Here is a 57,164-nt window from a genome sequence, read left to right as displayed (position 1 = left end):
GAAGCGCGGCGTCGATCAATCGAGCTGCCGCGCTGGCAACGCCATGCGGCCGTTGCACGGCTGCGTTTGACGAAAATTATCACGAAATTGACCCGTTTCGGACGCGCGGAGCTTGCGCAGACGAACGGGATTCAGGTTGGCTGCCTGGGTGGCTGCCCATACACGGCGAGGCGCGTTGCGCATCATGCAGGCGGCAGCAAACGGCAACTGCATCGCCTTGACAGCGCAGCAAGCGCTGGATGACCGCCAGCGCAGCCCGGCTGACGGCCCGATTTTCGACGACGGCTCGTGTTGGTCACGCGCCGTCAAAAAACATGCGGCCGGCAAAGCCGGCCTGCATATCACCGAGCGACGCCCTCAAGCCACCAGACGCGCCACACGGCCAAACTGCTGTTAGCGCGGACGGAAACCGTACAGGTCGCCGTCATGCGTCTGCACGATCAGCGTATCGCCGGCGAGCACGGGCGCAGCGGTAATCGCGCTGCCGTCTGTCTTCGCGCGGGCGACGAACGTGCCGTCGTCACGCGACAGGAAGTGCACGAAGCCTTTGTAGTCGCCCACCACGGCGGCATGACCTAGCAACAACGGCACGCTCACGTCGCGGCTTTTCAGCTGGTCGTTGCGCCACAGTTGCTGGCCCGACGAAGCGTCGAACGCCGACACGATCGCCCAGTCGTCGCCCGCAACCACGACGCGGTCGTCCTGCGCGAGGCCGCTCGTGCTCGAGAACGCCTTTTCCCACAGAGCGCGGCCCGAGTTCGCATCGAAGCAGCCGAGCTGGCCCTGGAACGTCACCGCGCAGGTTTCGGCGCCGACCAGCGTTGGCGGGCCCGTCACGTCGTTGATGCGCTCGACTTCCGTCACGCCCTTCGGATACGACACAGGCGTCGTCCAGTAGGCGTCGCCCGTCTGCACGTTGATCGCCGCGAACTGGCCGCCCGGGAAGCCGGCCAGCACGGCCTGGTCGCCCGCGAACGTCATGCCCGACGACACGCGCAGATTGAGGGGCACTGCACGGTTGCGGTAGTTCCACTTCTGCTCGCCCGTCCGTGCGTTGAACGCGGTGATCTGGCCATCGACGGTGCGCACGACCACGAGGCCATTACCGACGAGCGGCGGCGACAGGATCTCGCCCGGCGCCGTGCCCTTCCACGACAGCTTGCCGCCTTCGTCGAGCACGTACACTTCGCCTTTCAGGCCGCCGACTGCCGTCAGCGTGCCGTCCGTGCCGACGCCCGCCGACAGGTCGTCGCCGAGCTTCGTGCGCCAGATGTCCTTGCCCGTCTTCGCATCGATCTTCGCGACCGAGCCGTTCGCGCCAGCCGCGTACACGGCGTCGCCGACGGCAACGGGCGAGAACATATAGCGCCCGGCCTTGCCCACGCTGGCCGTCCACGCCTGCTGTACGTCGAGCACGGGTTTGAACTCGGTGAGCGGCGTGGGCACGCGGCGCTCGTCTTTCGACGATGAGCAGGCCGTCAGAGCGAGCACGGTCATCGCACAGGCAACGGGCACAGCGTAACGTTTCAGCAGATTCATCGGTGAACGAAGCATGTATGTTGTATTGATCAAAAGGAAACGGCGGACGTTGCGGCGGCGCGCAACGATCAGCCGCCCAGCGCGTCGAGCTTGAACTGAACCAGCTGACGGGCGGACGCGTCGCTCTTCGGCAGCGAGTCGAGCGCGAGCTTGTAGGCAGCGCGCGCATCGTCGCGCTTGCCTTGAGCGGCGAGCAGATCGCCGCGGCGGTCGGCGACCACGCCCTTGAACGCATCCGAAGGATCGTTGAGCAGCGCGAGACCGGCGTCATAGGCCTTTTCGTCGAGCAGCAGCGAGGCAAGACGCAGCTTCGCGATCTGCTTGAATTCGTCGTCCTTCGCGTGGTCGATGGCCCACTGGAGCTGCGCTTTCGCGCCGGGTTCGTCGCCCGCTGTATAGAGCGCCTTCGCGGCCGCGAGCGCCGTCATTTGCGCATACGCGGTGCCGCCGAACTTGTCTTCCATGTCGGTTGCGACGCGCGTGATGGTCGCCTTGTCGCCGCCCGCCGTGGCCTGCTGAAGCTGGTCGTACAGCACGGCCGCCTCCGCCGCCTGATGACGCTGCCAGTAGTTCCAGCCGTTCCAGCCCGCCGCGGCGACGAGCGCCACCAGCACGATCCAGGTCGTGGCATTTCCCCACTGCGCCCACCATGCCTTCAGGCTTTCAACCGATTCTTGTTCGTCGTGGTAACTCATCGCGACGCGATTTCCTTTTTCCTGGTGCCTTGTCAGATTGGGGCCGCCGCTGTATTGCGGCCCATCGAACAACTGAGCGATCAGTCGTCGCCGTCTTCGGTGGACGCAACCATCGCATTGATTAGATATTCGGTCAAGTCTTCGAGCGGCACCGTCTGTTGCTCGCTCTTTGCGCCGCTTTGCGACATGTCGCGCAGCGCCTTGACACCCGCCGTGCCGTTCGCGACCTCGTCTTCGCCGAGGATCACCGCAAACGCTGCGCCGCTTGCGTCGGCGCGCTTCATCTGCGACTTGAAGCTCGCAGCCTGACCATCAGGACTGCAATGCAGAATCACGTCGAGGCCCGTATCACGCAGACGCTCGGCGATGATGAATGCCTGCTCGCGCGCCGCATCGCCCTGGTGCGCGACATACACATCGCAACCCTCGGCTTCCGGCACGAGCTTCTCTTCCTTCAGCAATTCGAGAATGCGCTCGACGCCCATCGCCCAGCCGCACGCGGCCGTCGGCTTGCCGCCCAGCTGCTCGATGAGCGGATCGTAGCGGCCGCCTGCCGCGACCGTGCCTTGCGCGCCGAGCTTGTCGGTGATCCACTCGAACACGGTGAGGTTGTAGTAGTCGAGACCGCGCACCAGACGCGGATTGATCGTGAACGGAATGTTGTTCGCCTTCAGAATGCGCTGCAGCCCTTCAAAGTGCGCGCGCGATTCCTCGCCGAGAAAGTCGATCAGTTTCGGCGCATTCTGCGCAACTTCCTGCAACGCGGGATTCTTCGTGTCCAGCACGCGCAGCGGGTTCGTGTAAAGACGACGCTTCGCGTCTTCGTCGAGCACGTCGATATGCTTTTCGAGGTACGCAATCAGCTCGACGCGATGTTTCGCGCGCTCTTCGGCAAGACCCAGCGAATTGATTTCGAGCTTGATGCCTGTCAGGCCGAGGTCGTCCCACAGACGCTGGCACATCAGGATGATTTCCGCATCGGCATCCGGGCCGGCGAAACCGAGCGCCTCGACGCCCACCTGATGGAACTGGCGATAACGCCCGCGCTGCGGACGCTCGTGACGGAACATCGGGCCGATGTACCACAGGCGCTTCGGGCCGTCGTACAACAGGTTGTGCTCGATCGACGCGCGCACGACGGCGGCCGTGTTCTCCGGACGCATCGTCAGGTTTTCGCCGTTCAGCGCATCCGTGAAGCTGTACATCTCTTTTTCGACGATGTCAGTCACTTCACCGATGCCGCGCGTGAAAAGTTGCGTGTGCTCGATGATCGGCGTGCGGATATTCTGGTATCCGTACGAACGCAGCATCGACTTGACCGTCGTTTCGAAAAATTCCCACAGGCCGGCGTCCTGCGGAAGGATGTCGTTCATGCCCTTCACGCCGGACAATTTTTCAAGCCGTTTCTTCTGTTCAGTCATCTGTCTTCGATTGACGATTGGATGTGGAGCGAATCAGTTCGCCGCTTCGGCGCGGACGGCATTGGGACCGTAACTGCGCTCGACGTAGTCGCTCACGATCTGCTGGAATTCCTGCGCAATGTTTTCGCCGCGCAGCGTCTTGACCTTCACGCCGTCGATGAACACGGGCGCGGCCGGGTTTTCGCCCGAGCCCGGCAGGCTGATGCCGATGTTCGCGTGCTTCGATTCGCCGGGACCGTTGACGATGCAGCCCATCACGGCAACATGCATCTTCTCGACACCAGGATAGCTGTCACGCCACACGGGCATCTGCGTACGCAGATACGTCTGGATTTGCGACGCGAGTTCCTGAAACAGCGTGCTCGTCGTGCGGCCGCAGCCGGGGCACGCGATAACCATCGGCGTGAACGAGCGCAGACCCATCGTCTGCAGGATTTCCTGGCCAACGATCACTTCGCCCGTGCGCGACGCGCCTGGCTCCGGCGTCAGCGAAATGCGGATCGTGTCGCCGATGCCTTGCTGCAACAGCACGGCGAGCGCCGCCGTCGACGCGACGATACCTTTCGAGCCCATACCCGCTTCCGTCAGGCCCAGGTGCAGCGCAAAGTCGCAGCGGCGCGCGAGTTCCTGATATACGGCGATCAGATCCTGCACGCCGCTCACCTTGCACGACAGGATGATCTTGTCGCGGCCAAGGCCGAGTTCGACGGCGCGTTCCGCCGAGCCGATCGCCGACTGGATCAGCGCCTCGTACATCACGCTTTGCGCTTCCCAAGGTTCGGCGCGCGTGGCGTTTTCGTCCATCATCTTCGCGAGCAGGTCCTGATCGAGGCTGCCCCAGTTCACGCCGATACGCACCGGCTTGTCGTACCTGGCGGCGGCTTCGATCATCTGCGCGAACTGCGTGTCGCGCTTCGCGCCCTGGCCGACGTTGCCCGGATTGATCCGGTACTTCGACAGCGATTCCGCGCAGCCGGGATAGTCACGCAGCAGCAGATGGCCGTTGTAGTGAAAATCGCCGACGAGCGGCACCGTCACGCCCATACGGTCGAGCTGCTCGCGAACGGCGGGCACAGCGGCGGCGGCTTCGGGCGTGTTCACCGTGATGCGCACGAGTTCGGAACCCGCTTGCGCGAGCTCCTTGATCTGGATCGCGGTGCCGATCGCGTCTGCCGTATCCGTGTTCGTCATCGATTGCACGCGCACGGGCGCGTCGCCACCGATCGTCACGAGCTGGCCGCCCCAACGGACATCGACGGCATGCGAGCGGCGACGCGGCGCGTGACCGCCGAACACCGGCACGGTCGAAACAATCTGACTGCTGGATTTCACTTGATCGGAGTGCATCGATAAACCCGCTTACGCCGCCTGCTCGTGGCCGGGAAAGCGTCCCGGCACGTCGCTGAATACGGCGCATGAATTGAAAAAGCGCCGCGGCCCTGAAACCCGCGACGCACACGGTTGAATTGCGTCAGGGCAACGCGAAGCGCGCCACATTACCCTTCGCAGACGCATATTTGGCTGGGTCAACAGGCTGGCCGTCCAGCGTGATCGAATCCAGACCGGCCTTGTTGCCGACCGTCACCTTGAGCGGCGGCAACCCGCTTACCTCTTTCGTCTCGCCTGCATGCACGAGGCCGGAGAATACTTCCTTTCCGTCCTTCTGGCGCACGCTGAACCAGCTGTCCTGCTTGACCGCCAGCGCAACCATCGACGAGCCTTCCGGCGCCGCGGACGGCTCGCTGGCCGACTCGGCCGATGCGGCAGCCACCACCGCCGGCGCGGCACTCGCAACCTTGGGCGCTGCGGCGCCCGGCGCGGATGCGGAAGCGGCCGTCGATGCCGGCGCGACACCCGCCGTCGGCAGCGGCGCGGGCAACGGCGCCGCGGACGCGCCTTCCGCTGCGATGGCTTGTGTGTCGGTCTCGGCGCTTGAAGCTGCCGCCTCGGCCGTCACGGACGCTGCACTGGCCGCATTGGCCGCGACGGCCGACGCATTTTCAGTCGCCGCCGGTGCGCCCACGATGCCTTTCAGACGCGCGAGCCAGGCCGTCGACTCACCATTGTTCGTATGCCACATGGCGAGCGCGATCAGCACGACGACGGCGAGCGCTACACCCCAGATCCATGAGCGGCCGCGCGGCGCGCCGCCGCCCCCCAGAGACAGCGACACTTTCCCGCGCGGCAAATCGGCGCCCGCCGATGCGGGCATCGTCAGCGCGGGCTCCGGGACGCCTTTTTCGCGGCGCAGCGCCTGCGTCATCGGCGCCGGATCGGCCCCTACCATTTTCGCGTAACTGCGCACGACGCCGAGCGCGAACGTCGTGTCCGGCAACTGGCTCAGATCGCCTGCCTCAAGCCCGCGCAACTTGCCCGGCGCGACCTTCAGGCGCGCCGATACATCCTCGACCGACCAGCCCTTCGACTCACGCAACTGCGCGAGCCGCGCCCCGACCGCGGCCAGCGAGTCGAACCCGATCGGCACGGCAGCCGGCGCGGCCGCGGACAGCGTGCGGCCCGTATGCGTATCCATGTCGTGCGGTTGCGGGTGCTGCGGCTCACTCATCCCAAATCCTTTCGCGTCGATTCTTTTTTCACTCATGCGCACCGGCCCGTTGGCATGTCCGGTTTCGCAGACCGTTTATAACAAAATGTGCGGCTGCGCGTGCCGCTTCCGATCGATTCTGCTCACTTTCTTTTCACTTCACGCGACGACGCGTTTCAGCGCTGCCTGATTCCTGACATCGGGCCTCGTTTCGTCTGTCGCAGGCCTTACACCGCGCGGAGTTCGATCACCTTCGCCTTGCCGCTGCGTTCGGCAAGCCGCGTGCGATCCTTGACGGCGCCCGCCAGCTGGCCGCAGGCGGCGTCGATATCGTCGCCGCGCGTCTTGCGCACTGTTGTGACGACCCCTGCGTCGATCAACACTTGCGCGAAACGCTTGATCTGCTCGTTCTTCGAGCGCAACAGGCCCGATTCCGGGAACGGATTGAACGGAATCAGGTTGAATTTGCACGGCACGTCGCGGGTCACAGCCAGCAATTCACGTGCGTGCGCTTCGCTGTCGTTCACGCCGTCGAGCATGCAGTACTCGAATGTAATGAAGTCGCGCGGCGCAACCTTTAGATACCGCTGGCACGCGGCCATCAACTCGCGCAGCGGATATTTCTTGTTGAGCGGCACCAGCACGTCGCGCAGCGCGTCGTTCGACGCGTGCAGCGAGACGGCGAGCGCCACGGGGAGATCGGCGCCGAGCCGGTCCATCATCGGCACGACGCCCGACGTGGACAACGTAACGCGCCGGCGCGACAGGCCATAGGCGTTGTCGTCGAGCATCAGGCGCATCGCGGGCACCACGGCGTCGTAATTGAGCAGCGGCTCGCCCATGCCCATCATCACGACGTTCGTGACAACGCGCTCGCCCTTGCCCTCCCCACCCGTGGCGCGACCGCCGGCCGTGCCGAGCGACGCGCGCAGCGCAAATTCGGCCATGCGCAGCTGGCCGATGATTTCGCCCGTGGTGAGATTGCGTGAGAACCCCTGCTTGCCCGTCGAACAGAAACGGCAGTTGACCGCGCACCCCGCCTGCGACGAGACGCAAAGCGTACCGCGCGTTTCTTCCGGGATGAACACGGTTTCGACCGCGTTGCCGTTGCCGACGTCGACGAGCCACTTACGTGTACCGTCGGAGGAAATATGGTCGCTGACGATGCCGGGCATCGTGATCGATGCACGGCCCTTCAGCTTTTCGCGCAGAGACTTCGCGAGATCAGTCATCCCGTCGAAGTCGGCAGCGTTGTACTGGTGAATCCAGCGCTGCAATTGCTTGGCGCGAAACGGCTTCTCGCCGAGGCTGTCGCAATACGCGACAAGGCCTGCGGCGTCGAGATCGAGAAGGTTGACGGTTGGACTGCTCGTCATATCGAATCCTGCCATTCAGTGCGAGACTGCGTTCATGCAACAAGCTGCATGAACGCGTGTGCCGCCAGCGCCCGCTCCTGCCAGCTGTTACTGCTGAACTACGAAGCGCTTAACGCGAGTAGACGTTGACTTCCGGGAAGAAGAACGCGACTTCGACGGCTGCCGTTTCGGCGGCGTCCGAACCGTGCACTGCGTTCGCGTCGATGCTGTCCGCGAAGTCGGCACGGATCGTACCCTTTTCGGCCTTCTTCGGATCCGTCGCGCCCATCAGGTCGCGGTTTTTCAGGATGGCGCCTTCGCCTTCCAGAACCTGAACCTGCACGGGACCCGAGATCATGAATTCAACGAGATCCTTGAAGAACGGACGTGCTGCGTGCACGGCGTAGAACTTCTCTGCGTCGGCGCGCGACAGGTGAACCATGCGCGATGCCACGATCTTCAGGCCAGCGTTTTCGAAGCGGCTGTAGATCTGGCCGATCACGTTCTTGGCCACTGCGTCCGGCTTGATAATCGACAGGGTGCGTTCGATCGCCATAAAAACTCCAGAAAATTAAGAGGTTACAAATTTAAATGAATCCGCTATTGTAGCATGTTCCCGTGTATCATTGCGATTGAACCCTTACTGCACTGTAAGGTCGAAGTTGAATCGCTAATGACTTGCTAAGAATGGGGTAACACAATGTAATTGCACCGTGTTGTGCGCCGCATTGAAACTCCCCGCCCCGGCGTTAATCTTAGGGTTGTGGGTCCGCGCGACCGGCGGCAACCGCCAGCCGGCGCCGTACGAAAACCGTTGCAAGCCATCTCGCAACATTGCGTCTGACGCAAGGAGAGACCATGAACGAATATCCCTATAACTTCGGTCGGGGCGGCGCCGTCACCACGGCCGAGACCCGCAACCGGGTACTGCGCAACACCTACTGGCTGCTTGCGCTGTCCATGGTGCCGACCGTCATCGGCGCGTGGGTCGGCGTCGCCACCGGCTTCTCGCTATTCGCCGCCACCAGCCCGGCGATGAGCATGCTCGCGTTCTTCGCGATCGCGTTCGGCTTCATGTTCGCGATCCAGAAAACGAAGGACAGTGCTGCCGGCGTGTTCGTGCTGCTCGGCTTCACGTTCTTCATGGGCCTGATGCTGTCGCGGCTGCTCAGCTTCATCCTCGGCTTTTCGAACGGACCGTCGCTGATCATGCTCGCGTTTGGCGGCACCGGCGTGATCTTCGCCGCGATGGCGACGGTCGCGACCGTCAGCAAGCGTGATTTCTCGGGCCTCGGCAAATGGCTGTTCGTCGGCGTGATCGTGCTGCTGCTGGCGATGGTCGCGAATGTGTTTCTGCAGCTGCCCGCTCTGATGCTAACCGTGTCGGTGCTCGCGATCGTGATCTTCTCCGCCTACATGCTGTTCGACGTACAGCGCGTGGTGAACGGCGGCGAGACGAACTACATCACGGCGACACTGGCGATCTACCTCGACCTGTACAACGTGTTCGTGAATCTGCTGGCGCTCCTCGGCATTTTCGGCGGCAACCGTAACTGATTGACGTCAGACGTCAGCTAAAGACCAAAACGCCCGTGACGAGCAATCGTCACGGGCGTTTTCACTTTTTCGGCCGAAAGGCACAAAGCCGCCGCGCGACTCAGAAACTCAACCAGCCAAACCCGTCGCTCTGCGTCGCGACCACCACTTCCGTCGACGCCGCGCCAAGCACTGACGCCATCGCCGCGCGCGCCAGCTCGGGCAGATTGTTCTGCTGGCTCAGGTGCGCCGCGACCAGATGCCGCAATTTCGATCGATCCAGCGAGGCAAGGATTTCCGCCGCCGCGTCGTTGTTCAAATGCCCGTGATTGCCGCCGATTCGCGCCTTCAACGACGGCGGATAGCGTGAGGCAGCCAGCATCTGGACATCATGGTTGCATTCGAGCACGAGCGCATCGCAGCCGCTCAGCACCGCGCTGATATGCGGCGTCGACGTGCCGACGTCAGTCAGCACACCAAGCCGTGACGCGCCATCGAAAAACACGTACTGCAGCGGCTCGCGCGCATCGTGCGGAACCGTGTACGGCAAAACACTCAGATCGCCGATCGCGACCGCCTCGTCGCTCCACAGCACGTGCAGCTCGACGTCGGCCTCGTCGGCGCCGACGGCGCGCGCCGTGCCCCAGCTCATGTACAACGGGATCGACAGCTTGCGCGCAAGCGTCAGCGCGCTACCGATATGGTCGCCATGTTCGTGGGTGATGAGAATGGCGTCGAGTTCATCGACGCCCGCGCCCAGCCGCTCCAGCCGCCGGGCGACTTCTTTCGCCGAGAAGCCGCAGTCCAGCAGGACTCGTGTGGTCGTGAGACCGCTTTCGGCCTCCACCAGCAGTGCATTGCCTTCACTGCCGCTTCCCAGACTGGCGAATCGCACGACCCGCCTTAGTTCAGCTGCGCGTGCAGCAGCGACACGATGCGCTGCGCGTCCGAGGACGTATCCACCTGGCCGTTCGCATCGACGACGGCGACCTGCGTCATCGCGTCGCCCTTCGAGCGCACGTTCACGAGAAATTCGTGGCCGTCCTTCTTTGCGCTCTTGTCGCTGTAAAACAGCTTGCCGAACAGACCGTCACGCTTGAGCTCCTGCATCGAGTCCGCGTACCGCACGTAATAGATGCCCTTCTCGCGATCGCGATTGTCGACGGTGAAGTTCGTGCGATCGAGCGCAAGGCCGACGCGCAGCCACGCGCGATCGAACGACTCGGGCAGGTCGAGGGTCGCACCGCCCGCACTCTTGTCCAGCTGCGCCTGCGCCGTCGCCGGATGGGCGTTGGTCAGCAGCTGCTTCGATTGCGCGTCAGTAAGACCGAATTTCTGCATGAGCTTGGCGAGAAACTCAGCTTCCAGCGCCGGATCGCGCGGACGCTCGACCCAGCGCGACGACGTCTTGTCCTGCCCGGTCATCACTTCTTCCATCGACGCATGGGTGATCGAAATGTCAGTGCCACCGCTCGGGTCGCGCGAAACCAGCGTGCGGAAGCTATCGCGCGTACCCGACGAGTACGCGAAATCGATCACCTTGCCAACCGTGCGGCGGAACCAGTCGTCCGGAATGTTCGCGCGATTTTCGGCCCAATCGGTGGCCATGATGCCCGTGGTCGGCGCGTCCGTCTTCAGCGAGAAGCCGTTCTCCGTCCAGAATTCCTGCAACTGCGGCCACAGTTGCTCCGGCGTCCGGCCATTCACGACGAGCCAGCGACGGTCGCCGTCGCGTTCGACGTGCATGCCGAACGGATCCTGCGCCGACGGCACGCCTTCCGTCAGATTGCCTGCCGACGTCTGCGCGCGCTGCGGCGCGCCGCCGAGCGCGGTGCCCGCAGGGGGCGCCACATAGCGCTGGTCGATCTGCGCAGGCGTCAGATCGCTCGGCACGGCGAGCGGCGGCGCGCTCGACGTCGCCTTGTAGTTCACCTTGTCCGACGCGAGCATGTCGTTCAGCGACTCGCAGCCAGAAAGCGACACAACCGTGCCAGCCGCAAGCGTCAGCGCCGCCAGGCGCGTTGCGTGGAGGGAAAGTGCGGAACGTTTCATGGGGTCCTTCGTGAAGCTAAAACGCGCTGCCTGGGATCGGTGTGAACCGTGGGCGATATCGACGTCGGTTGAAAAAATGCCGGAGGTGCCTGCTGCCAGGCGCTCAGCCGAGCAGCCCTGCCTCGCGCAACGCGGCGCGGACCACGTCGTGGTAGCGCGCGTCGAGCGGCGTGAGAGGCAGACGGATGCCGCCCTTCACGCGGCCCAGTTGCTGCAGAGCCCACTTCGCGGGAATCGGGTTCGATTCGATGAAGAGGTTCTTATGCAGCGACAGAAGTTTCAGGTGGATCTCGCGCGCCGTCTTCGCGTCGGCCGCGAGCGCCGCCTTGCACAGTTCGCTCATCAGGCGCGGCGCGACATTGGCCGTCACTGAGATATTGCCGTGACCGCCCAGCAGCATCAACGCGATCGCCGTCGGATCGTCGCCGCTATAGATGCCGAAATGCGCCGGCGCCGACTTGATCAGATGCGCGGCACGGTCGATGTTGCCCGTCGCTTCCTTCACGCCGATGATGCCCGGCACGTTCGCCAGACGCAGGATCGTTTCGTTCGACATGTCCGCGACCGTGCGGCCCGGCACGTTGTAGAGAATCACGGGCAGATCCACGCTTTCGGCGATTTTCGCGAAATGGCGGTAAATGCCTTCCTGGGTCGGCTTGTTGTAGTACGGCACGACCTGCAGCGTCGCATCGGCACCCACTTTCTTCGCGTGCTCGGTCAGCTCGATGGCTTCCGTCGTCGAATTGGCGCCCGCTCCCGCGATCACGGGGATGCGGCCCGCGGCATGCTCGACGGCCGTTTTCACCATTAGCACGTGCTCTTCGACCGACAGCGTCGCCGATTCGCCACTCGTGCCGACCACGACGAGCGCGCTCGTGCCCTCTTCGAAATGCCAGTCGATCAGCTTGCGGAAGGCCGGCAGATCGAGACTGCCGTCTTCGAGCATCGGGGTGATGATGGCGGGAATGCTGCCGCGAATCGCGACGCCGTCTTGCTGGGTGCCGTTAGCCATGAAACGCCATTGAATTTAATCGGTAAATCGCGATTGTAGCGGATTAACCGGCCAAATCGTAACGCCGGGGAAGCCCCATATCTTTCGTTCTGACGGACGGATCCGCCTCGTAGACGGCGCAAATCCGCTGAACGTAGGCGGGACGGGGTTCCGCGAGGAAACCGTCCTGAAATGCAACGACACGTAACAGCCCACGGACCGCGTCAAGCAGTTCGCCCGGCGCGAGCAGAAAAGCAGGGTTCGATGGCTTGCCGACCGTTTCGTTGCCTTGAGCGAAGGTTTCGTAGATCAGCACGCCGCCGGGCGCCAGTGTCGCCAGCAATTGGGGAACGAGCGGCCGGTGCAGGTAATTCGTAACGACGATGGCCGCGAACCGTTGTTCCGTCGACAGCGGCCAAGGTGAGTTTTCGATGTCGGCGGCGAGTGTCGCGATGCCCGCTATGCCGTCCATCGACGCCAAAGCGGCTGCATCGCGGTCGATGGCCATGACGGGATGCCCGCGCGACGCGAAAAACCGCGCGTGCCGCCCGGCTCCCGACGCCACGTCGAGCACGGCGCCGCCGGGCGCGACCAGATGCGCCCAGTGCTTCACCCAGCGCGACGGCTCGCCGATCGGCGCGTGCGAGGCGCAGTGCGCGCCGGAAACGGAATCGCTCATCGTGCGCGCGCGCCGCGCATCACGTGTACGACAGGCCCATCGCCTCGCGCACGTCGCGCATCGTCTCCGATGCGAAACGGCGCGCCTTGTCGCAGCCGTCGGCGACGATCGCGCGCAGCAGCGACGGATCGTCCATGTACTTCTGCGCGCGCTCGAGCATCGGCTGCTGCTCGCGCAAAATGCCTTCGATCACCGGCTGCTTGCATTCGAGGCAGCCGATGCCCGCCGAGCGGCAACCCTTCTGCACCCACTCGTGCGTGTCCTTGTCGGTGTAGACCTGATGCAACTGCCACACCGGGCACTTGTCGGGATCGCCCGGATCGGTGCGGCGCACGCGCGCAGGGTCGGTCGGCATCGTGCGCACCTTCTTCGTGATCGTCTCGGCGTCCTCGCGCAGGCCGATCGTGTTGCCGTACGACTTCGACATCTTCTGGCCGTCGAGTCCTGGCATCCGCGACGCTTCCGTCAGAAGAACCTGCGGCTCGACCAGGATGATCTTGCGCGAGCCTTCGAGGTAGCCGAACAGGCGTTCCCGGTCGCTCATCGACAGGCTCTGCGACTCCTGCAACATCGCGCGCGCCTGCTCGAGCGCTTCGTCGTCGCCTTCCTGCTGATACGCGTTGCGCAGCTCGTGATACAGCTTCGAGCGCTTGCCGCCGAGCTTCTTCGCGGCTTCCATCGCCTTTTCTTCGAAGCCCGGCTCGCGGCCGTACAGATGGTTGAAACGGCGCGCGAGTTCGCGCGTCATCTCGACGTGCGGGACCTGATCTTCACCGACGGGCACGAGCGACGCGCGGTACAGCAGGATGTCGGCCGCCATCAGCACGGGATAGCCGAGGAAGCCGTACGTCGACAGATCCTTGTCCTTCAGCTTCTCCATCTGCTCCTTGTACGTCGGCACGCGCTCGAGCCAGCCGAGCGGCGCGCTCATGCCGAGCAGCAGCGACAGTTCGGCATGCTCGGGCACGCGGCTCTGGATGAACAGCGTCGCCTGCGCCGGATCGATGCCCGACGCGAGCCAGTCGATCAGCACTTCCCAGACGTTCTGCTCGATCACTTCGGGCGTTTCGTAGTGCGTCGTCAGCGCATGCCAGTCGACCACGCAAAAGAAGCACGGGTATTCGGACTGCAGACGCACCCAGTTTTTCAGCACGCCATGGTAGTGGCCGAGGTGCAGCGAGCCGGTAGGCCGCATACCGGAGAAGATACGGTCGGGGTACATGGTTTTGGTTTAGAGAAGCGAAACGAGGGGAGTCAGGATAGCCGTCACGGCCTCATAGCCGAAATTCACGAGCGGACGCAGCCAGAAACGCGTCAGCGTGCCCGTCATCACGAGCGCCATCACAATGAAAAAGCCGTAAGGTTCGATGCGCGCGAGCGCCATTGCCGGGCGCACGGGCAACAGCGCCGTCAGCACGCGGCCGCCGTCGAGCGGCGGCAGCGGAAAAAGGTTCAGCACGCCGAGCACGAGGTTCACGCCAACGCCCGCTCCCGCCATCCGCGTGAAAAACGGCTCGTGGACATTCATCGCGGCGAGCGCCACGCCGAACACGCCCCACACGAGCGCCTGTACGAAATTGCAGAGGGGACCCGCCAGCGCGACCCACAGCGAACCCCAGCGCGGATTGCGCAGATTGCCGAACGCAACGGGCACGGGCTTCGCGTAGCCGAACATGAACGCGCCGCTGGTGGCGAAATAAAGCAGCAGCGGAATGGCGATCGTGCCGAGCGGGTCGATGTGCCGCATCGGATTGAACGACACGCGGCCTAGCACGTAGGCGGTATTGTCGCCGAGCATGCGCGCGACATAGCCGTGGGCCGCCTCGTGCAGCGTGATCGCGAAGATCACGGGCAATGCGTAGACGACGATGGTTTGTATCAGGGAGGAATCCATATCGCTCTATTGTAACAACGGCGCCTTGCGGCTCTGTCGGCTTTCGTTCATGCCGTCTCCTCGAGGCCGAACGGCGCGAGCGAGCCGCGTCCCGGCCGCACCAGCACGGGTTCTTCGCCTGTCAGGTCGATCACCGTCGACGGCTCGCATGGACACGGGCCGCCGTCGATCACGAGATCGAGCTGCTTTTCCAGTTTTTCGCGGATGTCCTCCGGGTCGTTCAGCGGCTGCGTTTCGCCTGGCAGGATCAGTGTCGAGCCGAGCAGCGGCTCGCCGAGTTCTTCGAGGATCGCGAGCGTGATCGCATGATCCGGCACGCGCAGACCGATCGTCTTGCGCGACGGATGCGACAGGCGGCGTGGCACTTCCTTGGTCGCCTGCAGCACGAACACGTATGGGCCGGGTGTCACGGATTTGATCAGACGGTATTGACGGTTGTCGACGATCGCGAAGTTCGCCAGCTCGGACAGATCGCGCACGAGCAGCGATAACAGTTGCCGCTCGTCGATGCCACGGATGCGCCGCACGCGGTCGACGGCATTCTTGTTGTCGAGCTGACAGGCGAGCGCGTAGCTCGAATCCGTCGGCAGCGCGGCCACGCCGCCGCCTTCGATGATCTGCACGGCCTGCTTGATCAGGCGCGGCTGCGGATTGTCCGGATGAAGCCGAAAGTATTGGGACATGATGTCGGTCAGGAGGTCGGGAAGTCGACGAACAGCTAGCGACGGCTCACGCAGCGCGCGTGCCCATGCACGACGCACATCCAGAGCTTACAGCCAACGCTCCCAGACTGGCTTCAGATCGGACGGCAGCGGCGGCAGACTGCCCAGCTCGACGCGGCCCTCGCCCGCGGCATGAAAGTCGGACCCGCGCGAAGCCTCGAAGCCGAAACGCCGCGCGACGTCCGCATATTCGCGATACTGGTCGGGCGTGTGGCTACCCGTGACGACCTCGATGGCCTTGCCGCCGAGATCGATGAACTCGCCGAACAGCGCGTCGAACTCGGTCGGCGTGTACGCGTAGCGGCCCGGATGCGCGATCACCGCTTCGCCGCCGGCAACCTGAATCCACTTGACGGCATCGGCGAGCTTCGCCCAACGATGCGGCACGTAGCCCGGCTTGCCATCGCCGAGAAAGCGGCTGAACACATCCTGCGTGTTCTCGGCGTACCCTTGCTCGACCATGTAGCGCGCGAAGTGCGTGCGCGAAATCATGTCGGGATTCGACACATATTTCAGTGCGCCTTCGTACGCGTTGGGAATGCCGAGCGTCGCGAGCTGCTCGCCCATCGCCTCGGCGCGTGCCGCGCGGCCGCTGCGCGTGCGCTCGAGCCCGACGACGAGATCGTTGCAGGCAGGATCGACGTGCAGCCCGACGATGTGAATCGTGCGCGACGCCCACGTCACCGAAATTTCGACTCCGCCCAGATACTGCATGCCGAGCGCTTGCGCCGCTTCGCGCGCCTCGACCTGACCGCCGATTTCGTCGTGGTCGGTCAGCGCCCACAGCGTCACGCCGCCCGCATGCGCGCGGCGCGCAACCTCGGCGGGCGCAAAGGCGCCGTCGGACACGGTGGAATGGCAATGCAGGTCGGCGTTCATCGTTATCTTGTTTGGGTGGTCAGCCCATTTTACTGCAACGCAGTAAGCACACGCAGAGGATTCATCGCGGCCGGTTTAACACACGCACTACGCGCAAAACGCTTCGATCAGTGCAGCGACGTGCTCTGGCTGATCGTGGTGAACCATATGGCCCGCATCGTCGATGATCTTTTCGCGCCAGTCGGCAAAGGCCTTGAAGCGCGCCTTGAACTCATCGAGGGGAATGCTGCCCGCTAGCGTGGCGAGCGTCGGCGACGCGGCCGCCTCCACGTGCAGCACCTTGGCGCGCACATTCGCCCAGACGGCCATCACTTCGTCGAGACGATACAGCAGCGGTCCGCGAATCTTGTGCGCGGGATCGGCGAGCAGCATGTAGCCGCCCTCGCCGTCCGGCTTCGACCAGTGCTGCGCGAGAAAGCGCGCGCGCCGCGGGTCGAGCCGCGCGTTGGTCCGGATGAGGCGCGCCGCGACATCATCGAGCGTCGCGTAATGGCGCAAGGTCGGCGGCTCGCGCAACTCGTCGAGCCAGGATGCGAGCCGGCGGGGCAACTGCGTGGGCTTCGACGGCGGCAGTCCGAAGCCTTCCAGATCGACCACGCGCCGCACACGCTCTGGCCGCACGCCCGCATACAGGCATACGACGTTCGCGCCCATGCTGTGACCGACGAGATTCACCTCGCCCGTGGGCGCGTAGTGCTCGAGCAGCGCTTCGAGGTCGGCCAGATACTCCTGGAACCAGTAGTGGCCGCCGCCCTTTTCGGCGACGGGCCACTCGGACAGTCCGAAGCCGCGCGCATCGGGGGCGATCACCTGCCAGTCGCCCGCCAGCGCATCGACGACGAACTGAAACGACGCGGCCACATCCATCCAGCCGTGCAGCATGAAAAGCGTTGGCGCGTCGGGGTTGCCCCAACGCCGTACGTGCAGCCGCACGCCGCGCACGGTGACGAATTCGGAAACGGAACGATTCAGAGGATGGTCCATGGGATGCCCGATGCCGCGGAAAACGAATGGTCGTTCGATTATATCGGGATAGCTGCGCTACTGCTCACGGCAAGGGGAAGTTAGCGTCAGTCGTCAGGCTGTTGTTGCGCTTCCAGACCCGCGAGCGCCGTCAGTTCCTCCTCCTCGAAACCCGCGTCGCGGCGCGCCTCGAAATTGAACGGGCCACGCAACTTCGGCGCACGATATTCGTCGGACAGGCGCAGATAAGTCTGATGCGCATCAGCGCCGGCCTGATCGCACAGATACCGGAACCAACGATTGCCGATCAGCACATGCCCGATTTCGTCGCGCAGGATCACGTCCAGAATCGCCGCCGACGCATGATCGCCCGCCTGCTGCAAGCGCGCTCGGATCGGCGGCGACGCGTCGAGGCCGCGCGCTTCCAGCGTGCGCGGCACGAGCGCCATGCGTGCGAGCACGTCGCCGCGGGTGCGTTCGCACATGTCCCACAGGCCATCGTGCGCGGGAAAGTCGCCGTATGCGTGGCCGAACTCCGCCAGCCGCGCGGACAGCAACAAAAAATGATGCGCCTCCTCCGACGCCACCTTCAGCCAGTCGATATAGAACGCCTCCGGCATGCCGCCAAAGCGCCACACGGCATCGAGTGCGAGATTGATCGCATTGAATTCGATGTGCGCAAGCGCGTGCAGCAGCACCGCGCGCCCTTGCGGCGACTGCATGCTGCGCCGGCCAAGCTTGCGCGGCTCGACGAGCTCGGGGCGCGCCGGGCGGCCCGGCAGCCCGGGCGGCTCGGCGAGCGCGCGCTGCGGCGACACCGCCGCTGAGCGCTCGAGCACGCGCGCATACAGCGCCTGCGCCGCCGCGGCTTTCGCGGCGGGCGCGCGCTCGCTCAGCACTGCAAGCGCTTCGGTGCGCGCGCAATGCGTGGCATCGGAAGTGAGGTGTTGGGGGACTTGCATCGGGAGTGAAGGAAACAGCGGAAACGGTCGTAAAACAGCCATTCTGGCACGTTGCAACGTCCACGCGGGCCTGCGGCACAACCGTTTACAATACCGCGATCCGACCATGCCGCGCGCAATGTCGCCATTTCGCGCAACGCGCCTCGCCGCTGGCTCATGGCCGCGGCAGGCGCCCGACGACCGAGGAGACACTGTGGCAATCTACAAGCTTGGCGATGCAGCGCCGACCATCCACGAAAGCGTGTTCATTGCGGACACTGCGACCATCATCGGCAAGGTGACGGTCGACGAAAATGCGAGCGTCTGGTTCGGCGCGTCGCTTCGCGGCGACAATGAGCCGATCACCGTCGGCCCGGGTACGAACATTCAGGAAAATGCAGTCCTGCACACCGACCCCGGCTTTCCGCTGACGCTCGAAGCGAACGTGACAATCGGCCATCAGGCGATGCTTCACGGCTGCACCGTCAAGGAAGGCGCGCTGATTGGCATTCAGGCTGTGGTCTTGAATGGAGCGGTAATCGGCCGCAATTGTCTGGTTGGCGCGGGAGCCATCATCACCGAGGGCAAGGTTTTTCCTGACAATTCTCTGATTCTTGGGTCACCCGCAAAGGTCGTCCGAGAATTGACTGAAGCAGATATCAAAGGCCTGCGTCGCGCTGCAGAAATCTACGTGGAGCGCAGGGATTATTTCAAGGCGCAACTCGTGCGCATCGGCTAAGCCGACAGCACGACGCGCCACGCGCGGCGTTTGCGCCGCGCGGTTCGACCGAGGAAAAGTTGTGAGCGACCAGTTGCAAAAATTCATGTTCAGCGCGGCGCCCGTGCGTGGCGAGATCGTTTCGCTGCGCAATACGTGGCAGGAAGTTCTGACGCGCCGAAGCTATCCCGAACCCGTGCGGAACGTGCTTGGCGAAATGATGGCGGCATGCGCGCTGCTGTCGGCGAACCTGAAATTCGACGGCACGCTGATCATGCAGATCTTCGGCGACGGCCCGGTGAAGATGCTCGTCGTGCAATGCAATTCGGACCTGTCGATGCGCGCCACGGCCAAGTTTTCCGGCGACACCGCGCACGCCATCACCGACGACCTCACGCTCGTCGACCTGCTCAATGCGGGCGGCCACGGCCGCTGCGTGATCACGCTCGATCCGAAAACCAAGCTGCCCGGCCAGCAGCCTTATCAGGGCATCGTGCCGCTGTCGGGCGTAGACGGTCCGCTCAAGTCGATGGCGGAGGTGCTCGAGCACTATATGCACAACTCGGAGCAGCTCGACACGCGTCTGTGGCTTGCGGCGAACGGCGAGCGTGCCGTCGGCATGCTGCTGCAGAAGCTGCCCGGCGACGGCGGCATCGTCCCGCATCCGGGCGAGATCGACGCCGATACATGGGATCGCCTGTGCACACTCGGCGGCACGCTGTCGCACGACGAGATGCTGGCGGAAGAGCCCAACACGCTGTTCAGGCGCCTCTTCTGGCAGGAGAACGTCCAGCATTTCGAGCCGGCCAGAACGCGCTTCGAATGCACGTGCTCGCGCGCGCGCGTCGGCAACATGCTGAAAATGCTGGGTCGCGAGGAAGTCGACAGCGTGATCGAAGAACGGAACCACGTCGAGATTCACTGCGAATTCTGCAACCAGCGCTATGAGTTCGACCCCGTCGATGTGGCGCAACTTTTCGTCGCGAGCGGGCTCTCAGAAGGAGTGGCGCCCGCTGCCGAGCAGCGGCACTGAGCAGAACAAACTGCGCCGCACGCCGCAAGGCTGAACGGCGCAGTATCATCGCAAACTGGCGGCTGCCTGATGCGGTGACATCGAATTGCTTAGGTATCCGACGGATGGAGATCGACATGAACACCCTTGCCCTGATGCTCGTGGCCCGACGCAGCGCCGTCCTGGCTCTCGTTACGGGTGCTGCCGCGCTGTCCGGCTGCATGATGGACCCGCCGGGTCCGTCGCCGATCTATAGCCGTCTGCCCGCCGACCAGTCGGGCATCGCCGCGACGGCACAGCCGCTCACTCCCGAAGAGCGCGCGCGCTACGACGCAATCGACAGGCAGGTCATGGCCGAGCAGGACCAGGCAATGGCCAACGAAGCCGCCGCGCAAGCCTGGTCTCGGTACTACGCACCGCCCGTCTCGGTCTACGGCAGCTACTACAGCGGCGGATGGGGGCACGGCTGGGGCACGGGCATCGGCTACGGCTATGCGCCCGGCTGGGGATGGGGCTGGTGATCCCCGGCGCGGCAGCGTGCTTCGGGCAGCGCGCCGCGTCAGAAACACAAAAGGCGCGGTTCGTGATGAACCGCGCCTTTTTCATTGAAGCTGCTCCCGCTTCGCTGCGCGCGAAGCGTCAACCCGGCTTTTTCTCCTTCGCATCCTTTTTCGCGTGCTTGCGATCCGGCTTCGCACGCGACTCCGGATTCGGCACCACGCGCAGCGGCGCGCCCGTGATCTGCCCTCGCGTCGACGTATTCGACTGTGGCACGCTCGACGCAGACAGCGGTGCGTTAGGCGAAACGAACTGCACGAATACCTCGCTGTCCTTGACCATGCCCATTTCGTAGCGGGCACGCTCTTCCACGGCGGCCGTGCCGTTTTGCAGATCCTGCACCTCGCCCTGGATGCGCTCGTTGCGCTCCTTCTCGTCCGCGTTCTTTTTCAGCTGCTGCGCGAGCTCCTGCTGTAACTCATGGACGCGCAACCAGCCGCCATGGCCCCACCACAGCGGATATTGGATCAGCACCAGCAGGACGAGCAGAACGACGGTGACGAGCCGCATGTAGTGAATTGCAGGGTTGAATACGCGCCGCCCTGCGCTTTACGCAGGGCGGCAAGGGTGAATCAGTAGCGAAGCATAACCGGTTTAACGGTTATTGAGACGGAAATGTTGACAGGAAGCGTCACGCTTGCCCGTCAAACGGCCTCAAGGTGCATCGCTCAGGCGAGATTCAGCGCAGGTTATAGAACGCCGACTTGCCCGGGTAGCTGGCGATATCGCCCAGATCTTCCTCGATGCGCAGCAACTGGTTGTACTTCGAGATACGGTCGCTGCGCGACAGCGAACCCGTCTTGATCTGACCCGCGTTCAGACCGACGGCGATATCCGCGATCGTCGAATCTTCGGTTTCACCGGAGCGGTGCGAGATCACAGCCGTGTAGCCGGCGCGCTTGGCCATTTCGATCGCAGCGAAGGTCTCCGTCAGCGTGCCGATCTGGTTGATCTTGATCAGGATCGAATTCGCGATGCCCTTCTCGATGCCTTCCTTCAGGATGCGCGTGTTCGTGACGAACAGGTCGTCGCCGACCAGCTGGATCTTCTTGCCGAGCTTGTCGGTGAGGAGCTTCCAGCCTTCCCAGTCGCTTTCGTGCATGCCGTCTTCGATCGACACGATCGGGAACTTGTCGGCCAACGTTGCCAGGTAGTCCGTGAATTCCGCCGACGACAGCTGCAGGCCCTCGCCCGCCAGCTGGTACTTGCCGTCGTGGTAGAACTCGCTCGCGGCGCAGTCGAGCGCGAGCAGCACGTCTTCACCGGCGCGGTAGCCGGCCTTTTCGATTGCTTGCAGGATGGTCGACAGGCACTCGTCGTTGCTGCCGAAGTTCGGTGCGAAGCCGCCTTCGTCGCCCACCGCCGTGCTCATGCCGCGGTCCGACAGGATCTTCTTCAGCGCGTGGAACACTTCGGCGCCACAGCGCAGCGCTTCGCGGAACGTCGGCTGGCTGACGGGGACAATCATGAATTCCTGGATGTCCAGGCTGTTGTTCGCGTGCGCGCCGCCATTGACGATGTTCATCATCGGCACGGGCAACTGCATCGCGCCCGAGCCGCCGAAGTAGCGGTAAAGCGGCAGGCCGGCTTCTTCTGCGGCGGCCTTCGCGACGGCCATCGACACGGCCAGCATCGCGTTCGCGCCGAGGCGCGACTTGTTGTCGGTGCCGTCGAGTTCCAGCAGCGTCTTGTCGAGGAAAGCCTGCTCGGAAGCATCGAGACCCATGATCGCTTCGGAGATTTCGGTGTTGATGTGCTCGACGGCCTTCAGCACGCCCTTGCCGCTATAGCGGCCGGCTTCGCCGTCGCGCAGTTCGATCGCTTCGCGCGAGCCCGTCGATGCGCCCGACGGCACAGCCGCGCGGCCCATCGTGCCCGATTCGAGCAGCACGTCGCATTCGACAGTGGGATTGCCTCGCGAATCGAGAATCTCGCGACCGATGATATCTACGATAGCACTCATGGTTTCCTCTGAAATGACGATGAATTCTTAAGGTGAGACGTCCAGTTCGCTAAGACTGCTTGCGGCCGGACGCGTTCGACGACCATCGGGTTAGTGCGCGTGAGCCACGCCAGACGACGGCGTGACTCGCGCGCGTGCATCAATTGAAGTCGTTCTCGAGGAACGGCGTGCGCTTCACGGCCTGATCGAGCGTCATCAGCGTTTCGAGCAGAGCGGCCATGCGATGCAGCGGCACGGCATTGGGACCGTCCGACTTGGCTTCAGCCGGATTCGGATGGGTTTCCATGAAGAGGCCTGCGATGCCCGTTGCAACAGCGGCGCGCGCGAGCACAGGAACGAACTCGCGCTGGCCGCCCGAGCTCGTGCCCTGTCCGCCCGGCAGCTGCACCGAATGCGTCGCGTCGAACACGACGGGCGCGCCCGTTTCACGCATGATCGCGAGCGAGCGCATGTCAGACACGAGGTTGTTATAACCGAACGACACGCCGCGTTCACACGCCATGAAGCGGTCTTCCGACAGGCCCGCTTCACGCGCCGCATCGCGCGCCTTGTCGATCACGTTCTTCATGTCGTGCGGCGCAAGAAACTGGCCCTTCTTGATGTTGACGGGCTTGCCCGAACGCGCGCACGCGTGGATGAAGTCCGTCTGACGGCACAGGAACGCAGGGGTTTGCAGCACATCGACCACGGCCGCAACCGGCTCGATCTCATGCTCGCTGTGGACGTCGGTCAGGACGGGCACGCCAAGCTGACGCTTCACTTCGGACAGGATGCGCAAGCCCTCATCCATTCCCAAGCCACGGAACGACTTGCCGCTGCTGCGATTGGCCTTGTCGTAGGAAGACTTGTAGATGAACGGAATATTCAGCTTCGCGCAGATTTCCTTCAGCTTGCCGGCCGTGTCGATCGACATCTGTTCGGATTCGACGACACAGGTGCCCGCGATCAGGAAAAACGGCTCGTCGAGGCCGATTTCGAAATCGCCCAGTTTCATACCTTCTCCTCGAGGCTCGCTTCGCGATGGGCGCGCGCCGCTTCGACGAATGACTTGAACAGCGGATGGCCGTCGCGCGGCGTCGACGTGAACTCGGGGTGGAACTGAACGCCGACGAACCACGGGTGCATCGAACGCGGCAGCTCCATCATTTCCGGCAGATCTTCGCTCGGAGTACGGGCGCTGATGATAAGGCCGCCCGTTTCGAGCTGGGGCACGAAGCGGTTATTGACTTCATAACGGTGGCGGTGACGCTCGTTCACATCCTTACCGTAGATCTCTTCGGCCATCGTACCCGGCTTGATCGGGCAACGTTGCGAGCCGAGGCGCATCGTGCCGCCCAGATCGGATTCTTCCGTGCGCTTCTCAACCTTGCCTTCGCGGTCGTACCACTCGGTAATCAGTGCTACCACGCGATTCGGCGTATTCGTGTCGAATTCCGTGCTGTTCGCATCCTTGAGGCCCACGACATCGCGTGCGAATTCGATGACAGCCAGCTGCATGCCGAGACAGATGCCGAGATACGGCACCTTCGCTTCTCGTGCGTAGCGGATCGCCTTGATCTTGCCTTCGGTGCCGCGACGGCCGAAGCCGCCCGGCACGAGCACGGCATCCAGATGACTGAGGCTGTCGACGCCGTTCTCTTCGAGTTCTTCGGAGTCGATGTATTCGATGTTGACCTTGGTCGACGTATGGATCGACGCATGGCGCAGCGCTTCGATCAGCGACTTGTACGATTCCGTCAGTTCGACGTACTTGCCGACCATGCCGATCGTCACTTCGCTCTTCGGGTTTTCGAGCTTCTCGACCATCTCCGACCAGATCGACAGATCGGCCGGCTTCGCGCTCAGTTTCAGCTCTTCGCAGATCAGCTCGTCGAGGCCCTGGTCGTGCAGCATCTGCGGAATCTTGTAGATGCTGTCGACGTCCCAGACGGAGATCACGGCATCTTCCGGCACGTTCGAGAACATCGAGATCTTCGCGCGCTCGTCGTCGGGAATGCGACGGTCCGCACGGCACAGCAGTACGTTCGGATAGATACCGATTTCGCGCAGCTTCTGCACGCTGTGCTGCGTCGGCTTGGTCTTCAGTTCGCCCGCGGTGGCGATGAACGGAACCAGCGTAAGGTGCACGAAGCATGCGCTGTTGCGGCCGAGGCGCAGGCTCATCTGACGCGCGGCTTCGAGGAACGGCAGCGATTCGATGTCACCCACCGTGCCGCCCACTTCGACGATCGCGACATCCGGCTCGCCGCACGTCGCGGATGCCGCGCCGCGCTCGACGAAAGCCTGGATTTCGTTCGTGATGTGGGGGATGACCTGCACCGTCTTGCCAAGATAATCGCCGCGGCGTTCTTTGCGGATCACCGACTCGTAGATCTGGCCCGTGGTGAAATTATTGGCCTTGCGCATCTTCGTGCTGATGAAGCGCTCATAGTGGCCGAGGTCGAGGTCCGTCTCAGCGCCGTCTTCCGTCACGAACACTTCGCCGTGTTGAAACGGGCTCATCGTGCCGGGGTCGACGTTGATGTAGGGATCTAGCTTGAGGAGGGTGACTTTCAGACCGCGCGATTCGAGGATCGCGGCGAGGGAAGCGGCGGCAATACCCTTGCCGAGGGAAGAAACTACGCCGCCGGTGACGAAAACATATTTGGTCATCGCTGGATGCTCGCGGGAAAAACGGATTATACCCGAACGTGTGCTTCCAGCCCATACCTGGGGCGGCGACTTCACGCCGACCGAACGTGCTTTTTGACGCAGGAAAGCGGCGTCATTCCAGCGTGCGCAACACTCGCTGCAGGGCGCGCGCCGTCTCGATCGGCCGCTCCATCGGAAACAGATGGCTGCCCTCGATCCACTCGAAATGCTCGCCCGCCAGCCGCCGGGTGGCATCGAGTCCGGCCTGCTGCACTTCCCGTGAGCGCGTCCCCGCGAGGAAGCCGACGGGAACGGGCGCACCGCGTGCAAGACGGCTTCCGAACGTATGCGGCAAAGTCTTGTAGATTCGATATTCCGTCTGCCGGTCGAAGGCCAGCTCGCGTGAACCATCCGCGCCCGTCTGTGGAATTCCGAACTCGATGTAGTCAGACAGCATCCGCTCATCCCAGCGCGCGAAAGCGGGCTTCGCGTGAAAATGCCGCCACGCTTCGTCGCGGCTCGCCCAGCGCGTGCGGCGCGTGCGCGTCGCCGCCGCGGGCGAGAGCCGCTCGTCGAGCCCCGTCCATTGCGACATCAGCAGCATGTTGCTGCGCCAGCCGGCGATTACGGGCGAATCCAGCATCACCACGCCCCGCACCCACTGCGGCTTCCTGAGCGCGGCCATCAGCGACAGATAGCCGCCGAGAGAATGACCCACCAGCCACACGGGATTGTCATATGCGCGCCCGATGTCATCCAGTAACTCTTCGACCAGATGCGGCCAGTCGCGCGTGACGGGATAGCGGACGTTATGTCCGATCCGCTCGATATAGCGCAACTCGTAATCGTCCGCGAGTTCCGCGAAGATCGTCCGATACGTCGACGCAGGAAATCCGTTTGCATGAGAGAAATGGATGATGTTCTTCAAGCGCTCCTGCCTCCGTTTTAGATTATTCTCGATCGCGCCGACGAGCGTCCGTCACCGATCCATCCAGTACCGGCGATGTGTCTGCCGATAGCGTTCGAGCGTGAGCGTCGCGCCGTTCGCGTCGATACGCGCGGCGCCGTCGTCGTCGCTGCGCGCAAGCTCGATGCCGCGCGCCCGATACCGCTCGTAGACGCCCGGATACGGGTGACGAAACCGGTTGCGATAGCCTACCTGAAATACCGCGATGGACGGCTCGACAGAGTCGAGGAACGGTTCAGTCGACGAGGTCTTGCTGCCGTGATGCGGCACGAGCAGTACCTGCGCGCGCAATGCATCGCGCTCGCGCGCAAGCAGCGTGCGCTCGACGCCCGCCTCGATGTCGGCGGCAAGCAAGGCTGCGAGCGGCTTTGCTTCGCCGTCGCGCGCCGGCACGCTCGCAGCGCCGACCCGCAGCACACAGCAATGCGCATTCGGCTTGCCCTCCAGCGGCTGGGCGTCGGGCCAGAGGATCGCGAAGTCGACACCGTCCCATTGCCAGCGCTGCCCCGCCGCGCAGCGCACGGTTTGCGCGCCCTTCGCGCTCGCCTCCCGCCACAAAGGATGCGTCGGCGCGAGGCCCGCCAGCAGTTGGCGCACTTCGACGCCTTCGAGCACGGCGGGCGCGCCACCCGAATGATCGGAGTCAGCGTGGCTGACGATCAGCGCATCGAGCGCCGCAATACCCGCCGCCTGCAGATAAGGCACGACGATGCGCTCGCCCGCATGCGTCGATTCGGGACCTGGACCGGCATCGAACAGCAGCGTGTGGTGTGCCGTCTCGACGACGATCGACGAGCCTTGCCCGACATCGAGCGCCGTCAGCCGGAACGCGCCTTGCGCGGGGGCGGCCGATGCGGGCGCAAGCAGCGGCAGCCACGTGAGCGGCGCGGCCCAGCGCAATGGCCAGCCGGAAGGCGCGAGACACCAGACGACACCGACGGCCGCTGCCGCCATCGACCAGGCGCCCGGCTGCGGCAGTTGCCACACGGTCCACGCCGGCCCCGACAGCAACTGCAATCCGCTCGCGAGCAGTTCCAGCAATTGATGCGCGACACGAAACGCGAGCGCATCGAGCGGCGCGGGCAACGCAATGCCGGCGATCACGGCCGGCGTCACGAGCACACTGACCCACGGAATCGCGAACGCATTCGCGAGCGGGCCGATCAGCGGTACCTGCGAGAAGAAGTAGATCGTCAGCGGCGCGAGCGCAACCGTCACCGCGAACTGCACGCGGGCGCCGCCGCGCACGCGCCCGGCCAGTTTCGCCGTCCACGAGCGCAAAGCGATCAGAAAGCGACGAACAAATTGAGCCCCGCTCGCTTCGTCGGACTGGGACTCGTTTCCAGCAGTTCGTGCCGAGCCCGACATCGCGAACAGAATCGCCGCAACCGCGCAGAACGACAGCCAGAAGCCCGCCGACGTCACCGCCCACGGGTCCACCAGCAGCACGAGCCCAAGCGCCCACGCGAGCACGACGGAAGGCGCGACACGCCGTCCGCCGAGATACGCCAGCGCGACCGTGCCCGCCATCCACAACGCACGCTGCGCCGGCACGTTGAAGCCGGCCAGCGCCGCGTGAAACGCGGCGAACAGCGCGCCACTGCCGATGGCCACTTTCTGCGCGGGCAAGCGCAGCGGCCAGCCACGCCCGACAAAGAACGAACGCCGCCACAACATGCCCATCAACCAGCCCGCAAGGCCGGCGACAAAGCCGATATGCAAGCCGGATATCGCAACGAGATGACTCGTGCCCGTGCGCCGCATCAAGAGCCAGTCGGCGGCGCTGACGGCGTCCTGCGCGCCGATTGCGAGCGCGACCACGATCCCCGCATGCGGCGCATCGGCGAGCACGGCGGCAATGCGTTCGCGGATCGCCCAGCGCCAGCGGTCGACCGTTACGCCGACGCCGTTCGCCGCCCCCGCGAGACGCACCGCCTGCGACGGCGCGCTCACATAGCCCGTCGCCCGAACGTCGCGCGCGAGCAAGGTTGCCTCCGCGTCGCGCACACCCCAGTTCGCGTTGCCGTGCGCACGCTTGAGCCGCACATCCAGGCGCCAGCGCGAGCCCGGTTCGAGCATCGGAGGAGGCGCTCCATCGGCGACCCACGACAGTTGCAGCGTGCAGGGAAAGCGCTCGACGGCCGCATCGGCCGATTCGACGGCAAAGAGAAAACGCGCGCCGTCCGCGCTGCGCGTGGGCAAACCCTTGACCCAGCCGCGCACGGCCACGTCGCGCCCTTCCCATGCATGCGGCAACTCGAACGCGAGCCGTGTCTGCGCGCGCCACGCCGCATAGCCAAATCCGGCGCACGCCGCGGCAAGCAGCACCGCGCCCCAGCCGATGCGAGCGCGCCACGCGCCGCCGCGGCGAAAGCACAGCGCGGCGACCGCCATCGCCGCGCCGAAGCCCGCGCAAAGACCGAGCCATCCCAGCCAGCCGGGCAACTCAGCCTGTTGCTGCAGCCACACGACACCCAACGCAAACCCGCACCACACTGCCCGCATGCCACCTCCGCGTCCGTCGCCCGCGCCGCACGCCGTTCGTCAGGAACCCGAAGCATCGATGGCGACAGAAACCGTCAAAAGCCAGACGAGGATTATGCCGGGGAAAGCGCGAGCCGCGGCAACGCAGCGTGCGCATTGGCCGTTGTGCCTATCGCCAGCTCGTTTTTGTCGATGCCGCGCTGCCCGGCGAGGATCGCGCCGATGGCGGGAATCTGGTCAGGTGTGTTGCGCTGCCTGTACAGCCACGCGGGCGCGATATCGGGCGCATCCGTTTCGACGACGAGCGCGTCGAGCGGCAACTGCGCCGCGAGCCGCCGGATCTGCAGTGCGCGCTCGAACGTCACGTTGCCGCCGAAGCCGAGATGCATCCCGTGGTCGATGAACGCCTGCGCCTGCTGAAAGCTGCCGTTGAACGCATGCGCGATGCCGCGATGCACCTGGTTGCGCCGCAAGCCCTTCAACACCTGATCCTGCGACTTGCGCACGTGGCAGATCACGGGCAGATCGAACTCGCGCGCGAGCTTCAGCTGCTCGTTGTAGTAGAACTGCTGGGTTTCGTCGTCGAGCCCCGCCACGAAGTAGTCGAGCCCGATTTCACCGAGTCCGACGAACAGCGGATCGTCGAGGCTCGCCTCGATCTCCATGCGCAGCACGTCGAGATCGGAAGGCTGCGCCTGCGGCGTGAAAAGCGGATGAATACCAAGCGCGTATGCGCCGCCCTGCACGCGATGCGCCAGTTCGCGCACCGTCGAAAAGTTGCCTCGCGCAATGCCCGGAATCACGATCCGGCTCACGCCCGCTTCGCGCGCCGCGTCCGCGACGGCGTCGCGGTCCGCGTCGAACTCGGAAGCGTCGAGATGACAGTGTGTGTCGATCCACATGCGCGCGGCCTCGTGGCGATGAGTGTCGATGGAATGCGTCTGCGCGTCAGACGGGGACGGTCGGCTCCTCGTGCAGCACGCCGTCGCGCAGACGCATCGTCCGGTCGCAGCGCGCGGCCAGATCTGGATCGTGCGTGACGATCACGAAGCTGGTCGACAGCGTGCCCGACAATTCGAGCATCAGGTTGAAGACCGTGTCGGCCGTGCCGCCGTCCAGGTTGCCCGTCGGCTCGTCGGCGAGCACGCAGGCGGGCTTGGTGACCAGCGCGCGCGCAATCGCGACACGCTGGCGCTCGCCGCCCGACAGCTCGCCCGGACGATGCTTCGCGCGATGCGCGAGCCCTACCCGCTCCAGCATGTCGAATGCCTGCTTGCGCGCGTCTTCCGTCGTCAGACGCCGGATGCGCAGCGGCATCGCGACGTTGTCGAGCGCGCTGAACTCCGGCAGCAAATGGTGGAACTGGTACACGAAGCCGAGCGCGCGATTGCGCAGGTCGTTGCGCTCGCGCTCGGAAAGCTTCGTGAATGGCTTGCCCATCACTTCGACATGCCCGGTGCTCGGATCGTCGAGTCCGCCCAGCACGTGCAGCAGCGTGCTCTTGCCGGAGCCGGACGCGCCGACGATCGCGAGCTTCTCGCCGCGCCGCACGGACAGTTGCGTGTTGTTCAAGACCTGCACGTTCAGGCCGCCCTGGACGAACGCTTTCGAAATGCCCGTTGCTTCGAGCACGTACGGATGCAGACCCATCTCGCCGGATGCCATCAGGTTGTTGTTCGGACGATCATTCATAGCGCAACGCCTCCGCAGGACGCACCTTGGCGCCGCGCCAGCTCGGATAGAGCGTCGCGAGACACGACAGCAGGAACGCGATCACGCCGATCTTGACCACGTCGCCGGGCACGAGCTCCGACGGCAGCTCGCTGATGAAATACACCGACGGCGGCAGGAACTGCACGTGCAACAGGTGCTCGATCATCGGCACGAGCCACGGAATGCTCCACGCGATCAGACAGCCGAGCGCGACGCCGATCGCCGTGCCGACGAAGCCGATCGTCATGCCCTGCACGACGAAGATCTTCATGATCGAGCCGGGCTGCGCGCCGAGCGTGCGCAGGATCGCGATATCGGCCTGCTTGTTGGTCACCGTCATCACCAGCGACGACACCAGGTTGAACGCCGCCACCGCGATGATCAGCGTGAGGATGATGAACATCATGCGCTTTTCGATCTGCACCGCCGAGAACCAGGTCTTGTTCTGCTGCGTCCAGTCGCGGATATACAGGTCGCCGGACAGCGTGCGCGCGAGCTGATGCGCGACTTGCGGCGCGCGCTGCATGTCCTTCAGGCGCAGACGCACGCCCGTCGGCGCGGGCAGCCGGAACAGCGCCTGCGCGTCCTTGATATTGATGAGCGCAAGCGTGCTGTCGTACTCGTAGTGGCCCGATTCGAACACGCCGACCACCGTGAACTGCTTCAGGCGCGGCAGCAGGCCGGCGGGTGTCATCGTGCCTTCGGGCGCGACGAGCGTGATCCGGTCGCCCGTCATCACGCCGAGGTTCCCCGCCAGATCCGCGCCGAGCACGATGCCGAACTCGCCTGGCTTCAGGTCGTTGAGGCTGCCCGCCTTCATCTCCTTGCCGATGTCCGACACTTCCGGCTCCAGCGACGGCTCTACGCCGCGCAGCGCGACGCCGCTCACGGCGTCCTGGCGCGTGAGCAGCGCCTGTGCCTCGACGTACGGCGCCGCGCCAATCACTTCGTTGTTCTGCTTCGCTTCCTTGGCCGTCAACTGCCAGTTCGGCATCGAGCCCGTCGGCGAAAAGATTTCGACGTGCGCGAGCACCGACAGCATGCGGTCGCGCACCTCCTTCTGGAAGCCGTTCATCACCGACAGCACGACGATCAGCGCGGCGACGCCGAGCGCGATGCCCGACATCGACACGAGCGCGATGAACGAAATGAAGCCGTTACCCGTGGTGCGTTTGCCGGCACGCGTGTAGCGCCAGCCAATCTGCCATTCGTATGGAAGTTTCAAGCGAGTCCTTTCTCAGCGTGATAGCGCTGTTCTGCATTGGCACGGCCGCCACGCGCGCCGCAAAAATGACAGGCGCGCGAAAGCCGTGTCGATTGGGCGCGAATTGCGGCCGATGGTTCCGAAGCGGTGTCCCGGGCGCGCGTTGCGTCAGCTTTCCCGAGGCGGCGCGGGCGCCGCCGCCGGATCGCTGCGCCGTCGTTGCGCGAATTGTACGCGCCGGCGCAACCCCGCCGCCCAGGCCGCCAACACCGGCGAGACGCACGAGACGCACGCGAGAGCCATCGTCGCAGCCGCACGTCGCATCGCCCGCCGACGCGGATCAACGGGGCGAAGTTTGCCATACAATGCGCAGCATCATGAATGCCAACCGACTGCACCTTCTTCTGCCCTTCGTGCTGCCCGCCGCAGCCGACGCCTCCACCGCGCTGCACTCGCTCGACATTCCCGCCTTCGACAAACTGATCGCCCGCGCCACGCTCGTCGAGCGCGTGATCGGCGAAGACTTCCAGCGCACGCTGCCGCACGAGCGCTGGGTCGCGCGCAGCTTCGGCGCGGTGCCGGCGGGCACGGCCGCCGCCGATGAGGCGCCGCTCGCGCCGTATATGCTGCTCGCCGACGGCGGCAACCCGGGCGACGCGACGTGGGCTTGCGTGCAGCCCGTGCACGTGCGGATCGCGCACGACCATCTGGTGTTGATCGATCCCGCGTCGCTCGACCTGTCGGATGACGACGCGCACACGCTGTTCGACGTCGCGCGTCCGCTGATCGAGGAACTGGGCGTGCGCATCGAGGCGCCGCGGCCGGCGCGCTGGTATCTGTCGAGCGACGCGTTCGGCACGCTGGCGGGCGCGTCGCCGCTGCGCGCGAGCGGCCGCAACATCGAAATCTGGCTGCCGCACGAAGCGCACACGGGCGAGCGTTCGCGAGCGTGGATGAAGCTGCAGAACGAGGTGCAGATGGCCTGGTTCGAGCATCCCGTGAACGAGGCGCGCGAGGCGCGCGGCCTGCCTGCCGTCAATTCGATCTGGTTCCATGCGCAAGGCGCGGCTCAGCCGGTCACGAGCGGCTTCACGCGGGTGCTGTCCGATGCGGCGGCCACGCGCGGCCTCGCACTCGCTGCAAAGGCCGCGATCGGCGCGCCGCCCGCTTCCTGCCACGCCTGGCGAGCGGACAGCGCGAACCGCAGCGCCGCCGCGACGCTGGTCGAGCTCGATCCGTTTTCCGCGCCGTTCATCGAGCAGGACTGGGGCCGCTGGAACGCCGCGTTCGCGTCCCTCGAGCGCGATTGGTTCGCGCCCGCGCTGGCCGCGCTGCAGGCGGGCGAGCTCGGCGAGCTCGGCCTGACGCTGTGCGGCGACACCGGCTCGGTGACACTGAACATCACGCGCGGCGATCTGCGCAAATTCTGGCGGCGCCGTCTGTTCGCGTCGCTCTTCATCGAATGAACTGTTTTCCCGCATCTTTTTCGGATTTGGCCGCATGACTCGAATCGTTACGCGCACCTGCTCCCCCGCCGACGCCGAAGCGCTGATCCGCCACGGCTTGCATCCCGTGCTCGCACGCCTTTATGCGTCGCGCGGCGTGTGTCTGCCCGAAGACATCGAAACCGGGCTCGCGCGCCTCACGCCGCCCACGTCCCTCAAAGGCTGTGAGGCGGCCGCGACGCTGCTTGCCGATGCGCTCGAAGGCCAGCGCCGCATGCTGGTCGTCGCGGACTACGACTGCGACGGCGCGACTGCCTGCGCAGTCGCCGTGCGCGGCCTGCGAATGTTCGGCGCGCAGATCGACTACCTCGTGCCGAACCGCTTCGAATACGGCTACGGCCTCACGCCGGAAATCGTCGCGCTCGCGGCGAAGCGGCCGGGCGGCAAACCCGATCTGCTGATCACCGTCGATAACGGGATCGCGAGCGTCGACGGCGTCGCGGCGGCGAATGCGCTCGGCATCGACGTGCTCGTCACCGATCACCACCTGCCCGGCGACGAGTTGCCCGCTGCACGCGCGATCGTCAATCCGAATCAGCCCGGCTGCACGTTTCCGAGCAAATGCATCGCGGGCGTCGGTGTGATGTTTTACGTGCTGCTCGCGCTGCGCGCCGAGTTGCGCAAGCGCGGCGCGTTCGGCGACGCGCGCCCGGAGCCGCGTCTGGATGGCCTGCTCGATCTCGTCGCGCTCGGCACGGTCGCCGACGTCGTGAAGCTCGACGGCAACAATCGCGTGCTGGTCGCGCAAGGCCTGCAGCGCGTGCGCAATGGACGCATGCAGCCCGGCATCGCCGCCCTCTTTCGCGCCGCTGGCCGCGACGCGCGCAACGCGTCGGGCTTCGATCTCGGCTTCGCGCTCGGGCCGCGCCTGAACGCGGCGGGAAGGCTTTCGGATATGTCGCTCGGCATCGAATGCCTGACGACGGACGACATCGGACGCGCATGGGAACTCGCGCAGCAACTCGACACGATGAACCGCGAGCGGCGCGAAATCGAGGCGGGCATGCAGCAACAGGCGCTCGACGATCTGGCGTCCGTCGATCCCGACGGCTCGACGACGATCACGCTGTTCAATCCGGGCTGGCATCAGGGCGTGATCGGGATCGTCGCCGGGCGGCTGAAGGAGAAGTTCCACCGGCCGTCGTTCACGTTCGCGCTTGCCGACGAGCACGGCGAAACCATCAAGGGCTCGGGACGCTCGATTCCGGGCTTCCATCTGCGCGATGCGCTGGATCTCATCTCGAAGCGCGAGCCGGGACTGATCGCGAAGTTCGGCGGCCACGCGATGGCGGCGGGCCTGACGATCGCCGCGGCGGAGCTGCCGCGCTTTACGGCGGCGTTCGAGCAGATCGGACGCGAGTGGCTGACCCAGGACGTGCTCGCGCGCACGGTGGAGACGGACGGTGATCTGGAGGATGCATATTTCACGCCGCAGTTCGTCGAGATGCTCGACGCGGCGGTGTGGGGACAGGGATTCCCGGCGCCTGTTTTTTCGGGCGAATTCGATGTGATGTCGCAGGCGCTGGTGAAGGACAAGCATCTCAAGCTGCAGTTGATGCGCGGCCGCCAGCGGTTCAATGCGATCTGGTTCAATCATACGCAGCCGCTGCCGGCGCGGACCACCGTCGCCTATCGGCTTTCGGCGGATTCGTGGAATGGGGTGTCGCGGGTGCAGCTTATTGTCGAACACGCAATCTAGAGGCGACTTGCGTCGCGGCGTTTGTTGTGTGTTGATCCGTTATAATTTTGGTTTGTGTTGTGTTGTTGCGGCACGTGTGTTGCCGTTTGGTTTTTTGCTTTGGATTGGGCATCCGCGATGTAGTTCGGTTTTGCCCTTCGCGGGCATCCGCGAATGCGGTTTACTTTGCCTTTGCGCTGGCATCTGCGATAGCGGTTTGCTTTGCCGCTATCGCGGGCATCCGCGATGCGCCTACCGGCGCGGGCGTTGCCCCTGTGCGGGGCGGCACTTACTTTCTTTGCCGCCGCAAAGAAAGTAAGCAAAGAAAGCGGCTCACACCGCCAGTACTTGTTTTTACCCACGGGCCCTCAACGTTCCGAGCCCGGCACTTGCCCCGCGGTCTTATGCGCCCCGACGCCAACGACGGCGGTGAAATGTCTGGTGTCGTGGGCCGGTGCCGCGGGCGCCGGACAAGGTCGGACGCAAGTTGGTGCCGATGGCAACGGACGCGAACCAGTGCCTCGACAGGAGTAGTACGGGGACGCTGGGAGCCCGTGGGTAAAGGTCAAGGGTTGGCGGTGTGAGCGGCTTTCTTTGCTTACTTTCTTTGCCGCGGCAAAGAAAGCAAGTGCCGCCCCGCACAGGGGCAACGCTTGCGCCGCGAGGCGCATCGCGGATGCCCGCGCAAAGGCAAAACGAACCGCATCGCGGATGCCAGCGATAGTGGCAACGCAAATCGCATTCGCGGATGCCCAACCAAAGCAAAAAACCAAACAGCAACACCCGCGCCGCGAACGCACAACGGCCAATGCCCGCACAAGGGCAAAAAACCCCAAGACCCTACGAAACACCATATGGAAGCGGAACGCCTCAACTCAATCGAAGCCTCTCTGGCCGACCTACGCACGCGCGCGGGCGAGCTACGGGGGTATCTTTGACTACGATGCCAAGTCTGTACGACTGATCGAAGTCAACAAGGAACTCGAAGACCCGAACGTCTGGAACGACTCGCAACACGCGCAGGCGCTCGGTAAGGAAAAGAAGCTGCTCGAAGGCGTCGTCGAGGTGCTCGGCTCGCTCGAAAACGACCTGCGCGACACGAAGGAACTCTTCGACATGGCGCGCGAGGAAAACGACGAGGACACGCTCGTCGCGTGCGAGGAAGACGTCGCGAAACTGACGGCGCGCGTCGAAGACATGGAATTCCGCCGGATGTTTTCGAACCCGGCCGACCCGAACAACGCGTTCATCGACATTCAGGCGGGCGCCGGCGGCACGGAAGCGTGCGACTGGGCATCGATGCTGCTGCGCCAGTACCTGCGCTACTGCGAACGCAAAGGCTTCAAGACGGAAGTGCTCGAAGAATCGGAAGGCGACGTCGCGGGCATCAAGAGCGCGACCGTCAAGGTCGAAGGCGAATACGCGTACGGCTTCCTGCGCACCGAAACGGGCGTGCACCGCCTCGTGCGCAAGTCGCCGTTCGACTCGTCGGGCGGCCGTCATACGTCGTTCTCGTCGGTGTTCGTGTACCCGGAAATCGACGACTCGATCGAGGTCGACATCAATCCGGCCGATCTGCGCATCGATACTTACCGCGCTTCGGGCGCGGGCGGTCAGCACATCAACAAGACCGACTCCGCCGTGCGTATCACGCACTTGCCGTCGGGCATCGTCGTGCAGTGCCAGAACGACCGCTCGCAGCACCGCAACCGCGCCGAAGCGATGGCAATGCTGAAATCGCGCCTGTACGAAGCGGAAATGCGCAAGCGTCAGGCCGAGCAGGACAAGCTGGAATCGAGCAAGACCGACGTGGGCTGGGGCCACCAGATCCGCTCGTATGTGCTCGACAACAGCCGCATCAAGGATCTGCGGACCAACGTCGAAATCAGTAACACGAAGAGCGTGCTCGACGGCGATCTCGACGCGTTCATCAGCGCGAGCCTGAAACAGGGCATCTAAGCGCACCCGGCGCGGCACGTTCTGCCGCGCCGCATTTTTTCAACGCCTGTGCGCCCGCGCCGTCAAGCGCACGCGAGGCACCGGACACCGACAATCACCATGACCGAACCGACCCAGCCCAACGCTGCCCAGCAGAACGCAGTCGCCGAGTTGGACGACAACCAGATCATCGCCGAGCGCCGCGAAAAGCTGCGCGCGCTGCGTGAGCAAGGCGTCGCCTTTCCGAACGACTTCCGCCCGACCCACCACGCCGCCGACCTTCAAACCGACTACGCGGACGCCGACAAGGACGCGCTCGAAGCGAAAGCGCTGCAAGTCGCGTTGGCCGGCCGGATGATGCTCAAGCGCGTAATGGGCAAGGCGAGCTTTGCAACGGTGCGCGACGGCTCGGGCCAGATCCAGTTCTTCGTCACGCCCGCCGACGTCGGCGAAGCGACGTACGAAGCCTTCAAGAAGTGGGACCTCGGCGACATCGTCGCGGCCAAGGGCTTGCTGTTCCGCACCAACAAGGGCGAGCTGTCGGTGCGCTGCACGGAACTGCGTCTGCTGTCGAAGGCGCTGCGCCCGCTGCCCGACAAATTCCACGGCCTCGCCGACCAGGAGATGCGCTATCGCCAGCGCTACGTCGATCTGATCGTCACGGACGAAGCGCGCAAGACGTTCGTGGCGCGCACCAAGGCCGTGTCGTCGATCCGCAAGTTCATGGCCGATGCGGACTTCATGGAAGTCGAAACGCCGATGCTGCATCCGATTCCAGGCGGCGCGGCGGCCAAGCCGTTCGTCACGCACCACAACGCGCTCGACATGCAGATGTTCCTGCGGATCGCGCCGGAGCTGTATCTGAAGCGGCTGGTGGTCGGCGGCTTCGAGCGCGTATTCGAGATCAACCGGAATTTCCGTAACGAGGGCGTGTCGCCGCGTCACAATCCGGAATTCACGATGATGGAGTTCTACGCCGCGTACACCGACTACAAGTGGCTGATGGACTTCACCGAGCAGCTGATCCGCCAGGCTGCCGTCGATGCGCTCGGCAACGCGACCATCACGTATCAGGGCCGCGAACTGGATCTGTCGAAACCGTTCCATCGTCTGAGCATCACGCAGGCGATCCAGAAGTACGCGCCGCAATACACCGACGCGCAGCTTTCGGACGGCGCGTTCCTGCGCACGGAACTGAAGAAGTTCGGCGTCGACACGACGCAGCCGCAGTTCCTCAATGCCGGCATCGGCGCGCTGCAACTGGCGCTCTTCGAAGAGACGGCCGAGTCGCAGTTGTGGGAGCCGACGTTCATCATCGACTACCCCGTCGAAGTCTCGCCGCTTGCGCGCGCATCGGATACCGTCGAAGGCATCACCGAGCGCTTCGAGCTGTTCATCACGGGCCGCGAAATCGCGAACGGCTTCTCGGAACTGAATGATCCGGAAGACCAGGCGGCGCGCTTCAAGAAGCAGGTCGATCAGAAGGACGCCGGTGACGAGGAAGCGATGTACTACGACGCCGACTATATCCGCGCTCTCGAATACGGCATGCCGCCCGCAGGCGGCTGCGGGATCGGGATCGACCGTCTGGTGATGCTGCTCACCGATAGCCCGAGCATCCGTGACGTCATTCTGTTCCCGCATCTGCGGCGCGAAGACTGATCCGCGCCAGGTCTTGACTGCCTTATCCGCGCACGTCGGCGTTCGCGTCGTGCGCGGCTTCCCTCCGCCTTCTTTCCCTTCTTGCCGACGCAGATCGACCCTTTGTAACCATCGGTAAAAGCTCCGCAATTCCGGCGTCCGGTGTCCCGTCGATGAGTCCATGGAACGCAATGTCGGCGCGGACTTCCCGTGCCGGTGCAATTCTTGCGTGCGATATGCACATACGTCGCTGAGCGCCAGTGGTTACAAATTGAAACCCTGCCCCGGGTCGCATGTCCGACACTTATACGGGCGGTCCCTCGTGGAGCGGGCCGCTCGATGGCTCAAAAAGTACGGTCAACGGAAAGGTCAACTCCTGTTCAGTCGGAGGCCTACAACCATGGATAATCCGAACAATTCGCAACGCCGCCTTCATCCCCTCATCGCCGTGGCGGCAAGCGCTGTCATCATCGCCAGTCTCGCTGCAACGGCGGCCGTGACGGGCCTGTTCCCGAGGGCGTCGAGCAACGGCGCGCAAAACGATCAGACGCAAGCGGCTGCCGTCACGCAACAGCAGCCGATCGTCGATACCGCGCAGCCTGCCAATCCGACCCCGCAGCAGCAGGCGACGGCTCAACAGCAAGCTGAGCAGCAAGCCGCGCAGCAGGCTCAGGCTCAGCAGGCTCAGGCTCTGCAGACTCAAGCCCAGCAGCCGCAGCAGGCCCCGCGCGCACCGGCGCCGGGCCAGCAGTACGCGCAACAGCCGCAATACGCTCAACAACCGCAGCAGGAATACGCACCGGAGCAGCCCGCGAAACCCGCCTATTGTTCGACGTGCGGCACCGTCGAGGCGATCTCGGCAGTCCGTCAGGAGGGCCATGGCACGGGCCTCGGCGCCGTCGGCGGCGCGGTTGCGGGCGGTGTTGTCGGCAATCAGTTCGGCAGCGGCAACGGCCGGACCGCGATGACGCTGCTCGGCGCGCTCGGCGGCGGCTTCGCCGGCAATTCGGTTGAAAAGCATCTGCGCAGCACCACCAGCTATTCGGTGCGCGTGCGCATGGAAAACGGCAAGACGCGCTACTTCACGTACCACGAGCCGCCGCCGTTCCAGCAAGGCCAACGTGTGCGGGTCCAGAATGGCGCGCTGGTCGCGGGCTAGGCAAGCCGGCAAGCACGACAACCCGTGAGACGATCAGGCGCGTAGGCAACTCGCGCCACAAATGAAAAAGGCGACTCCCGCACGGGAGTCGCCTTTTCTGTGCCGTAATGCCATTACGGCGAGCGATGCAATCGCGACGCGCTCAATAGTCCGCGTCTTCGATCCACGCCGCCTGGATCGCTTCGAGGATCTTTTCGTTCGAGCGGTTCGGATCGTCGTCGAAACCATCCAGTTCCATCACCCAGCGGTGAAGATCCGTGAACCGCACCTGTTGCGGATCGATATCCGGGTGCTTGTCGGTCAAGGCCATCGCGATGTCTTGCGTGTCGGTCCACTTCATGGCTGCATGCTCCTTATTAGTGATTTTCCTTCGCGTGGTTGATCGAATAACGCGGAATCTCGACGACGAGATCGTCGCCCTCGGGCACGAGGGCCTGGCATGACAGCCGCGACTCCCGCTCGAGACCCCATGCCTTGTCGAGCAGATCGTCCTCGTCCTCTTCCGACGGTTCCAGTGCGTTGAAGCCCTCGCGCACGATTACATGACACGTCGTACACGCGCAGGACTTCTCGCACGCATGCTCGATTTCGATGCCGTTATCGAGCAGGTTGTCGCAGATGCTCTTGCCCGGCACGGCGTCGATGACCGCGCCGTCCGGACACAGTTCGACATGAGGCAGCACAACGATTTGAGGCATACAAATTCCGTTCTGGTCTGTGGGGCACGGACGCCGCCCTTCAGGCACCGTACCATTTTACTGTTGGCGCGGCCGATTTTGGCAGCGCTTCGTGCTTCAGCGGCGCGGCGCGCATTGCGATTTCGTTTCAGCGCCCCGCGCGTCTTGCGTCAGATCTCGTCGAGCTTGCGGCCCGCGAGCGCACGGCGGATGCTCTTGTTCATCCGGCGCGCGGCGAATTCGTCTGTGCCTTCAGCAAGCGCTTTGGTCGCCGTTTCGATCGCGTCGACGTCGTCGCCTGACGCGATGGCGCGCAACGCCGCCACGAGGCCGTCGAGCGTCGCGTGCTCGCCGGCGTCGAGCAATTCGCCGTCGGCGGCGAGCGCCGCTTCCGTCGCCTCGATCATCCGCTGCGCCTCGACTTGCGCCTCGCGCAACGCGCGCGCGCGCATATCGACTTCGGCCGTCTTGAAGCTGTCTTCGAGCATGCGGGCAACGTCGTCATCGGCGAGACCGTACGACGGCTTCACGACCACGGACGCCTCCACGCCCGAATGCTGCTCGCGCGCGAACACGGACAACAGCCCATCGGCATCGACCTGGTAGGTGACGCGGATGCGCGCCGCGCCCGCCGCCATCGGTGGAATGCCGCGCAACTCGAAGCGCGCGAGCGAACGGCAATCGGACACGAGTTCGCGCTCGCCCTGGACGACGTGGATCGCCATCGCCGTCTGGCCGTCCTTGAAGGTCGTGAATTCCTGCGCGCGCGCAATCGGAATCGTCGAATTGCGCGGAATGATCTTTTCGGCGAGACCGCCCATCGTTTCGACGCCCAGCGACAGCGGAATCACGTCGAGCAGCAGCCAGTCGTCGCCGTCGGCGCCGCGGTTGCCCGCGAGCAGATCGGCCTGAATCGCCGCGCCGAGCGCGACGACCTGATCGGGATCGAGATTGGTCAGGGGCGGCTGGCCGAAGTAGTTTTCAACGGCACGGCGAATGACGGGCATGCGCGTCGCGCCGCCCACCAGCACGACGCCCTTGATGTCGGCGGGCGTTACTTTCGCATCGCGCAGCGCCTTCTTCGTCGGCCCGAGCGTGCGCTGCACGAGCGCCTGCGTGATCGTTTCGAAGGTTGTTTCGTCGACGGTGACATCGATCTTCGCGCCATTCGCGAGCGTGACCTGAATGGACGCGGCCGGCGCGGACGACAGCGTTTCCTTCGCGACGCGCACCGTGTCGAGCAGATGGCGCACGTCTTCAGGTGTCAGCGACCGAGCCGGTACGTTCGCCCTTTCCAGCACGAAGCGGTACAGCGCATGATCGAAGTCGTCGCCGCCCAGCGCCGAATCGCCGCCCGCCGCGAGCACTTCGAAGACGCCCTTCGTGAGCTTCAGGATCGACAGATCGAAGGTGCCGCCGCCGAGGTCGTACACCGCGTAAAGACCTTCGGCGCCGTTGTCCAGCCCGTACGCGATCGCGGCCGCCGTCGGCTCGTTCAACAGACGCAGCACATTGAGGCCCGCGAGACGCGCGGCATCCTTGGTCGCCTGGCGCTGCGCTTCATCGAAATAGGCAGGGACCGTGATGACGGCGCCGACGAGATCGTCGCCGAGCGTGTCTTCAGCGCGCTGACGCAGCGTCGCGAGAATTTCGGCCGATACTTCGACCGGGCTCTTCACGCCGTCGATCGTGCGGATCTGCACCATGCCCGGCGCGTCGACGAAATCGTACGGCGCGTTCTCCGCATGCTCGACTTCGCTCTTGCCGCGGCCCATGAAGCGCTTGACCGAGACGATCGTGTTGCGCGGATCGGTCGCGGCTTCCGCTTTCGCGACGCGCCCGATGCGCCGGCCGCCCTTCTCCAGGTAGCGCACGACGGACGGCAGCAGATAGTGGCCTTCGTCGTCGGGCAACACGTCGGGCACGCCGCTGCGCACGGCCGCGACGAGAGAGTTGGTGGTGCCGAGGTCGATGCCGACCGCGAGACGCCGCTGGTGCGGCGCGGGCGCCATGCCGGGTTCAGAGATTTGCAGTAAAGCCATCTGGAATCTTCTTCGGGGCAGGTTTCGCCCCGGTCCTGATCAAATGTGTTCGCGTGGCGATGGTGGTGCGTTCGAACGGCAACGCAACGCGCGCATCGACACGCTAGTTGTCGAGCCGTTCGATCTGCGTGCCGATTTCCGCCGCCACGCGTTCGATGAACATCAGTTGCCGCACCGCTTCGCCTGCCGCCTGATTCGAGCCGCTGTCGAGCAACGCAGCCAGCTTCCTGAAACGCACCTTCTCTTCGTCGCGCAGTTGCGCGAGCAGCGCATCGAGTGCATCGACGTTCTTCGCGGCCGACGCGTCCTCGATCGCCTCGCGCCATTCCATCTGCTGCATCAGGAACGCGGGCTCCATCGCCGTGTTGTTCTCCGCGCCGACGTCCACGCCGCGCAGCGACAACAGGTAACGCGCGCGCCTGAGGGGATCGCGCAGCGTCTGATACGCCTCGTTCGTGCGCGTCGCCCATTGCATCGCGATGCGCTTCTGCGCGTCGCCTGCCGCGGCGAAGCGGTCCGGGTGCACCTGCGCCTGCACCGTGCGATACGCGTGGTCGAGCGTCGGCGTATCGAGCGCGAATTGCTCCGGCAGGTCGAAAAGAGCGAAGTGACTGTCGTTCAGCGAGGCCATCAGGTTACTTGCGTCCGTCTAAAGCGCGCAGCGAGGTTGAACATCGCGGCAACATGCGAATGCGCAATGCGCGCGTCGAAATTGAAAAAAGGCGGCACAGGCCGCCTTTTCAGCATGGCTCGCGCGCTTACACGCGGAACGATTCGCCGCAGCCGCACTCGTCCTTCACGTTCGGGTTGTTGAACTTGAAGCCCTCGTTCAACCCCTCGCGCGCGAAGTCGAGCTCCGTGCCGTCGATGTAAGCGAGGCTCTTCGGGTCCACCACGATCTTCACGCCGTTGCACTCGAACACCTGGTCTTCGGGCGCGAGCTCATCGACATACTCGAGCTTGTACGCGAGGCCCGAGCAACCCGTCGTGCGCACACCGAGCCGCAGTCCGACGCCCTTGCCGCGCCGGGCCAGATATTTCTGGACGTGTTGTGCTGCCTTTTCGGTCAACGTAATTGCCATAGCGTTTCTCAATGTGCGGCACGCCGCCGCTGCTCACGACCCGTGTCGCGACCCTGCCTGCTTTTCAAATCGTTCCGGCGGGCGTCGGATTCACGTTCCGATGCCGCGCCGTGCCACTGCGGCCGCGCTCAAACGCGCGCCTGCGCCCGCTTATGCGCCGATGCTTATGCCGACTGCTCCGTGCTCGCCGCGCCAGCCGTTTCGCCATGACGCTGCTTGTAGTCAGCGACGGCCGCCTTGATCGCGTCTTCCGCGAGAATCGAGCAGTGAATTTTCACGGGCGGCAGCGCCAGTTCTTCAGCGATCTGCGTGTTCTTGATGGTGAGCGCCTGGTCGAGCGTCTTGCCCTTCACCCATTCCGTGACGAGCGAGCTCGACGCAATCGCCGAACCGCAGCCATACGTCTTGAACTTCGCGTCTTCGATCACGCCGTCCGCGCCGACGCGGATCTGCAGCTTCATCACGTCGCCACAAGCCGGCGCGCCGACCATGCCGGTACCGACGGTGTCGTCGTCCTTCGCAAACGAGCCGACGTTGCGCGGGTTTTCGTAGTGGTCCAGAACCTTGTCGCTATATGCCATGTTGTCACTCCTTGATTCGATTCAACCTGCGTGCGTTTATCGACCAATCCGGCGTGCGCTCAGTGCGCGGCCCACTGGATGGTGGACAGATCGATGCCGTCCTTGTGCATTTCCCACAGCGGCGACAGGTCGCGCAGCTTCGCGATCTTGCCCTTCAGCAGGTTAATGACGTAATCGACGTCCTGTTCCGTCGTGAAGCGGCCGACCGTGAAGCGGATCGAGCTGTGCGCGAGTTCGTCGTTACGGCCGAGCGCGCGCAACACATACGACGGTTCCAGCGAAGCGGACGTGCACGCCGAACCCGACGACACGGCGACGTCCTTCACGGCCATGATCAGCGATTCGCCTTCGACGAAATTGAAGCTGATGTTCAGGTTGTGCGGGACGCGCTGCTCCATGTCGCCGTTCACATACGTTTCTTCGATTTCTTGCAGACCGCGCAGCAGCTTGTCGCGCAGCATGCGGATGCGTTCGTTTTCCGTCGCCATTTCTTCGCGCGCGATACGGAACGCTTCACCCATGCCGACGATCTGGTGCGTCGCCAGCGTGCCCGAGCGCATGCCGCGCTCGTGGCCGCCGCCGTGCATCTGCGCTTCGATGCGCACACGCGGCTTGCGGCGCACGTACAGCGCGCCGATACCCTTCGGGCCGTACGTCTTGTGCGCCGAGAACGACATCAGGTCGACCTTGAGCTTCTGCAGGTCGATTTCGACCTTGCCCGTCGCCTGTGCGGCGTCGACGTGGAAAATGATGCCCTTCTCGCGGCAGATCTCGCCGATCGTCTCGATGTCCTGGATGACGCCGATCTCGTTGTTCACGTGCATCACCGACACCAGGATCGTGTCCGCGCGCAGCGCTGCCTTGAACACGTCCAGATCGATCAGGCCGTCGTCCTTCACGTCGAGATACGTGACTTCGTAACCTTCGCGCTCCAGCTCGCGCGTGGTGTCGAGCACAGCCTTGTGCTCCGTCTTCACCGTGACGATATGCTTGCCCTTGCTCTTGTAGAAGTGCGCGGCGCCCTTGATCGCGAGGTTGTCCGATTCCGTCGCGCCCGACGTCCAGATGATTTCGCGCGGATCGGCGTTGACGAGCGCGGCGACGTTTTCGCGCGCTTCCTCGACGGCCCGCTCCGCATTCCAGCCATACGCGTGGCTGCGCGACGCCGGATTGCCGAACTGCTCGCGCAGGTACGGAATCATCTTGTCCACCACGCGCGGGTCGACAGGCGTCGTCGCGCTGTAGTCCATGTAAATGGGCAGGTGGGGAATGTCGTTATTCATCAATCGCTCCGGGGAACATCAGTGCTGTATGGCTTCGCGGGTCAGGCTGTGCACGTCTGGATGCGCGCTATCAGCCGGCCATGTTGAAAACGGAATTCGGTCCTTTGGGCACCACGCGCGGCTCGACGGCGGGCGCTTCGGTGCGCCGGTCGCGCAACACAGCCGTCGCGCCTTCGCGCGTTCGTTGCTGGTCGACCAGGTCTTTCAGGGAAACAGAGTCGAGGTACTCGACCATCTTCTGGTTCAGCGTCGACCACAGCTCATGCGTCATACAATGGCCGTCGTGATGCTTCGTGCCCTCGCACGAGCCCTTGCCGCCGCATTGCGTGGCATCGAGCGGTTCGTCGACGGCGATGATGATGTCCGCCACCGTCACGTCCTCCGCGCGGCGCGCGAGGTTGTAGCCCCCGCCCGGGCCACGCACGGACTCGACGATCTCGTGCCGGCGCAGTTTGCCGAACAGCTGCTCGAGGTAGGACAAGGAGATGTGTTGGCGCTGGCTGATACCCGCAAGCGTCACCGGGCCCTGCTCCTGGCGCAGCGCCAGGTCAATCATCGCCGTGACGGCGAAACGGCCTTTCGTGGTGAGTCTCATATGTGGTGGGAACCGCTATTCTCGACAAGTTTGGTCAAGTATAAATACATGACAAATTTAGTCAAGTATCCCTATCCCCATTTGGGTCATTTACTTAACGAAAACTCGTGCTAGAGAGTGAGTTGGGGCCGCAATACCGCAATCAGGCCGCGGCAGGCAGCTTCGCATTGGTCCAGCACGGTTTCGAAGCCGTCGCCGCCGCCGAAATACGGATCGACGACCTCGCGCGTATCGAAACCCGGCGCGCCTTTTTCCACGTCGATCGCGCCCGACGCAACCGCGCCCGTCGCGAAATCCATCAACAACCGGATCTTGTCCCGTTGAGCCGGAGGACAAACTTGCCGCAGCGCCGCGACGTTCTTGTCGTCCATGGCGATGATCAAATCGAAGCGCTCGAAATCGATGGCTCTAATCTGACGCCCACGAAATGTCGACAAATCGTAACCGCGGCTCCGGGCTGCGCGCTGCGCGCGTTCGTCGGGCGCCTCGCCGATGTGCCAGTCGCCCGTGCCCGCCGAATCGACGATCACGAGATCAGCGAGCTTCGCCTCAGCCAGCATATGCCGCATGACGCCTTCCGCAGTCGGGGAACGGCAGATGTTCCCGAGGCACACGAAGCAGATGGCGACAGTTTTCATCAATGGCTGAGCGGCGCAGCCGCAAGTGTCATAAAGGGTCAAACAGTGACGCGATTATACAAAGTCGTGCAAAATCCCGCCGGCGCCACGCCAGGCTTGCCGGCCAACCGTTCACAATACCTGCGCGGGCATCCGCGCGGTGGCGGACAGTGGCTGGGTCGGCATCGCAGCGTCGGCGCCCACAAATCCGTACGATACGGTCCGCGCGAGCTCAGCCGATACGCGATCGGCGGCCAGCGGCGACTGCGAAGATTGCGCGGCCGTCCCGTTGTACAGATGCAGGTAAGCGATTGCCACGAGCGGCAACACAATAGCCAATGGCCAATACACCGATATTTTCTTTTTCATGATTTCGTTCTCTCACATTGGGACGTCGTGCAGGGACGCACTCCGCCCAGTCGAAATGGTAGATGAGGACGCAATCCGGATAAACCCGCCCGGGCACAACACAGCGTTGTCCCCAGATGAACAGTCCGATGAGTCGATGCGCGTGCGCGGCGGGCATGGGCTAACTTTCGGTTGCCGAAAGAAATCCTTACAAAAGCACACAACGGTAATGCGCGATCGGCGCTACAAATAACGTATGGGCAATGCGCCTCTCGCTTGTCTTAACACTCAAATGAAACGTCTTATTCCTTCTCTCACGCCCACTATCGCCGCCGTGTGCGCCGCTGCGGCGCTCAGCGGTTGTGTCGCGTATCCATACGGCGGCGCACCCGCTTACGGCTATAGCGACGGCTATTACGGCGACGGCTATTACGATGGCTATGGCGTGCCCGCATACGGGTACGCGGAGCCGCCCGTGCAGTCGAGCCTGTTTCTGGGCTTCGGCGGCTATTCGGGCCGCGACTATGACCGCCACTACTGGGGGCATGGTTACGACCATGGCAACCACGATCACGGCAACTGGAACGGCGGGAACGGCGGCGGGCCGCGCGGACATCCTCCGCCGCCGGCGAATCCGCCCATGAACGCGGGTGGCAATTCCGCTGGCTGGCATGGCAACCGTCCGCCCGTGCAGGCCGGCGCGGGACAGCAACAGGGCGGCGGAAATTACGGTGGAGGCCGCAGCGTCGGTCGAGGCGATGCCTGGAACAACGACGGCGGCAGACCACACTAGTCGACGGGCGTGATCGGAAAGCGCCAGTTGGACCAGCAACGAACGAAAAGAGGCTGCATCGCTCGCGCGATGCAGCCTCTTTTTGCGGTGAGCCTTCGCGCACGCAGCTAGCCGATGTGTGTCTTGCTCGCGGCGTACAGTTCGCGGAACGTGCGGCCGACGGGCGCAGGCATCTCGCGGGTGCTCGTCCAGCCGGCGCCGAGCGGCAGCCGCGCGATCGATTTTTTCGTGCCGCCCATGCGCTCGAGAATCCGCACGGCGAGCTTCGTGAAGAGGCCATAGGCCGCCGGACGCATCGCAAGATAACCCCACAGCGCAAGTCCGGCGCGCTCCTGCCACGGCCGCAGGTGCCGCTCCATCTGACGCTCGCGCAGCTTGCGCAACAGGTCCGACAGCGGAATGCCGACGGGGCACACGCTGTTGCACTCGCCGCACAACGTCGCGGCCTGCGGCAGATCGAGCGCCTTCTCGATGCCGACGTAGCTCGGCGTCAGCACCGAGCCCATCGGCCCGGGATAGACCCAGCCGTACGTATGACCGCCGACCTTCTGATACACGGGGCAATGGTTCATGCACGCGCCGCAGCGGATGCAGCGCAGCATCTCCTGAAAGTCGCCGCCAATGAGCCCGGTCCGTCCGCCATCGACGAGCACGACGTACATATGCTCCGGCCCGTCCTGGTCGTCCGCGCGGCGCGGCCCCGTCAGGACCGAAAAATAGTTCGAGATGTCCTGCCCCGTCGCCGAGCGCGGCAAGAGACGCATCGCCGTCGCGAGATCCTCGAGCGTCGGCAGCACCTTCTCGATGCCCGTCACCGCGACATGCACGCGCGGCATCACCGTGCACATGCCTTCGTTGCCCTCATTGGTGACGAGCGCGACGGAGCCCGTCTCCGCGATCACGAAGTTGCCGCCCGTGACGCCCATGTCGGCCGTCATGAAATGCGGGCGCAGCATCTCGCGCGCTTCGCGCGTCATCTCGGGAATCTCCGTCAGGCGCGGGCGCTGGTGCGTCTTCGCGAACAGATCGGCGATCTCTTCCTTGTCCTTGTGAACGACGGGCGCGATGATGTGGCTCGGCGGCTCGTTGTCGTTGATCTGCAGGATGTACTCGCCGAGATCGGTTTCGATCGACTGCACGCCCATCTGCCCGAGCACCTCGTTCAGGCGCATCTCCTCGGACACCATCGACTTCGTCTTGATCACCTTCTTCACGTCATGCTTGCGCGCGATGTCGGCGACGAGCTTCGCGGCGTCCTGCGTCGTCTCGGCGAATAGCACGGTGACGCCGCGCCGCGTCGCCTCGCGCTCGAAGGTTTCGAGCCACACGTCGAGGTCCTGCAACGCGCGGTTGCGGCGCTCCTTGAGCGCGGCGCGCGTGGCGGGAAAATCGATCGCGGTCATCGCCGACGCCCGCGCCGACACGAATTTCGTCGACAGCTTCGTCAGGTTCTGCTGAAGGCGCTGGTCGGCGAGTTTCTGGCCCGCGCGGGCCTTGAACTGCATCGTTTGGACTTGCATGACGGCCTTGGGGATCGGGATTGTGGGTGATGACCGGCTTGCCGACCGATTGCGATCGGGCCAGCCGCACTTCAGCCGCGCACTTCAGGCGTCGCCCGCCAGCACCTGCGCGATGTGCAGCACGCGCGTGTTGGTGTCGCCCGTGCGCCGCAGACGCCCTTCAATATTCAGCATGCAGCCGAGATCGCCGAGCACCACGGCACTCGCACCGCTTGCCTGGATATTCGCGCACTTCTCGTCGACGATCGCCGTCGAGATATCGCCGAACTTCAGCGCAAAGGTGCCGCCGAAGCCGCAGCAGTGTTCGCAACCCTTCATTTCAGTGACGGCGACGCCCGCCTGCGCGAGCAATGCGCGCGGCTGCTGCTTGACGCCCAGCTCGCGCAAGCCCGAACACGAATCGTGATACGTGACGGGCCCCTGAAACTCGCCCGGCGTCAGCTCGATCTTCGCGACGGTGGCGAGAAAGTCGGTCAGCTCGTAGACCTTGGGGCGCAGCCGCGCGAAGCGGCCCATCAGTTCGGGATCGTCGGCGAAGAGATCGCCGTAGTGCGTGCGAATCATCCCGCCGCACGAGCCGGACGGCACGACGACATAGTCGAACTGCTCGAATTCGCGCAGTGTCTTTTCCGCGAGGTCGCGCGCGATGCGTCTGTCACCGGAGTTGTAGGCCGGCTGTCCGCAGCACGTCTGCGCGGGCGGGACGAAGACCTCGAAGCCCGCGCGCTCGATCAGCTTGATCGCGGAAAAGCCGATTTCGGGGCGCATCAGATCGATCAGGCAGGTGACGAAAAAACCGACTCGCATGAGTGTTCCTCCGGGGAAACGTCCCTGATTATCCGCTGTTTGAGGCGTAATACCAACGCGCAACCATCCTTACGCGCAATGAACCCCGCAATATCCGGATCCGATGACCATTTCGAACGGCGTTCGCTTTTTTCACAATACGAGATACAATCAATCTTCCGCTGTTTGACGCGTCAACCGTTTAGTCTTATGAGCGACACGAACCCGGACCCAAAAACCTCGATCCAAGTGATCGAGCGAATGATGCGCCTGCTGGATGCGCTTGCCGCGCACAGCGACCCCGTCAGCCTGAAGGAACTAGCGCAGCGCACTGACCTCCATCCATCCACCGCCCACCGCATTCTGAACGACATGGTGACGTGCCGTCTCGTCGATCGCTCGGACCCCGGCACGTACCGGCTCGGCATGCGGCTGCTGGAACTCGGCAATCTGGTCAAGGCGCGGCTGTCGGTGCGCGACGCGGCGCTGATGCCGATGCGCGAACTGCATCGGCTGACGGGCCAGACCGTGAACCTGTCGGTGCGGCAAGGCGATGAGATTGTCTATATCGAGCGTGCCTACTCCGAACGCTCCGGCATGCAGGTCGTGCGTGCGATCGGCGGCCGGGCGCCGCTGCATCTGACATCGGTGGGCAAACTCTTCCTCGCCGCCGACGAATCGACCCGCGTGCGCGCCTACGCGACCCGCACAGGCCTCTCGGGCCATACGCAGAACAGCATCACCGATCTCGCGAAGCTCGAACGCGAACTGTCCCACGTGCGCCAGCAGTCGTGCGCGCGCGACAACGAAGAGCTCGAGCTGGGTGTGCGCTGCATCGCTGCGGGCATCTACGACGATACGGGCAGGCTGGTGGCTGGCCTGTCGCTGTCGGCGCCCGCCGACCGCCTGCAGGATTCGTGGCTCGGTCAGTTGAGCAAGACGGCGCTGGTGATTTCCGAATCGCTCGGCTATCACCCGCAAGCGCAACAGGCGGCTTCGTCGTCCGCGCAGACGGCATAGCGCGCAACGCCGCGCGCTATAAAAAAGCCCCGCGACGCGGGGCTTTTCTTTGTTGCCGGGAGATTGCCGGCTCAGGTGCCCGCGCCGTTGGCGTCCGCGCTCGTGATGCGCTGCTCGCCACCGTTGTCGATCCACGTACGCAGACGTTGCGCGTCGGCGAAGCGGGAATACTTGCCCGCCGAATCGAGCAGCACCATGATCATCGGACGATCGTGGATCGTCGCCTGCATCACGAGGCACTCGCCGGCTTCGTTGATGAAGCCCGTCTTCTGCAGACCGATGTCCCAGCTCGAATTGCGCACCAGCGCATTCGTGCTGTTGTACGCGATCGTGCGCTTGCCCGTATAGACCTCGTAGCTACGATCGGTCGAGAACTTGCGGATCAGCGGGTACTGATACGCTGCGTTGACCATCTTCACCAGATCGCGCGCGCTCGAGACGTTCTGGCTCGTGAGGCCCGTCGGGTTCTCGAAGTGCGTGTCGCTCATGCCGAGCGCCTTCGCCTTTGCGTTCATCGCGGCCATGAATGCGGGACGGCCGCCCGGGAAGTAGCGCGACAGCGCTGCCGCCGCGCGGTTTTCCGACGCCATCAGCGCGATGTGCAGCATGTCTTCACGTGAAAGCACCGAACCGACCGACAGACGCGAGCCGGTGTTCTTCTCGTAATCGCGGTCTTCGTCCGTGACTTCGATCTGCTCCGTCATCGCCGCCTTCGAGTCCAGCACGACCATCGCCGTCATCAGCTTGGTGATCGAAGCGATGGGGACGACCGCGCGCGAGTTCTTGTCGAACAGCGACTCGGACGTGTTCTGGTCGACGACGTACGCGACGCTCGAACGCAGCGCCAGCACATCGGGGCTTTCATGCAGGCCAAACGCCGTGCCGACGGACGGCTGACGCGGCTCGAACGCGACGCGGCGCACCGCCGTGTGATGGCGCCCGCTCGCGGTGTACGAGACGCGGCGTTTCTTCGAGACGGCGCGCGGTTCGTCGTCGTCCTTGGCGGTGGCCTTCGCCGACGACTTGCTGGACACTTTCTCGGTGTCAGCAGCCTTCTTCGACGATTTCTTGCCGGCTTTCGCCGACTTGGCGGGAGCCGTCGCCGATGCGGCGAACGCGTCGGCCGGTGCGGCAAAAGCCGCTGCGATGACCACCGAGGCAGCCACCGACAGAGCGGTGCTAAGCGCCGCGCCCTGCATCACTTTCAGTGACGAAAACATGTCGGTTTTCATTAGTGTTCTGGTTGGAGCGGCGAGAGAGTTGTCCGCAAGTGTAGTAAAACCGTTAAAAATTAGCAATATTAAGCACTTATCACCCTTACTTAAACCGAGTTGTCACGCCCGATTGAGAAAAGGCAATAGCTTGCACATACATCATCGAAAATCCCAATGATGCGCCGGCAGGTTGCCATCGCCGTATCACTGAATGGCTTTCACTCGTTCAGCATATCGGCATGTTCAGCACAAACTTGATGAGGGGAAGTACGGTCGCGCACAGTGGTAAGACGATTGGCCCGCGCGCGTTCCGGAACGTGAGTCCGGCCGCACGAAGTACGTTTCACGCACATCGGGTCGGTCGGCTTTTAAGCAACGACTGCGAAGCAGCACGTCGCGCGTTGGACCGGGATGGAGTTTTAACGTTCCGCTACGGTTTTCGGTTTACCTAAGAATTTTACCTTTTTGACCAGAAACGCGCCGTTGGCACGCCAGCGCCTTGCCCCGCCTCGGAGAGCGAGGTTTATGCCGCACTACATCCGTGCAAACCCCTATGTGCACTCGCTTCATGGCAATGTCATAAATACTACATAACCTATTGTTTTCTCGGAGATTTCCATCTGTTGTGCGTTGCACCAAATAGTTCTTGACTTCCATCAGAGCCGTCCTAAAATGGGAACCGTTGCTGCGACGCACAATGCACTGCGTACCAGCGAATCCGATGTTGTCCAAACCCAACTCGGTCCGCGTTAGACGGGCCGGAAATCCAGGAGCGTAAACATGACTCTGCTGACCCCTGAGCAATTCGCCGCAGCGCAGAAGGCCAACCTCGAAACGCTGTTCGGCCTGACCTCGAAGGCATTCGAAGGCGTCGAGAAGCTGGTCGAACTGAATCTGCAAGTCGTCAAGTCGACGATTGCGGAAAGCCAGGAAAACGCACAACGCGCGCTGTCGGTGAAGGACGCGCAAGAACTGCTCGCGCTGCAAGCCAGCCTGACGCAGCCGGTGGCAGAAAAGGTTCTGTCGTATGGCCGTCACCTGTACGAAATCGCATCGGCTACGCAAGCTGAATTCGCACGCGTTGCTGAAGCTCAATACGAAGAGCAGAACAAGAAGGTGCAGGCGCTCGTCGAGAACGTCGCGAAGAACGCACCGGCTGGTTCGGAAACGGCTGTCGCCGTGATCAAGTCGGCTATCACGGCTGCGAACACGACGTACGAAACGGTTCACAAGGCAACGAAGCAGGCTGTCGAAATCGCTGAAAGCAACTTCAACGCGGCTGCAACGGCTGCATCGAAGGCCGCTTCGCAAGCTGCAGCACAAGCTTCGCGCACGGCAGCTTCGGCCAAGAAGGCAACTGTCTAAGAATAACGCAACGGTTTCAACGGATCGGGCTTCACCTGCGCCGACGGATGCCCCATCATCCGCCAGCGCAGCCGCGAGATGCACTGTCGAAGTGACTGGCGGAACTGAACAGAGCCGCGTGGTCAACGCTTCGGCGACCAGGCGGCCAGACGCTCCGATACGTTAAACAGCGTATCGTTTGCCCGGCTCCGGCCGGGATTTTTTTTGGCCGTTCGTTTCCCGTCCATGCATGTCTGCGACGTGCGCAGCGGCAGCAGAGACAGTCGCGGCATCCACGAAAAACGGCGCGCCCTTCTTCCGAGGGGCGCGCCGTCGTCATATGCCTGGCTTGCAAAGCGGCGTGAGCCCGCGCCGCCCGCGTCTTACTTCTTCTTTTGAGGCGGCAGGTCGGTACAGACGCCTTCGTACAGTTCAGCGGCCATGCCGATCGATTCGCCGAGCGTCGGATGCGGATGAATGGTCTTGCCGATATCCGTTGCGTCCGCGCCCATTTCGATTGCGAGACACACTTCGCTGATCAGGTCGCCCGCGTTCAGACCGACGATGCCGCCGCCGATCACGCGATGCGTCTCTTCGTCGAAGATCAGCTTCGTAAAGCCCTCATCGCGGCCGTTGGCGATCGCGCGGCCCGAAGCGGCCCACGGGAAGACGGCCTTGCCGTACTTGATGCCTTCGGCCTTGCACTGGTCTTCCGTCTTGCCCGCCCACGCAACTTCCGGATCGGTGTAGGCCACCGACGGAATCTGCATCGCATCGAAGTACGCCTTCTCGCCGTGCGCCGCTTCCGCCGCGACATGGCCTTCGTGGACGGCCTTGTGCGCGAGCATCGGCTGACCGATCACATCGCCGATCGCGAAGATGTGCGGCACGTTGGTGCGCTGCTGCTTGTCGACTTCGATGAAACCGCGATCCGTCACGGCCACGCCCGCCTTGTCCGCGCCGATCTTGTTGCCGTTCGGGCTGCGGCCCACGGCGACCAGCACGAGGTCGTAGCGCTGCGGCCCGTCGGGCGCCTTCTCGCCTTCGAACGACACGTAGATGCCGTCCGGCTTCGCTTCGGCGCCCGTGGTCTTCGTCTTCAGCATGACGTTGGCGAAACGCTCGCTGTTGAACTTCTCCCAGACCTTCACGAGATCGCGGTCAGCGCCGAGCATCAGGCCGTCGAGCATTTCGACGACGTCGATCTGCGCGCCGAGCGTCGCGTAGACGGTCGCCATTTCCAACCCGATGATGCCGCCGCCGATCACGAGCATGCGCTTCGGAATCTGGGGCAGTTCCAGCGCACCCGTCGAATCGACGACGCGCGGATCTTCAGGAATGAACGGCAGCTTCACGGCCTGCGAACCGGCCGCGATAATCGCCTGCTTGAAGCGGACGACCTTCTTGCCGCTTTCGCCCTGCACTTCCATATGATTCGGATCGACGAACGTGCCGACGCCCGTCACGACTTCGACCTTGCGCGCCTTCGCCATGCCGGCGAGTCCGCCCGTCAGCTTCTTGACGACGCCCGACTTGAAGTCGCGCAGCTTGTCGAGATCGACCTGCGGCTTGCCGAACGTAATACCGTGCGCGCCGAGCGCTTCCGCTTCGTCGATGACGAGCGCCGTATGCAGCAGCGCCTTCGACGGAATGCAGCCGACGTTCAGACACACGCCGCCGAGCGTCGAATAGCGCTCGACGAGCACGGTCTTCATGCCGAGGTCGGCGGAACGGAACGCGGCCGAGTAGCCTCCGGGGCCCGCGCCGAGCACGAGCATGTCGCATTCGATGTCGGCGGAGCCGGCGTAGCTGCCCGCTTGCGGCGCGGGCGTCGCAGCAGGCGCGGGAGCCGGCGCGGCTGCCTTCGGCGCGGGAGCGGGCGCGGCGCCGCCTGCGCCTTCGAGCAGCACGATCACGCTGCCTTCCGACACCGTATCGCCGACCTTGACCTTCAGTTCCTTGACGACGCCGGCGGCCGGGCTCGGCACGTCCATCGTCGCCTTGTCCGATTCGAGCGTGACGAGCGACTGCTCCTTCTCGACGCGGTCGCCGACCTTCACGGCGATTTCGATGACGGGCACATCCTTATAGTCGCCGATATCGGGGACCTTGATTTCCTGAACGCCGCCGCCGCCCGCTGCGGGAGCCGGCGCGGCTTTCTCGGGTTCCTGGCTGGCTTTGGCTTCGCCCGCCGTTTCGACGACGGCGATGACGGTGCCCTGTGAGACCTTGTCGCCGGCTTTGACGCGGACTTCCTTGACCGTGCCAGCCGTATCGCTGGGCACTTCCATGGACGCCTTATCCGATTCGAGCGTCATCAGCGACTGCTCTTTTTCGATCGTATCGCCCGGCTTGATATTGACTTCGATGACATCGACGTCCTTGAAATCGCCGATGTCCGGCACCTTCACTTCGACGAGACTCATAGTGTCCCCTTCTCTTATTGACCGTGTTGAAAGATGAGTCGCGAAAACCGTTAGCTCCAAAGACCCGCCGCGAACAAGCGAAGGCTGAATGCCGTCCGCCAGGGACGCGGCTTTCTCTTGCTTACTTTTCTTTGCAAGACAAAGAAAAGTAGGTGCCGCCCCGCACAGGGGCGACGCATGAAGCGAGACGACAAAGCAGGTTCAACGAGAGCGCCCGAATGACCAGATCAACCACGAGATCATCGAGCGCTAGCGACACAACCTCAACAATCAAAGAATCACACGCCGGAAATCGGCAAGAATCGACCCGAGATACGCATTGAAGCGCGCCGCCTCAGCACCGTCGATCACGCGGTGGTCATACGACAGCGACATCGGCAGCGTCAGACGCGGCACGAACTGCTTGCCGTCCCACACCGGCTTCATCGCGCTGCGCGACAGACCGAGAATCGCGACTTCCGGCGCGTTGATGATCGGCGTGAAGTTCGTGCCGCCAATGCCGCCGAGCGACGAGATCGAGAAGCAGCCGCCCTGCATCTGATCGGGCTTGAGCTTGCCTTCACGCGCGAGCTTCGACAGCTCCGTCATTTCCTTCGCGATATCGACGAGGCCCTTCTTGTCCGCATCGCGGATCACGGGGACGACGAGACCGTTCGGCGTATCGGCAGCGAAACCGACGTGGTAGTACTGCTTGAACACGAGGTTGTCGCCATCGAGGCTCGCATTGAACGTCGGGAACTTCTTCAGCGCCGCGACGACGGCTTTGATCACGAACGCGAGCATCGTGAACTTCACGCCCGCCTTTTCGTGCTCCTTGTTCAGTTGCACGCGCAACGCTTCGAGTTCCGTGATATCCGCTTCATCGTTGTTCGTGACGTGCGGGATCATCACCCAGTTGCGATGCAGGTTCGCGCCGGAAATCTTCTTGATGCGCGACAACGGCTTCGGATCGATCGGGCCGAACTTCGTGAAGTCGACCTTCGGCCACGGCAGCAGGCCAAGCTCGCCGCCGCCTGCGGCAGCGGGCGCAGCCGCCGCGGGCGCGCCGCGCTGGCCCGTCATCACGCCCTTGACGAACGCGGTGACGTCGTCCTGCGTAATACGGCCCTTCGGACCCGTGCCCGGCACGCGCGATACATCGACGCCCAACTCGCGCGCGAACTTGCGCACCGACGGCGACGCGTGGCTCGCGCGATACGCGCCGCCTTCGCCCGCCGGAATGACGGGCGCCTGCGCGAGCGCGGACGGACGCGCGGGGGCCGGTGACGGCGCGACGGGCGCGTCCGACGGCTTTTCTTCATGCTTCGCGGCAGCAGGCGCCGGAGCGGGCGCGGCCGCCGCGCCGCCGCTTTCGCCTTCCAACAGCACGATCACCGTGCCTTCCGACACCGTATCGCCGACCTTGACCTTCAGTTCCTTGACGACGCCGGCGGCCGGGCTCGGCACGTCCATC

At 64.0% G+C, this 57,164-nt stretch carries 53 protein-coding genes; 12 read left to right on the top strand and 41 right to left on the bottom strand.

Translation table 11 applies throughout. The annotated features are described in order from the left end of the window. Positions 1-393: 393 nt before the first annotated feature. The 7 genes from bamB to ndk all read right to left on the bottom strand — a co-directional run bounded on the left by bamB (position 394) and on the right by ndk (position 8,111). A complete protein-coding gene (gene bamB, locus J8I87_RS26285; protein WP_209934981.1) occupies positions 394-1,539 on the bottom strand; it encodes an outer membrane protein assembly factor BamB in 1,146 nt (381 codons plus the stop codon). 68 nt (positions 1,540-1,607) lie between these two features. Then, positions 1,608-2,234, bottom strand: a complete 627-nt coding sequence (locus J8I87_RS26280) for a tetratricopeptide repeat protein (protein WP_209934980.1) — start codon at positions 2,232-2,234, stop codon at positions 1,608-1,610. An 80-nt stretch (positions 2,235-2,314) separates the two neighbouring features. Beyond that, a complete protein-coding gene (hisS, locus tag J8I87_RS26275) occupies positions 2,315-3,655 on the bottom strand; it encodes a histidine--tRNA ligase (protein ID WP_209934979.1) in 1,341 nt (446 codons plus the stop codon). A gap of 33 nt (positions 3,656-3,688) precedes the next feature. Then, entirely contained in the window at positions 3,689-5,002 is a 1,314-nt protein-coding gene (ispG, locus tag J8I87_RS26270) for a flavodoxin-dependent (E)-4-hydroxy-3-methylbut-2-enyl-diphosphate synthase (protein ID WP_209934977.1), read from the bottom strand. Positions 5,003-5,126: 124 nt separating this feature from the next. Next, positions 5,127-6,221: a helix-turn-helix domain-containing protein gene (locus tag J8I87_RS26265; protein WP_209934976.1), complete on the bottom strand. Its 1,095-nt coding sequence runs from the start codon at positions 6,219-6,221 to the stop codon at positions 5,127-5,129. Between the two features lie 206 nt (positions 6,222-6,427). After that, positions 6,428-7,576: a 23S rRNA (adenine(2503)-C(2))-methyltransferase RlmN gene (rlmN, locus tag J8I87_RS26260; protein WP_209934975.1), complete on the bottom strand. Its 1,149-nt coding sequence runs from the start codon at positions 7,574-7,576 to the stop codon at positions 6,428-6,430. Positions 7,577-7,685: 109 nt separating this feature from the next. Next, complete coding sequence (ndk, locus tag J8I87_RS26255; protein WP_209934974.1) at positions 7,686-8,111, bottom strand: nucleoside-diphosphate kinase; 426 nt, start codon at positions 8,109-8,111, stop codon at positions 7,686-7,688. Between the two features lie 302 nt (positions 8,112-8,413). Between ndk and J8I87_RS26250 the strand changes: the two genes are divergently transcribed. Further along, positions 8,414-9,112, top strand: coding sequence for a Bax inhibitor-1/YccA family protein (locus J8I87_RS26250; RefSeq protein ID WP_209934973.1), 699 nt, complete (start codon positions 8,414-8,416; stop codon positions 9,110-9,112). A 100-nt stretch (positions 9,113-9,212) separates the two neighbouring features. On the opposite strand, the gene J8I87_RS26245 is transcribed toward J8I87_RS26250, so the two are convergent. From J8I87_RS26245 to J8I87_RS26200, 10 genes are all read right to left on the bottom strand, one after another. After that, positions 9,213-9,986 carry an MBL fold metallo-hydrolase gene (locus J8I87_RS26245; protein WP_209934971.1) on the bottom strand — a complete coding sequence of 258 codons (774 nt, stop codon included), beginning with the start codon at positions 9,984-9,986 and terminating at the stop codon, positions 9,213-9,215. A gap of 8 nt (positions 9,987-9,994) precedes the next feature. Then, positions 9,995-11,143 carry an outer membrane protein assembly factor BamC gene (bamC, locus tag J8I87_RS26240; RefSeq protein WP_209934970.1) on the bottom strand — a complete coding sequence of 383 codons (1,149 nt, stop codon included), beginning with the start codon at positions 11,141-11,143 and terminating at the stop codon, positions 9,995-9,997. 103 nt (positions 11,144-11,246) lie between these two features. Beyond that, on the bottom strand, positions 11,247-12,155 hold the full coding sequence (gene dapA, locus J8I87_RS26235) for a 4-hydroxy-tetrahydrodipicolinate synthase (RefSeq protein ID WP_209934969.1): 909 nt from the start codon (positions 12,153-12,155) through the stop codon (positions 11,247-11,249). A 43-nt stretch (positions 12,156-12,198) separates the two neighbouring features. After that, positions 12,199-12,813 (bottom strand): bifunctional 2-polyprenyl-6-hydroxyphenol methylase/3-demethylubiquinol 3-O-methyltransferase UbiG, encoded by a 615-nt coding sequence (locus J8I87_RS26230; RefSeq protein WP_209934968.1) that lies wholly within the window; start codon positions 12,811-12,813, stop codon positions 12,199-12,201. 19 nt (positions 12,814-12,832) lie between these two features. Beyond that, entirely contained in the window at positions 12,833-14,035 is a 1,203-nt protein-coding gene (locus J8I87_RS26225; RefSeq protein WP_209934967.1) for a tryptophan--tRNA ligase, read from the bottom strand. A 9-nt stretch (positions 14,036-14,044) separates the two neighbouring features. Then, a complete protein-coding gene (locus tag J8I87_RS26220; protein WP_209934966.1) occupies positions 14,045-14,707 on the bottom strand; it encodes a site-2 protease family protein in 663 nt (220 codons plus the stop codon). A gap of 47 nt (positions 14,708-14,754) precedes the next feature. Next, positions 14,755-15,390, bottom strand: coding sequence for an L-threonylcarbamoyladenylate synthase (locus J8I87_RS26215; RefSeq protein ID WP_209934964.1), 636 nt, complete (start codon positions 15,388-15,390; stop codon positions 14,755-14,757). An 87-nt stretch (positions 15,391-15,477) separates the two neighbouring features. Next, positions 15,478-16,308, bottom strand: coding sequence for a 3',5'-nucleoside bisphosphate phosphatase (locus J8I87_RS26210; protein WP_209934963.1), 831 nt, complete (start codon positions 16,306-16,308; stop codon positions 15,478-15,480). Positions 16,309-16,395: 87 nt separating this feature from the next. Continuing rightward, positions 16,396-17,292, bottom strand: a complete 897-nt coding sequence (locus tag J8I87_RS26205) for an alpha/beta fold hydrolase (RefSeq protein ID WP_209934962.1) — start codon at positions 17,290-17,292, stop codon at positions 16,396-16,398. Positions 17,293-17,378: 86 nt separating this feature from the next. Beyond that, a complete protein-coding gene (locus J8I87_RS26200) occupies positions 17,379-18,233 on the bottom strand; it encodes a ferritin-like domain-containing protein (protein ID WP_209934961.1) in 855 nt (284 codons plus the stop codon). A gap of 193 nt (positions 18,234-18,426) precedes the next feature. Here J8I87_RS26200 and J8I87_RS26195 point away from each other — a divergent pair, with 193 nt between their 5' ends. The 3 genes from J8I87_RS26195 to J8I87_RS26185 all read left to right on the top strand — a co-directional run bounded on the left by J8I87_RS26195 (position 18,427) and on the right by J8I87_RS26185 (position 20,463). Next, a complete protein-coding gene (locus J8I87_RS26195) occupies positions 18,427-18,951 on the top strand; it encodes a gamma carbonic anhydrase family protein (protein WP_209934960.1) in 525 nt (174 codons plus the stop codon). 61 nt (positions 18,952-19,012) lie between these two features. After that, positions 19,013-19,963, top strand: coding sequence for an Hsp33 family molecular chaperone HslO (gene hslO, locus J8I87_RS26190; RefSeq protein WP_209934959.1), 951 nt, complete (start codon positions 19,013-19,015; stop codon positions 19,961-19,963). Positions 19,964-20,079: 116 nt separating this feature from the next. Continuing rightward, the gene (locus J8I87_RS26185; protein WP_409518802.1) at positions 20,080-20,463 is read left to right on the top strand and encodes a hypothetical protein; all 384 of its coding nucleotides are present in this window, start codon (positions 20,080-20,082) and stop codon (positions 20,461-20,463) included. 118 nt (positions 20,464-20,581) lie between these two features. Here the strand turns inward: J8I87_RS26185 and ftsB are convergent, their stop codons facing one another. The 9 genes from ftsB to J8I87_RS26140 form a co-directional block, all read right to left on the bottom strand. Continuing rightward, positions 20,582-21,010, bottom strand: a complete 429-nt coding sequence (gene ftsB, locus J8I87_RS26180) for a cell division protein FtsB (RefSeq protein WP_209934956.1) — start codon at positions 21,008-21,010, stop codon at positions 20,582-20,584. A 169-nt stretch (positions 21,011-21,179) separates the two neighbouring features. Then, positions 21,180-22,463 carry a phosphopyruvate hydratase gene (eno, locus tag J8I87_RS26175; RefSeq protein WP_209934954.1) on the bottom strand — a complete coding sequence of 428 codons (1,284 nt, stop codon included), beginning with the start codon at positions 22,461-22,463 and terminating at the stop codon, positions 21,180-21,182. A gap of 139 nt (positions 22,464-22,602) precedes the next feature. Next, positions 22,603-23,457 (bottom strand): 3-deoxy-8-phosphooctulonate synthase, encoded by an 855-nt coding sequence (gene kdsA / locus J8I87_RS26170; protein ID WP_209934953.1) that lies wholly within the window; start codon positions 23,455-23,457, stop codon positions 22,603-22,605. Then, on the bottom strand, positions 23,454-25,115 hold the full coding sequence (locus J8I87_RS26165; RefSeq protein WP_209934952.1) for a CTP synthase: 1,662 nt from the start codon (positions 25,113-25,115) through the stop codon (positions 23,454-23,456). The genes kdsA and J8I87_RS26165 overlap by 4 nt, the downstream gene beginning before the upstream one ends. 112 nt (positions 25,116-25,227) lie before the next feature. Then, complete coding sequence (locus J8I87_RS26160; RefSeq protein WP_209934950.1) at positions 25,228-26,022, bottom strand: alpha/beta fold hydrolase; 795 nt, start codon at positions 26,020-26,022, stop codon at positions 25,228-25,230. A 51-nt stretch (positions 26,023-26,073) separates the two neighbouring features. Beyond that, positions 26,074-28,566, bottom strand: coding sequence for a DNA internalization-related competence protein ComEC/Rec2 (locus J8I87_RS26155; protein ID WP_209934949.1), 2,493 nt, complete (start codon positions 28,564-28,566; stop codon positions 26,074-26,076). A gap of 92 nt (positions 28,567-28,658) precedes the next feature. Then, entirely contained in the window at positions 28,659-29,447 is a 789-nt protein-coding gene (locus J8I87_RS26150; RefSeq protein ID WP_209934948.1) for a TatD family hydrolase, read from the bottom strand. A 46-nt stretch (positions 29,448-29,493) separates the two neighbouring features. After that, positions 29,494-30,237, bottom strand: a complete 744-nt coding sequence (lolD, locus tag J8I87_RS26145) for a lipoprotein-releasing ABC transporter ATP-binding protein LolD (RefSeq protein WP_209934947.1) — start codon at positions 30,235-30,237, stop codon at positions 29,494-29,496. Beyond that, positions 30,230-31,483, bottom strand: a complete 1,254-nt coding sequence (locus tag J8I87_RS26140; protein ID WP_209934946.1) for a lipoprotein-releasing ABC transporter permease subunit — start codon at positions 31,481-31,483, stop codon at positions 30,230-30,232. The genes lolD and J8I87_RS26140 overlap by 8 nt, the downstream gene beginning before the upstream one ends. 344 nt (positions 31,484-31,827) lie before the next feature. On the opposite strand from J8I87_RS26140, the gene J8I87_RS26135 reads away from it, so the two are divergent. The 5 genes from J8I87_RS26135 (at position 31,828) to J8I87_RS26115 (ending at position 39,383) form a co-directional block, all read left to right on the top strand. Further along, entirely contained in the window at positions 31,828-32,928 is a 1,101-nt protein-coding gene (locus tag J8I87_RS26135; RefSeq protein WP_209934944.1) for a regulator, read from the top strand. Positions 32,929-32,962: 34 nt separating this feature from the next. Then, entirely contained in the window at positions 32,963-34,666 is a 1,704-nt protein-coding gene (gene recJ / locus J8I87_RS26130) for a single-stranded-DNA-specific exonuclease RecJ (protein WP_209934943.1), read from the top strand. A gap of 833 nt (positions 34,667-35,499) precedes the next feature. Next, a protein-coding gene (gene prfB / locus J8I87_RS26125) for a peptide chain release factor 2 (protein WP_209934941.1) occupies positions 35,500-36,604 on the top strand; the annotation gives its coding sequence in 2 pieces (ribosomal slippage) (positions 35,500-35,580 and positions 35,582-36,604; 1,104 coding nt in all). A 99-nt stretch (positions 36,605-36,703) separates the two neighbouring features. Beyond that, positions 36,704-38,245, top strand: coding sequence for a lysine--tRNA ligase (gene lysS, locus J8I87_RS26120; protein WP_209934939.1), 1,542 nt, complete (start codon positions 36,704-36,706; stop codon positions 38,243-38,245). A 379-nt stretch (positions 38,246-38,624) separates the two neighbouring features. Continuing rightward, the gene (locus J8I87_RS26115; protein ID WP_209934937.1) at positions 38,625-39,383 is read left to right on the top strand and encodes a glycine zipper 2TM domain-containing protein; all 759 of its coding nucleotides are present in this window, start codon (positions 38,625-38,627) and stop codon (positions 39,381-39,383) included. Positions 39,384-39,525: 142 nt separating this feature from the next. Here the strand turns inward: J8I87_RS26115 and iscX are convergent, their stop codons facing one another. The 10 genes from iscX to J8I87_RS26065 form a co-directional block, all read right to left on the bottom strand. Continuing rightward, on the bottom strand, positions 39,526-39,723 hold the full coding sequence (gene iscX / locus J8I87_RS26110; RefSeq protein ID WP_075156764.1) for a Fe-S cluster assembly protein IscX: 198 nt from the start codon (positions 39,721-39,723) through the stop codon (positions 39,526-39,528). Between the two features lie 16 nt (positions 39,724-39,739). Further along, positions 39,740-40,081, bottom strand: a complete 342-nt coding sequence (fdx, locus tag J8I87_RS26105; protein WP_209934936.1) for an ISC system 2Fe-2S type ferredoxin — start codon at positions 40,079-40,081, stop codon at positions 39,740-39,742. Between the two features lie 149 nt (positions 40,082-40,230). After that, positions 40,231-42,102, bottom strand: coding sequence for a Fe-S protein assembly chaperone HscA (gene hscA / locus J8I87_RS26100; RefSeq protein ID WP_209934935.1), 1,872 nt, complete (start codon positions 42,100-42,102; stop codon positions 40,231-40,233). A 103-nt stretch (positions 42,103-42,205) separates the two neighbouring features. After that, positions 42,206-42,733: a Fe-S protein assembly co-chaperone HscB gene (gene hscB / locus J8I87_RS26095; protein WP_209934934.1), complete on the bottom strand. Its 528-nt coding sequence runs from the start codon at positions 42,731-42,733 to the stop codon at positions 42,206-42,208. Between the two features lie 127 nt (positions 42,734-42,860). Continuing rightward, positions 42,861-43,184 (bottom strand): iron-sulfur cluster assembly protein IscA, encoded by a 324-nt coding sequence (gene iscA, locus J8I87_RS26090; RefSeq protein WP_209934933.1) that lies wholly within the window; start codon positions 43,182-43,184, stop codon positions 42,861-42,863. Positions 43,185-43,348: 164 nt separating this feature from the next. Then, positions 43,349-43,765, bottom strand: coding sequence for a Fe-S cluster assembly scaffold IscU (gene iscU / locus J8I87_RS26085; protein WP_209934932.1), 417 nt, complete (start codon positions 43,763-43,765; stop codon positions 43,349-43,351). 59 nt (positions 43,766-43,824) lie between these two features. Beyond that, a complete protein-coding gene (locus J8I87_RS26080) occupies positions 43,825-45,048 on the bottom strand; it encodes an IscS subfamily cysteine desulfurase (RefSeq protein ID WP_209934931.1) in 1,224 nt (407 codons plus the stop codon). 70 nt (positions 45,049-45,118) lie between these two features. Continuing rightward, the gene (gene iscR, locus J8I87_RS26075; RefSeq protein ID WP_209934930.1) at positions 45,119-45,643 is read right to left on the bottom strand and encodes a Fe-S cluster assembly transcriptional regulator IscR; all 525 of its coding nucleotides are present in this window, start codon (positions 45,641-45,643) and stop codon (positions 45,119-45,121) included. Between the two features lie 110 nt (positions 45,644-45,753). Continuing rightward, positions 45,754-46,281, bottom strand: a complete 528-nt coding sequence (locus J8I87_RS26070; protein ID WP_209934929.1) for a low molecular weight protein-tyrosine-phosphatase — start codon at positions 46,279-46,281, stop codon at positions 45,754-45,756. A gap of 111 nt (positions 46,282-46,392) precedes the next feature. Beyond that, positions 46,393-46,629: a hypothetical protein gene (locus tag J8I87_RS26065; protein ID WP_209934928.1), complete on the bottom strand. Its 237-nt coding sequence runs from the start codon at positions 46,627-46,629 to the stop codon at positions 46,393-46,395. Positions 46,630-46,900: 271 nt separating this feature from the next. Between J8I87_RS26065 and J8I87_RS26060 the strand changes: the two genes are divergently transcribed. After that, positions 46,901-47,401: a hypothetical protein gene (locus tag J8I87_RS26060; RefSeq protein WP_209934926.1), complete on the top strand. Its 501-nt coding sequence runs from the start codon at positions 46,901-46,903 to the stop codon at positions 47,399-47,401. 107 nt (positions 47,402-47,508) lie between these two features. Here J8I87_RS26060 and J8I87_RS26055 read toward each other — a convergent pair whose 3' ends face one another. Together J8I87_RS26055 and J8I87_RS26050 are read right to left on the bottom strand one after the other, a co-directional pair. Continuing rightward, the gene (locus J8I87_RS26055; RefSeq protein ID WP_209934925.1) at positions 47,509-48,921 is read right to left on the bottom strand and encodes a lactate utilization protein B; all 1,413 of its coding nucleotides are present in this window, start codon (positions 48,919-48,921) and stop codon (positions 47,509-47,511) included. An 84-nt stretch (positions 48,922-49,005) separates the two neighbouring features. Continuing rightward, positions 49,006-49,728, bottom strand: coding sequence for a (Fe-S)-binding protein (locus tag J8I87_RS26050; protein ID WP_209934924.1), 723 nt, complete (start codon positions 49,726-49,728; stop codon positions 49,006-49,008). Between the two features lie 189 nt (positions 49,729-49,917). On the opposite strand from J8I87_RS26050, the gene J8I87_RS26045 reads away from it, so the two are divergent. Beyond that, entirely contained in the window at positions 49,918-50,727 is an 810-nt protein-coding gene (locus J8I87_RS26045; RefSeq protein ID WP_209934923.1) for an IclR family transcriptional regulator, read from the top strand. A 71-nt stretch (positions 50,728-50,798) separates the two neighbouring features. Here J8I87_RS26045 and pbpG read toward each other — a convergent pair whose 3' ends face one another. Continuing rightward, positions 50,799-51,959 (bottom strand): D-alanyl-D-alanine endopeptidase, encoded by a 1,161-nt coding sequence (pbpG, locus tag J8I87_RS26040; protein WP_209934922.1) that lies wholly within the window; start codon positions 51,957-51,959, stop codon positions 50,799-50,801. Positions 51,960-52,721: 762 nt separating this feature from the next. Here pbpG and J8I87_RS26035 point away from each other — a divergent pair. Next, the gene (locus J8I87_RS26035) at positions 52,722-53,306 is read left to right on the top strand and encodes a phasin family protein (RefSeq protein WP_209934921.1); all 585 of its coding nucleotides are present in this window, start codon (positions 52,722-52,724) and stop codon (positions 53,304-53,306) included. Between the two features lie 362 nt (positions 53,307-53,668). On the opposite strand, the gene lpdA is transcribed toward J8I87_RS26035, so the two are convergent. Together lpdA and aceF are read right to left on the bottom strand one after the other, a co-directional pair. After that, positions 53,669-55,711 (bottom strand): dihydrolipoyl dehydrogenase, encoded by a 2,043-nt coding sequence (gene lpdA, locus J8I87_RS26030; RefSeq protein ID WP_209934920.1) that lies wholly within the window; start codon positions 55,709-55,711, stop codon positions 53,669-53,671. Positions 55,712-55,981: 270 nt separating this feature from the next. Next, positions 55,982-57,164 (bottom strand): dihydrolipoyllysine-residue acetyltransferase (gene aceF / locus J8I87_RS26025; protein ID WP_245254170.1); only part of this gene is annotated, 1,183 nt, incomplete at its 5' end.

It is taken from the genome of Paraburkholderia sp. LEh10 (assembly GCF_017814945.1).
Taxonomy (GTDB): Bacteria; Pseudomonadota; Gammaproteobacteria; order Burkholderiales; family Burkholderiaceae; genus Paraburkholderia.
This window is presented reverse-complemented; position numbering and strand designations above follow the sequence as displayed.

Coding starts and splice junctions, on each gene's coding strand:
- bamB (WP_209934981.1), bottom strand. CDS start 1,539: ATGAATCTGCTGAAACGTTACGCTGTGCCCGTTGCCTGTGCGATGACC.
- J8I87_RS26280 (WP_209934980.1), bottom strand. CDS start 2,234: ATGAGTTACCACGACGAACAAGAATCGGTTGAAAGCCTGAAGGCATGG.
- hisS (WP_209934979.1), bottom strand. CDS start 3,655: ATGACTGAACAGAAGAAACGGCTTGAAAAATTGTCCGGCGTGAAGGGC.
- ispG (WP_209934977.1), bottom strand. CDS start 5,002: ATGCACTCCGATCAAGTGAAATCCAGCAGTCAGATTGTTTCGACCGTG.
- J8I87_RS26265 (WP_209934976.1), bottom strand. CDS start 6,221: ATGAGTGAGCCGCAGCACCCGCAACCGCACGACATGGATACGCATACG.
- rlmN (WP_209934975.1), bottom strand. CDS start 7,576: ATGACGAGCAGTCCAACCGTCAACCTTCTCGATCTCGACGCCGCAGGC.
- ndk (WP_209934974.1), bottom strand. CDS start 8,111: ATGGCGATCGAACGCACCCTGTCGATTATCAAGCCGGACGCAGTGGCC.
- J8I87_RS26250 (WP_209934973.1), top strand. CDS start 8,414: ATGAACGAATATCCCTATAACTTCGGTCGGGGCGGCGCCGTCACCACG.
- bamC (WP_209934970.1), bottom strand. CDS start 11,143: ATGAAACGTTCCGCACTTTCCCTCCACGCAACGCGCCTGGCGGCGCTG.
- dapA (WP_209934969.1), bottom strand. CDS start 12,155: ATGGCTAACGGCACCCAGCAAGACGGCGTCGCGATTCGCGGCAGCATT.
- J8I87_RS26230 (WP_209934968.1), bottom strand. CDS start 12,813: ATGAGCGATTCCGTTTCCGGCGCGCACTGCGCCTCGCACGCGCCGATC.
- J8I87_RS26225 (WP_209934967.1), bottom strand. CDS start 14,035: ATGTACCCCGACCGTATCTTCTCCGGTATGCGGCCTACCGGCTCGCTG.
- J8I87_RS26220 (WP_209934966.1), bottom strand. CDS start 14,707: ATGGATTCCTCCCTGATACAAACCATCGTCGTCTACGCATTGCCCGTG.
- J8I87_RS26215 (WP_209934964.1), bottom strand. CDS start 15,390: ATGTCCCAATACTTTCGGCTTCATCCGGACAATCCGCAGCCGCGCCTG.
- J8I87_RS26210 (WP_209934963.1), bottom strand. CDS start 16,308: ATGAACGCCGACCTGCATTGCCATTCCACCGTGTCCGACGGCGCCTTT.
- J8I87_RS26205 (WP_209934962.1), bottom strand. CDS start 17,292: ATGGACCATCCTCTGAATCGTTCCGTTTCCGAATTCGTCACCGTGCGC.
- J8I87_RS26200 (WP_209934961.1), bottom strand. CDS start 18,233: ATGCAAGTCCCCCAACACCTCACTTCCGATGCCACGCATTGCGCGCGC.
- J8I87_RS26185 (WP_409518802.1), top strand. CDS start 20,080: ATGAACACCCTTGCCCTGATGCTCGTGGCCCGACGCAGCGCCGTCCTG.
- ftsB (WP_209934956.1), bottom strand. CDS start 21,010: ATGCGGCTCGTCACCGTCGTTCTGCTCGTCCTGCTGGTGCTGATCCAA.
- eno (WP_209934954.1), bottom strand. CDS start 22,463: ATGAGTGCTATCGTAGATATCATCGGTCGCGAGATTCTCGATTCGCGA.
- kdsA (WP_209934953.1), bottom strand. CDS start 23,457: ATGAAACTGGGCGATTTCGAAATCGGCCTCGACGAGCCGTTTTTCCTG.
- J8I87_RS26165 (WP_209934952.1), bottom strand. CDS start 25,115: ATGACCAAATATGTTTTCGTCACCGGCGGCGTAGTTTCTTCCCTCGGC.
- J8I87_RS26155 (WP_209934949.1), bottom strand. CDS start 28,566: ATGCGGGCAGTGTGGTGCGGGTTTGCGTTGGGTGTCGTGTGGCTGCAG.
- J8I87_RS26150 (WP_209934948.1), bottom strand. CDS start 29,447: ATGTGGATCGACACACACTGTCATCTCGACGCTTCCGAGTTCGACGCG.
- lolD (WP_209934947.1), bottom strand. CDS start 30,237: ATGAATGATCGTCCGAACAACAACCTGATGGCATCCGGCGAGATGGGT.
- J8I87_RS26135 (WP_209934944.1), top strand. CDS start 31,828: ATGCGCAGCATCATGAATGCCAACCGACTGCACCTTCTTCTGCCCTTC.
- recJ (WP_209934943.1), top strand. CDS start 32,963: ATGACTCGAATCGTTACGCGCACCTGCTCCCCCGCCGACGCCGAAGCG.
- lysS (WP_209934939.1), top strand. CDS start 36,704: ATGACCGAACCGACCCAGCCCAACGCTGCCCAGCAGAACGCAGTCGCC.
- J8I87_RS26115 (WP_209934937.1), top strand. CDS start 38,625: ATGGATAATCCGAACAATTCGCAACGCCGCCTTCATCCCCTCATCGCC.
- iscX (WP_075156764.1), bottom strand. CDS start 39,723: ATGAAGTGGACCGACACGCAAGACATCGCGATGGCCTTGACCGACAAG.
- fdx (WP_209934936.1), bottom strand. CDS start 40,081: ATGCCTCAAATCGTTGTGCTGCCTCATGTCGAACTGTGTCCGGACGGC.
- hscA (WP_209934935.1), bottom strand. CDS start 42,102: ATGGCTTTACTGCAAATCTCTGAACCCGGCATGGCGCCCGCGCCGCAC.
- hscB (WP_209934934.1), bottom strand. CDS start 42,733: ATGGCCTCGCTGAACGACAGTCACTTCGCTCTTTTCGACCTGCCGGAG.
- iscA (WP_209934933.1), bottom strand. CDS start 43,184: ATGGCAATTACGTTGACCGAAAAGGCAGCACAACACGTCCAGAAATAT.
- iscU (WP_209934932.1), bottom strand. CDS start 43,765: ATGGCATATAGCGACAAGGTTCTGGACCACTACGAAAACCCGCGCAAC.
- J8I87_RS26080 (WP_209934931.1), bottom strand. CDS start 45,048: ATGAATAACGACATTCCCCACCTGCCCATTTACATGGACTACAGCGCG.
- iscR (WP_209934930.1), bottom strand. CDS start 45,643: ATGAGACTCACCACGAAAGGCCGTTTCGCCGTCACGGCGATGATTGAC.
- J8I87_RS26070 (WP_209934929.1), bottom strand. CDS start 46,281: ATGAAAACTGTCGCCATCTGCTTCGTGTGCCTCGGGAACATCTGCCGT.
- J8I87_RS26065 (WP_209934928.1), bottom strand. CDS start 46,629: ATGAAAAAGAAAATATCGGTGTATTGGCCATTGGCTATTGTGTTGCCG.
- J8I87_RS26060 (WP_209934926.1), top strand. CDS start 46,901: ATGAAACGTCTTATTCCTTCTCTCACGCCCACTATCGCCGCCGTGTGC.
- J8I87_RS26055 (WP_209934925.1), bottom strand. CDS start 48,921: ATGCAAGTCCAAACGATGCAGTTCAAGGCCCGCGCGGGCCAGAAACTC.
- J8I87_RS26050 (WP_209934924.1), bottom strand. CDS start 49,728: ATGCGAGTCGGTTTTTTCGTCACCTGCCTGATCGATCTGATGCGCCCC.
- J8I87_RS26045 (WP_209934923.1), top strand. CDS start 49,918: ATGAGCGACACGAACCCGGACCCAAAAACCTCGATCCAAGTGATCGAG.
- pbpG (WP_209934922.1), bottom strand. CDS start 51,959: ATGAAAACCGACATGTTTTCGTCACTGAAAGTGATGCAGGGCGCGGCG.
- J8I87_RS26035 (WP_209934921.1), top strand. CDS start 52,722: ATGACTCTGCTGACCCCTGAGCAATTCGCCGCAGCGCAGAAGGCCAAC.
- lpdA (WP_209934920.1), bottom strand. CDS start 55,711: ATGAGTCTCGTCGAAGTGAAGGTGCCGGACATCGGCGATTTCAAGGAC.